This window comes from Vibrio sp. 3-2(1) (assembly GCF_963887575.1).
Taxonomy (GTDB): domain Bacteria; phylum Pseudomonadota; class Gammaproteobacteria; order Enterobacterales; family Vibrionaceae; genus Vibrio; species Vibrio anguillarum.
In genome coordinates, this window is the sequence record NZ_CAWPGB010000044.1 from 57,672 (window position 1) to 115,342 (window position 57,671).

At 43.2% G+C, this 57,671-nt stretch carries 49 protein-coding genes (2 of these 49 cut by a window edge); 13 read left to right on the forward strand and 36 right to left on the reverse strand.

From position 1 onward, the window contains the following. Positions 1-160, forward strand: partial view of an FKBP-type peptidyl-prolyl cis-trans isomerase gene (locus AACQ79_RS13365; protein WP_064626184.1) — the end only. It extends 314 nt beyond the left edge of the window; only the last 160 of its 474 coding nucleotides appear in the window; the start codon falls outside the window, past its left edge; its stop codon occupies positions 158-160. Between the two features lie 27 nt (positions 161-187). Here the strand turns inward: AACQ79_RS13365 and AACQ79_RS13370 are convergent, their stop codons facing one another. Beyond that, positions 188-793, reverse strand: coding sequence for a beta-phosphoglucomutase family hydrolase (locus AACQ79_RS13370; protein ID WP_013867849.1), 606 nt, complete (start codon positions 791-793; stop codon positions 188-190). A gap of 194 nt (positions 794-987) precedes the next feature. On the opposite strand from AACQ79_RS13370, the gene AACQ79_RS13375 reads away from it, so the two are divergent. Then, complete coding sequence (locus tag AACQ79_RS13375; RefSeq protein ID WP_029189765.1) at positions 988-2,760, forward strand: methyl-accepting chemotaxis protein; 1,773 nt, start codon at positions 988-990, stop codon at positions 2,758-2,760. Positions 2,761-2,856: 96 nt separating this feature from the next. On the opposite strand, the gene AACQ79_RS13380 is transcribed toward AACQ79_RS13375, so the two are convergent. Both AACQ79_RS13380 and AACQ79_RS13385 read right to left on the reverse strand, forming a co-directional pair. Further along, entirely contained in the window at positions 2,857-3,426 is a 570-nt protein-coding gene (locus AACQ79_RS13380) for a YceI family protein (protein WP_013867851.1), read from the reverse strand. Next, complete coding sequence (locus AACQ79_RS13385; RefSeq protein WP_017047204.1) at positions 3,423-3,962, reverse strand: cytochrome b; 540 nt, start codon at positions 3,960-3,962, stop codon at positions 3,423-3,425. Before AACQ79_RS13385 ends, AACQ79_RS13380 begins: the two co-directional genes overlap by 4 nt. A 341-nt stretch (positions 3,963-4,303) precedes the next feature. Here AACQ79_RS13385 and AACQ79_RS13390 point away from each other — a divergent pair, with 341 nt between their 5' ends. Continuing rightward, entirely contained in the window at positions 4,304-4,939 is a 636-nt protein-coding gene (locus AACQ79_RS13390; protein WP_026029124.1) for a hypothetical protein, read from the forward strand. Between the two features lie 278 nt (positions 4,940-5,217). Then, complete coding sequence (locus AACQ79_RS13395; protein WP_094163402.1) at positions 5,218-6,009, forward strand: EAL domain-containing protein; 792 nt, start codon at positions 5,218-5,220, stop codon at positions 6,007-6,009. 116 nt (positions 6,010-6,125) lie between these two features. Here the strand turns inward: AACQ79_RS13395 and AACQ79_RS13400 are convergent, their stop codons facing one another. The 15 genes from AACQ79_RS13400 to AACQ79_RS13470 all read right to left on the reverse strand — a co-directional run bounded on the left by AACQ79_RS13400 (position 6,126) and on the right by AACQ79_RS13470 (position 25,365). Beyond that, a complete protein-coding gene (locus AACQ79_RS13400; RefSeq protein ID WP_096037100.1) occupies positions 6,126-7,718 on the reverse strand; it encodes an ABC transporter ATP-binding protein in 1,593 nt (530 codons plus the stop codon). Beyond that, a complete protein-coding gene (locus AACQ79_RS13405; protein WP_017046433.1) occupies positions 7,715-8,758 on the reverse strand; it encodes an ABC transporter permease in 1,044 nt (347 codons plus the stop codon). The genes AACQ79_RS13400 and AACQ79_RS13405 overlap by 4 nt, the downstream gene beginning before the upstream one ends. Further along, complete coding sequence (locus AACQ79_RS13410) at positions 8,755-9,840, reverse strand: microcin C ABC transporter permease YejB (RefSeq protein ID WP_013867858.1); 1,086 nt, start codon at positions 9,838-9,840, stop codon at positions 8,755-8,757. Before AACQ79_RS13410 ends, AACQ79_RS13405 begins: the two co-directional genes overlap by 4 nt. Before the next feature lie 9 nt (positions 9,841-9,849). After that, on the reverse strand, positions 9,850-11,667 hold the full coding sequence (locus AACQ79_RS13415; protein ID WP_170899212.1) for an extracellular solute-binding protein: 1,818 nt from the start codon (positions 11,665-11,667) through the stop codon (positions 9,850-9,852). 251 nt (positions 11,668-11,918) lie between these two features. Further along, a complete protein-coding gene (locus AACQ79_RS13420; RefSeq protein ID WP_170899213.1) occupies positions 11,919-12,866 on the reverse strand; it encodes an exopolyphosphatase in 948 nt (315 codons plus the stop codon). A 315-nt stretch (positions 12,867-13,181) separates the two neighbouring features. Then, positions 13,182-13,802, reverse strand: coding sequence for an ATP-dependent zinc protease family protein (locus AACQ79_RS13425; RefSeq protein ID WP_013867861.1), 621 nt, complete (start codon positions 13,800-13,802; stop codon positions 13,182-13,184). Between the two features lie 28 nt (positions 13,803-13,830). Beyond that, a complete protein-coding gene (locus tag AACQ79_RS13430) occupies positions 13,831-15,012 on the reverse strand; it encodes an amino acid aminotransferase (RefSeq protein WP_013867862.1) in 1,182 nt (393 codons plus the stop codon). A gap of 62 nt (positions 15,013-15,074) precedes the next feature. Further along, the gene (gene nrdG / locus AACQ79_RS13435) at positions 15,075-15,542 is read right to left on the reverse strand and encodes an anaerobic ribonucleoside-triphosphate reductase-activating protein (RefSeq protein WP_013867863.1); all 468 of its coding nucleotides are present in this window, start codon (positions 15,540-15,542) and stop codon (positions 15,075-15,077) included. A gap of 23 nt (positions 15,543-15,565) precedes the next feature. Next, positions 15,566-17,686 (reverse strand): anaerobic ribonucleoside-triphosphate reductase, encoded by a 2,121-nt coding sequence (gene nrdD, locus AACQ79_RS13440; protein ID WP_026028505.1) that lies wholly within the window; start codon positions 17,684-17,686, stop codon positions 15,566-15,568. A gap of 544 nt (positions 17,687-18,230) precedes the next feature. Further along, positions 18,231-19,661, reverse strand: a complete 1,431-nt coding sequence (locus AACQ79_RS13445; RefSeq protein WP_170899214.1) for a transporter substrate-binding domain-containing diguanylate cyclase — start codon at positions 19,659-19,661, stop codon at positions 18,231-18,233. A 231-nt stretch (positions 19,662-19,892) separates the two neighbouring features. Continuing rightward, positions 19,893-23,039, reverse strand: a complete 3,147-nt coding sequence (locus tag AACQ79_RS13450; protein WP_170899215.1) for an efflux RND transporter permease subunit — start codon at positions 23,037-23,039, stop codon at positions 19,893-19,895. Position 23,040: 1 nt separating this feature from the next. Then, positions 23,041-24,060 carry an efflux RND transporter periplasmic adaptor subunit gene (locus tag AACQ79_RS13455; RefSeq protein WP_373433510.1) on the reverse strand — a complete coding sequence of 340 codons (1,020 nt, stop codon included), beginning with the start codon at positions 24,058-24,060 and terminating at the stop codon, positions 23,041-23,043. 56 nt (positions 24,061-24,116) lie between these two features. Further along, a complete protein-coding gene (locus AACQ79_RS13460; RefSeq protein ID WP_017047210.1) occupies positions 24,117-24,575 on the reverse strand; it encodes a YeeE/YedE family protein in 459 nt (152 codons plus the stop codon). 10 nt (positions 24,576-24,585) lie between these two features. Beyond that, positions 24,586-25,005: a YeeE/YedE family protein gene (locus AACQ79_RS13465; protein ID WP_013867869.1), complete on the reverse strand. Its 420-nt coding sequence runs from the start codon at positions 25,003-25,005 to the stop codon at positions 24,586-24,588. 30 nt (positions 25,006-25,035) lie between these two features. After that, a complete protein-coding gene (locus AACQ79_RS13470) occupies positions 25,036-25,365 on the reverse strand; it encodes an ArsR/SmtB family transcription factor (RefSeq protein ID WP_013867870.1) in 330 nt (109 codons plus the stop codon). 132 nt (positions 25,366-25,497) lie between these two features. On the opposite strand from AACQ79_RS13470, the gene AACQ79_RS13475 reads away from it, so the two are divergent. Both AACQ79_RS13475 and AACQ79_RS13480 read left to right on the forward strand, forming a co-directional pair. Beyond that, positions 25,498-25,683, forward strand: coding sequence for a YgaP family membrane protein (locus AACQ79_RS13475; RefSeq protein WP_170899217.1), 186 nt, complete (start codon positions 25,498-25,500; stop codon positions 25,681-25,683). Positions 25,684-25,735: 52 nt separating this feature from the next. Beyond that, positions 25,736-27,439, forward strand: a complete 1,704-nt coding sequence (locus AACQ79_RS13480; protein WP_170899218.1) for an FAD-dependent oxidoreductase — start codon at positions 25,736-25,738, stop codon at positions 27,437-27,439. 42 nt (positions 27,440-27,481) lie between these two features. On the opposite strand, the gene AACQ79_RS13485 is transcribed toward AACQ79_RS13480, so the two are convergent. The 9 genes from AACQ79_RS13485 to AACQ79_RS13525 all read right to left on the reverse strand — a co-directional run bounded on the left by AACQ79_RS13485 (position 27,482) and on the right by AACQ79_RS13525 (position 36,755). Beyond that, positions 27,482-28,837 (reverse strand): HD domain-containing phosphohydrolase, encoded by a 1,356-nt coding sequence (locus tag AACQ79_RS13485; RefSeq protein WP_094132203.1) that lies wholly within the window; start codon positions 28,835-28,837, stop codon positions 27,482-27,484. Next, positions 28,813-30,471 carry an EAL domain-containing protein gene (locus tag AACQ79_RS13490; RefSeq protein ID WP_170899219.1) on the reverse strand — a complete coding sequence of 553 codons (1,659 nt, stop codon included), beginning with the start codon at positions 30,469-30,471 and terminating at the stop codon, positions 28,813-28,815. The genes AACQ79_RS13485 and AACQ79_RS13490 overlap by 25 nt, the downstream gene beginning before the upstream one ends. 4 nt (positions 30,472-30,475) lie before the next feature. Further along, positions 30,476-31,807 (reverse strand): sensor histidine kinase, encoded by a 1,332-nt coding sequence (locus tag AACQ79_RS13495; protein WP_170899220.1) that lies wholly within the window; start codon positions 31,805-31,807, stop codon positions 30,476-30,478. A 26-nt stretch (positions 31,808-31,833) separates the two neighbouring features. Further along, the gene (locus AACQ79_RS13500) at positions 31,834-33,141 is read right to left on the reverse strand and encodes a sensor histidine kinase (protein ID WP_017047214.1); all 1,308 of its coding nucleotides are present in this window, start codon (positions 33,139-33,141) and stop codon (positions 31,834-31,836) included. A 9-nt stretch (positions 33,142-33,150) separates the two neighbouring features. Beyond that, a complete protein-coding gene (locus AACQ79_RS13505; protein WP_013867877.1) occupies positions 33,151-33,732 on the reverse strand; it encodes a chemotaxis protein CheC in 582 nt (193 codons plus the stop codon). After that, positions 33,729-34,094: a response regulator gene (locus AACQ79_RS13510; protein WP_019282209.1), complete on the reverse strand. Its 366-nt coding sequence runs from the start codon at positions 34,092-34,094 to the stop codon at positions 33,729-33,731. Before AACQ79_RS13510 ends, AACQ79_RS13505 begins: the two co-directional genes overlap by 4 nt. Positions 34,095-34,130: 36 nt before the next feature. Beyond that, positions 34,131-35,306, reverse strand: a complete 1,176-nt coding sequence (locus AACQ79_RS13515; protein ID WP_088733408.1) for an HDOD domain-containing protein — start codon at positions 35,304-35,306, stop codon at positions 34,131-34,133. Positions 35,307-35,310: 4 nt separating this feature from the next. Then, on the reverse strand, positions 35,311-35,616 hold the full coding sequence (locus AACQ79_RS13520; protein ID WP_026027203.1) for an Hpt domain-containing protein: 306 nt from the start codon (positions 35,614-35,616) through the stop codon (positions 35,311-35,313). Positions 35,617-35,780: 164 nt separating this feature from the next. After that, entirely contained in the window at positions 35,781-36,755 is a 975-nt protein-coding gene (locus tag AACQ79_RS13525) for a diguanylate cyclase domain-containing protein (protein ID WP_088733409.1), read from the reverse strand. Between the two features lie 138 nt (positions 36,756-36,893). Here AACQ79_RS13525 and AACQ79_RS13530 point away from each other — a divergent pair, with 138 nt between their 5' ends. After that, positions 36,894-37,331 (forward strand): DUF3069 domain-containing protein, encoded by a 438-nt coding sequence (locus AACQ79_RS13530; RefSeq protein WP_017046416.1) that lies wholly within the window; start codon positions 36,894-36,896, stop codon positions 37,329-37,331. Between the two features lie 117 nt (positions 37,332-37,448). Here the strand turns inward: AACQ79_RS13530 and modC are convergent, their stop codons facing one another. The 4 genes from modC to AACQ79_RS13550 are packed head-to-tail and all read right to left on the reverse strand — an operon-like array spanning position 37,449 to position 41,484. Continuing rightward, on the reverse strand, positions 37,449-38,555 hold the full coding sequence (modC, locus tag AACQ79_RS13535) for a molybdenum ABC transporter ATP-binding protein ModC (RefSeq protein WP_170899282.1): 1,107 nt from the start codon (positions 38,553-38,555) through the stop codon (positions 37,449-37,451). Further along, complete coding sequence (modB, locus tag AACQ79_RS13540) at positions 38,555-39,244, reverse strand: molybdate ABC transporter permease subunit (RefSeq protein ID WP_170899221.1); 690 nt, start codon at positions 39,242-39,244, stop codon at positions 38,555-38,557. Before modB ends, modC begins: the two co-directional genes overlap by 1 nt. After that, positions 39,234-40,007 (reverse strand): molybdate ABC transporter substrate-binding protein, encoded by a 774-nt coding sequence (gene modA / locus AACQ79_RS13545; RefSeq protein WP_170899222.1) that lies wholly within the window; start codon positions 40,005-40,007, stop codon positions 39,234-39,236. The genes modB and modA overlap by 11 nt, the downstream gene beginning before the upstream one ends. Before the next feature lies 1 nt (position 40,008). Next, the gene (locus tag AACQ79_RS13550) at positions 40,009-41,484 is read right to left on the reverse strand and encodes a cobyric acid synthase (protein WP_017046412.1); all 1,476 of its coding nucleotides are present in this window, start codon (positions 41,482-41,484) and stop codon (positions 40,009-40,011) included. 157 nt (positions 41,485-41,641) lie between these two features. Between AACQ79_RS13550 and AACQ79_RS13555 the strand changes: the two genes are divergently transcribed. The 4 genes from AACQ79_RS13555 to glgC all read left to right on the forward strand — a co-directional run bounded on the left by AACQ79_RS13555 (position 41,642) and on the right by glgC (position 46,151). Further along, positions 41,642-42,013, forward strand: a complete 372-nt coding sequence (locus tag AACQ79_RS13555; protein WP_026029118.1) for a YgiW/YdeI family stress tolerance OB fold protein — start codon at positions 41,642-41,644, stop codon at positions 42,011-42,013. Between the two features lie 136 nt (positions 42,014-42,149). Next, positions 42,150-42,674, forward strand: coding sequence for a hypothetical protein (locus AACQ79_RS13560; protein WP_017046411.1), 525 nt, complete (start codon positions 42,150-42,152; stop codon positions 42,672-42,674). A 183-nt stretch (positions 42,675-42,857) separates the two neighbouring features. Further along, the gene (locus AACQ79_RS13565) at positions 42,858-44,768 is read left to right on the forward strand and encodes a sensor domain-containing diguanylate cyclase (protein WP_170899223.1); all 1,911 of its coding nucleotides are present in this window, start codon (positions 42,858-42,860) and stop codon (positions 44,766-44,768) included. Between the two features lie 168 nt (positions 44,769-44,936). Beyond that, the gene (gene glgC, locus AACQ79_RS13570) at positions 44,937-46,151 is read left to right on the forward strand and encodes a glucose-1-phosphate adenylyltransferase (RefSeq protein WP_170899224.1); all 1,215 of its coding nucleotides are present in this window, start codon (positions 44,937-44,939) and stop codon (positions 46,149-46,151) included. A 112-nt stretch (positions 46,152-46,263) separates the two neighbouring features. Here the strand turns inward: glgC and AACQ79_RS13575 are convergent, their stop codons facing one another. Both AACQ79_RS13575 and AACQ79_RS13580 read right to left on the reverse strand, forming a co-directional pair. Next, the gene (locus AACQ79_RS13575; RefSeq protein ID WP_170899225.1) at positions 46,264-49,419 is read right to left on the reverse strand and encodes a chitinase C-terminal domain-containing protein; all 3,156 of its coding nucleotides are present in this window, start codon (positions 49,417-49,419) and stop codon (positions 46,264-46,266) included. 356 nt (positions 49,420-49,775) lie between these two features. Further along, positions 49,776-50,657, reverse strand: a complete 882-nt coding sequence (locus tag AACQ79_RS13580; RefSeq protein WP_047689683.1) for an AraC family transcriptional regulator — start codon at positions 50,655-50,657, stop codon at positions 49,776-49,778. A 165-nt stretch (positions 50,658-50,822) separates the two neighbouring features. Between AACQ79_RS13580 and AACQ79_RS13585 the strand changes: the two genes are divergently transcribed. Further along, a complete protein-coding gene (locus tag AACQ79_RS13585) occupies positions 50,823-51,971 on the forward strand; it encodes an iron-containing alcohol dehydrogenase (protein WP_026029117.1) in 1,149 nt (382 codons plus the stop codon). A gap of 181 nt (positions 51,972-52,152) precedes the next feature. Here AACQ79_RS13585 and AACQ79_RS13590 read toward each other — a convergent pair whose 3' ends face one another. The 3 genes from AACQ79_RS13590 to AACQ79_RS13600 are packed head-to-tail and all read right to left on the reverse strand — an operon-like array spanning position 52,153 to position 57,108. Continuing rightward, entirely contained in the window at positions 52,153-53,421 is a 1,269-nt protein-coding gene (locus AACQ79_RS13590) for a sigma-54-dependent transcriptional regulator (RefSeq protein ID WP_013867894.1), read from the reverse strand. Beyond that, positions 53,411-55,759, reverse strand: a complete 2,349-nt coding sequence (locus AACQ79_RS13595) for an ATP-binding protein (RefSeq protein WP_129533034.1) — start codon at positions 55,757-55,759, stop codon at positions 53,411-53,413. Before AACQ79_RS13595 ends, AACQ79_RS13590 begins: the two co-directional genes overlap by 11 nt. Beyond that, positions 55,756-57,108 carry an ABC transporter substrate-binding protein gene (locus tag AACQ79_RS13600; protein WP_170899226.1) on the reverse strand — a complete coding sequence of 451 codons (1,353 nt, stop codon included), beginning with the start codon at positions 57,106-57,108 and terminating at the stop codon, positions 55,756-55,758. The genes AACQ79_RS13595 and AACQ79_RS13600 overlap by 4 nt, the downstream gene beginning before the upstream one ends. Before the next feature lie 275 nt (positions 57,109-57,383). On the opposite strand from AACQ79_RS13600, the gene AACQ79_RS13605 reads away from it, so the two are divergent. Next, positions 57,384-57,671 carry the beginning of an MFS transporter gene (locus tag AACQ79_RS13605; protein ID WP_088733419.1) on the forward strand. Its footprint extends 1,092 nt past the window's final position, so only the first 288 of its 1,380 coding nucleotides appear in the window; the start codon lies at positions 57,384-57,386; the stop codon falls past the right edge of the window.

A 57,671-nucleotide genomic window follows, 5' to 3' on the forward strand; every position in this document is an offset into this window, starting at 1 on the left:
GGTGATTCAAGGCTGGCAGGAAGGTCTACAACTGATGGTGGAAGGACAAAAAATGCGCCTGTTCATACCCAGTAATTTAGGTTATGGCAAAAGTGGCAGCGGCCCTATCCCACCTGCATCCGTACTGATTTTTGATGTGGAATTAATTGAAATCCAGTAAAGCGGTGTTGAGCCGCATTACGCGGCTCTATTCTTGAGAAGGGACTGGATAAAACACCAGTTTTCCTTCCTCTACCATCACACAATCCATTCCTCCAGCGTGAGCGGCTTGTTTACCCAAATGAGTATCTTCAAACACCACACAATGCTTAGGTTCGAGATCTAATAAAAAGGCTGCACGCAAAAATGTATCTGGATTCGGTTTATGGTTTTCAACATCAGACGCCGTTACTACAGCATCAAAGCGATTTAATAGCCCAGACTTTTTAAGCAATGCGAGTGCACTTTGCCTTTGGCTTCCTGTCCCAACCGCAAGCTTCTTTTTACCATAAAACTGCTCAACAACTTCATGAGTACAAGAAATTACCTCGCCACTATTTTCGATAGAAGAAAATGCCGCCATTTTAAATTGAGCGACCAGCTCTGGCACCAATTTGAGATCGTGCAGCTTATTGATTTGTGAAACGATTTTAGCGCTAGGCATGCCACCTAAACTGTGCAACCACTGTTCTGAGAATGGGAAACGAAAATGTCGCGCTGTTTTTGACCAAGCCTCTAAATGCGCTGGCATGGTGTCAAGCAACGTACCATCCATATCAAAAATAAGTCCTTGGTAATTTTCTAATTCAATCATGTTTACAGAGCGCCTCTAACAAATTCTATGGGAATCAACAAAATAAAAGTTCCAATATTGTGTCACGATAATGAATGTAATTTATATTTTTGCGTTCATTGATATACGCTTCATTTAATCCTAACATTCTAATTAAACATACTAATAATTACATTTTCATCAATTATTGTCATTTTACTTAGGTGTATAATCTCATGAGTATCAAACAAAAATTATATTCACTGGGTGCTATTGCGGTTATCGGGGTTCTGGTAATGTTAGCCACTACCACACATTTTTCCCAAACCACCGAAACGCTCAATCAAGCCATTAACTTAGTCGATAAACTTGAAATTAGACTGCTCAATTTGCGGCGCAATGAGAAAGATTTTCTTCTGCGAAGCGACGTGAAATACCTTGAAACCTTTAAAAAAAACAGCACTCTTTTTTTAGATCTGGAACAGCAACTTTCCCTCATCCTGTTAGATCGAGATCTCCCCTCTAGTAGCCAACTCCGACAAGATCTTTTGGCTTATAAACAAGGTTTTGAAAAATTGGTGCAGGCTTATAGCCTATACGGATTAAATGAAAAATCCGGCCTTTTAGCCACTTACTTACAAGCATTGGAAACCATAAAACCTAATGCTGATGATGCATTACTTTTAGAGCTGATGGCGTTTGATCAAAGCGTGCAGGTTGGAGAGCTGCAAAACAGCACAGTGACTAACCGTTTTCCGGCATTAGCACAGGCCGCCCAACAGCTTGCCGATCAGAAAAAAGTGATTGGTTTGAAATATAATCAAGGGCTACTTGGTGAAGTACGTAACCTTTCTCATAATGTTGAACAACAGTTTGTCACCTTTTCTGAAGTGTTAAATAAAGAGATTACAAGTATTGAGCAAGAACTTAACTATGTGAAGCAAGGGCTCAGTGCGTTAGTGATCGTGCTAATCCTTGGCTTTATTCTCCAAATAGCGCGCTCCATTAACGTGCAAGTGAGTAAGTTGTTGTCAGTGATGCAAATGATTTCAAACAGCAACAACATCAGTTTGCGTGTTGAGCTGACTGGCCGCAACGAGCTGGTATCGATCGCAACTTACTTTAATATCTTACTCGATAAGTTCGAAACTCTTATCGCTGGCTCTCAAACAAAGTCTCACCAGCTATCGAACAGTACATCAAGTATGCATAACGAATTAGAAGATGTGATTGAACAGTTTCACGTTCAGGCTGACCACACCACGACAATGGCAACGGCCGTTCAAGAAATGGTGTCCACCATCAGCGAAATTTCAGAAAGTACTAGTGTAGCGGTAGAAGGTGTACACAAAGCCGCGCACAATGCTCAGCAAGGGCGTTTGGTGGTGGAATCAACGGTAAAAAATGTCGATGAACTCTCACGAACATTGGAAAAAAGTCAAATATCCATCGCCTCATTGAACAAGCATGTCGAACAAATTGGCGGTGCTGTTAACATCATTCAAGGTATCGCAGAGCAGACCAATTTACTGGCATTAAATGCCGCGATTGAAGCCGCTCGCGCCGGAGAACAAGGCAGAGGCTTTGCTGTGGTCGCCGATGAAGTCCGCGCACTTGCCAGCCGCACGCATCAGTCAACGGAAGAGATCACCAATGTCGTTTCTGCAATTCAAAGCCAAATGAGCACCGTTGTCACTGATATTGCACAATGCAATACTCAAGGCCATGCGACGCTAACGGCTTCAGGAGAACTGGATAATAGTTTACGTCAGATTCTCTCTGACATGGAAATGATACAAAGTAACTCTGAGCGAATCGCCTCTGCAATTGAAGAACAAGGCATTGTGATGAACCAAGTCAGTGAATCGATCACCGAACTTAACTCTATCTCTGATAATAATATGCACTCAGCTAAACAGTGTTTGATTGAAGTCGATATCGTTTCCAAACAAGCAAACGACATGGACAACGCGGTCGCCGAATTCCAGACTCAGAAATCCGTCAGTTAGCCAATGTATAGAGATAAAATATAGCGAGAGTTAGTGAAAAGGGTCTAGAGTTAGACCCTTTTATTCATGTTTGCTTAAAGCATAACAAGATGTGGATTACTTTTGTATTCCTTCAACATAGAGTTCCATATCGACGTAGCTTGAAGCGCCCATTACTGCAATATTGAAATCCGCGAGTTCGATACGTGTTGTCCCCGAAAAACCAGCGCGTTGGCCACCCCATGGGTCTTTACCTGCACCAATAAATTCTGCATCAATAGTAATGGGTTTGGTTTGACCATGCAGGGTAAGATCACCGAGCACTTCTAGTTTACCATTCCCTTTATCAACCACTTGAGTACTGGTAAACGTGGCTTGTGAATATTTTGATGCATCAATGAAATCAGCACTACGAATATGTTTATCACGTTCAGCATGGTTACTGTCCAAGCTGCGAGTATCCACATTAACTTTCACTTTTGAGCTTGCAAGGTCGTTAGGATCGTAGGAAAACTCACCATCAAACTTGTTAAAGCGGCCCTTGGTAAAGCTATAACCAAGATGGCTGACTTTAAAGTTAATTGAAGCATGCGCACCTTTGGTATCTATAACATAGTCAGCAGCGTTTGCACCTAGTGGCATGAGTGTTGCGAAAGCCAATCCAGTAGCAAGTAACGTTTTCTTCATTTAGAAGCTCCTATCATTTTTCGTAGCGTATCGTCTTTATCAATAAAATGGTGCTTGAGTGCGGCAACAGCGTGCACGCCTGCTAAAATAATCAGCGTCCAAGCTGCGTAAAAGTGAACCGTACCAGAGAGATCGGCTTGTCCTTCAAACAACAAGCCCATACTTGGTACAGTAAACCAATTGAAAACATCAATCCCTCGGCCATCTTCTGTTGAGATCAAATAGCCTGATACAAACAGCGTCATCAATAATAAATACATTAATCCGTGCGCCGCTTTAGCCGCAATGCGCTCATAGTGGCCGCCACCAATGGCAGGAGAGACACTCACCAACTTCCATAGTATGCGGAACAGGGTGACCGCGAGCAGCAACAAACCGACAGATTTATGCCAATGTGGCGCGGTGTTATACCATTGACTGTAATAGGTTAACTCAACCATCCAGATCCCAGCACCAAACATACCGATGATAACGAGTGCGGATAACCAATGGATAAGACGCGTGACTAAGTTGTAATTTTTAACTTCAGTTGTCATAAATTTTCTAAACCAGCAAGTGAAACAGCAACAAAGTGAATTGAATCTATATTCTAGCCTAAATTATTAACACAGTATTTACCATACTTTACATTGTGGACATACTTTAGTATTGATTGAGTTATTCGAAAAAACTGAAGGAACTTATTGTGGATATAGATAACCACGACTTAGGCTCAAACAACTTGAAACAACGGTAGCTTCAAATCATAAGGGTTTAACACCTGTAGAATGCTCGTATTAGAAGAATAGTGTGAAAGATCAAGAACTCGCCATTTGCTGCTCGTGCTTGTTGATAACTGTGGTAATCTTGCTTGGCTTTATTAAAGGAGAACAACGAGTTGCTACTGGACATACTCACGCAAAGCGTCAACGAATTTCAAGCTGACTGCCTAAAACTTTGTGAAAAGCACTACCCCACCATACACAACCAAGGAATGAGTGAACATCACTTAGGGCTGGCTTTTGCTCGCAGGTTGGCTCGTACACTCAGTGAATTTGGACACCCATGCCACTATTCTGTTATTGAATCAATCCCTCAGCGAGACATGCCACACCATTACCGAGTGAGCAGTGATGCAGGAACAGTATGGATCCTGACTCACCATATGGTCAGTGCTGGTAAAACCTGTCGAGAAAAGTTGATGCAAGACATTGCGCAGTGGAAATATGAGTACGCTTACGCGATTCAACCGAATGATTTATTGTTATTACTGACCGATCACTGGATCAGTCGTAGCCAAAAAAGTCGCGAGTTACTTCATTGGTGGACAGGGCAATTACCCGATGAAATAGATCAATACCTCGCACAAGGTATCACGCTGTATGAAAGTGACTCATTGCTAACTCAATCTTTAGAGAACCGTTTTCAAATTAGCCCTTGTTATATTAAATTTAGCCATCCTTTAAAACGCTCTAAAAACCAGCAACTAGTCCGAAAGTACATTCAATTATATGCCGTATTACAATGGGCGTAACGTAAACAAACCGCCCTCATTTTCTTCCAAGTTCTAGATTTTATATTACCCTCTTCATTGGGCTGTCTTCTGATTTAGCACACACTCAATCAATTGAGCCTGCCACATCACATTCACTAAATAATTCAATATTTGTGACGCTGTTTTGACAACCCACAAATTTTCATCTTAGCCAAAGGTACAATTGACAAAGGTCAAGGTGAGTCAATAATATGGCATGGCATATTGGCGCTCGGATGCTTCAAGCAAAAATTAATGATTAGGATGTCGAAAATTGTATGCTTTTAACTAACAAAACTCAGTTTTCAAAATGCATGTCTCTGGATTCCGATGGCCAGTTTATTGCTCATTACCAACATCTTGTGCTGCGAAGCGTTTTCCAGCCGATATTCTCGCGGGATAACCGTATTGTGGGCGTTGAAGCCCTAGTGAGAATAACCGCCAATGGCAGCACGACCATTCGCCCCGATTGTTTTTTCCATTCCGACACTATTAATCCCATCGACAAACTTAACGTAGAAAGACTCAGCCGAGTTATCCACATCCGAAACTATGCCCTTTCCGAATATCGTCAATGCCAATTATTTCTAAACTTACTGCCTGTCGCAGGTGAATTGTTTGCCATCAGCGACATCAACAAAGCATTGCTATGCGATCGCCTCAAAGAACTGCATATAGAACATAATCAACTGGTCATGGAATTGATTGAAATCGATTCAGAAAATGAAAGCAAGCTGCAATGCGCAACGCAAAGTCTGGCTGCAAATGGTTTTAAAATTGCCATTGATGATTTTGGTACTCAAGCCTCAACACCACAACGGGTTCATTTGGTGACGCCTGATATCATCAAATTTGATCGAAGCTTATTACTCAAATATATGCAAGGTGATTGTGACCCACTTATGGATGGCATTACCCTTGCGAAACAGAATGGTTCCAATACCGTTGTAGAAGGCATCGAAACCCAAGCGCAACTCGAAGCAATGCAAAAACTCGATATTGATATGTTTCAAGGCTATTTTTTAGCTATGCCGGAAGCGATAGTACCAGCCATTAAGATGGCCATTTAATCGCGATATTCTTTACATGCGCGTAGCACCCCAACTTTACTGCTACTTTCAAGGTTCACTCACTGTTTTCCTAGCGACAACATCAGGTTATTTAACTGTATGACATAGCGTGATGTTTAATAAGAAAAGGAAATAAGCTCTTGGGTATAAGGGTGCTGAGGATTGAGAAACAGCTGTTGCGTTTCCCCTTGCTCAACGACTTCACCTTGTTTCATCACCATAGTGTAATGGCATAATGATTTCACCACATGTAAATCATGGCTAATGAACAAGTACGTTAACCCATATTTTTGTTGCAGCGATTTAAGCAGATCCAACACTTGGGCTTGAATCGTACGATCTAAAGAAGAAGTTGGTTCATCAAGTAAAATGAACTCAGGTTTAAGCACCAATGCCCGAGCAATCGCGATACGTTGTCGTTGCCCACCTGAAAACTCATTGGGATAACGGTAGCGAGTGGCCGGGTCGAGTTCAACTTCTCGCATCACATCACAAATCATTCGTTCAACAGTTTGTCGATCATAACGGCTATGAACCTCTAACCCTTCACCAATAATCTGCGCCACCGACATTCTCGGATTCAGTGCTGAAAATGGATCTTGAAAAACGACTTGCATCTTGCTGCGATAAGGTAACATAGCTTTCCTATCTAACCCTTGCAGCTCATTATTGTCGTAACAAATAGAGCCTTCCGAATGGACTAATTTTAGTATCGCCATACCAGTGGTCGATTTACCCGAACCGCTCTCGCCAACAATTCCTAATGAATGTCCTCTTTTAAGCTTAAACTGCATGTCGGTGACAGCTTTAATATGCGAGACCGTGCGCTTGAATAAGCCGCCAGTGATGGGAAACCAGACTTTGAGATGCTGAAGCTGCACTAGAATTGGGTTGTCAGGGTTTACGTCAACGGGCAAACCTCGAGGATCGGATTCAATCAATTTTTTGGTATAAGAGTGAGAGGGGGATGAGAACAGCGTTTTGGCATCATTCACCTCGATCACTTGCCCATTTTGCATCACTGCAACGCGATCAGCGATACGCTTAACAATACTGAGATCATGAGTAATGAACAACATGGCCATACCCAGTTCTTGTTGCAGGTTTTTAAGTAGATCTAATATTTGCGCCTGCACAGAAACATCCAGTGCCGTGGTTGGCTCATCAGCAATCAGTAATTCAGGCTCATTGATCAAAGCCATCGCAATCATGACTCGCTGGCGTTCTCCCCCAGAAAGTTCATGTGGATAAGCATTAATCTTAATTTCTGGCGATCGAATACCCACTTTTTCTAACCATGCAATGGCCAACTGACGTGCTTTGCTGCCTCTTAGTCCTCGATGAATCTCCACAACTTCGATTAACTGTTTACCAACTTTGTGCAGAGGGTTGAGTGAGACCATTGGCTCTTGGAAAATCATACCAATCCGCCCACCTCGTATACCTCTTAATTGCCTCTCGCTACAGTTCAACGTATTGATACCATCAAAAAAGATCTCCCCTTGCAAATAGTGGGCAGCACTTTTCGGTAACAACTTCAAAATGGCATTCGCCGTCACTGATTTACCAGAACCACTTTCCCCCACCAACGCTAAAGTTTCCCCTGCGGAGAGAGAAAGTGACACCGCTTTAATCACAGGTTCAATATTGTTTTTTTGACCAAACCCGACCGAAAGATTTTGGATAGAGAGTACGGTTTTACTCATCATCTTCTCCCTGTCGAATGCGGGTCAAAGGCATCGCGTACAGCTTCGCCGATAAAGACCAATAATGTCAGCATTAACGAGAGCACCACAAATGCTGAAATACCTAACCATGGAGCTTGTAAATTGGCTTTCCCTTGCGCCAATAATTCGCCCAAAGAGGGCGATCCGACTGGCAAGCCAAAACCGAGAAAATCTAAGGATGTTAAAGTCGTAACTGAGCCTGAAAGAATAAAGGGCATCATGGTTAAAGAAGCCACCATCGCGTTAGGTAGCATGTGGCGAAGCATAATGCGGCGATCACTCACACCCATCGCTTGCGCAGCCCGCACATAATCAAAATTACGACAGCGTAAAAACTCCGCTCTCACCACGCCCACTAAACTCATCCAACTAAAAAGCACCATAATACCAAGCAACCACCAAAAATTCGGTTCGACGAAACTCGATAAAATGATCAGCAGAAAAAGCGTTGGCATCCCTGACCAAACTTCAATAAAACGTTGCCCAAGTAAATCAAGCCAACCGCCATAATAACCTTGAGTGGCACCAACGATAACGCCTATCACTGACGAGACGAGTGTTAATACAAAGCCAAACAAAACCGAAATACGAAACCCGTAAATAATACGAGCCAGCACATCGCGCCCTTTATCATCAGTACCAAGCCAGTTCACTGAATCTGGCGCTGACGGCACTGCATTATTGATATTAAAGTTGATGGTGTCGTAACTAAATGGGATCAATGGCCAAACAATAAAGCCTTTTTGTTCAATCAGATCGATGACGTAAGGATCGGTATAATCCGCTTCGGTTTCAAACTCACCACCAAAACGAGTTTCTGCATATTGTTGAAAGGTGGGGAAAAACCACTGCTGATCGTACTCAACCAAAAGGGGTTTATCATTTGCAATCAGCTCAGCAAATAGGCTCACCACAAATAAAAGCGTAAACAACCATAGTGAATAAAAACCGCGCCGATTGGACTTAAAACCGTGCCAGCGCAATACGTTTAATGGGTTGGACAGCCTTTTTTTTACCATCATGAACGAGCCTCAAAGTCGATTCGAGGATCAACCCAAATATAGGTCAAATCGGAAATGATGCTGAGGACTAATCCAAGTAACGTCATGATGTATAAAGAACTAAACACTACAGGATAATCCCGTTGAATGGTCGATTCAAAACCAAGTAGCCCTATACCTTCCAGTGAAAACATCACTTCAATCAGCATCGAACCGGTGAAAAATATGCTGATAAAAGCACTCGGAAAACCGGCAATAATAATCAGCATCGCATTACGAAAAACGTGCTGATAAAGAATACGTCCTTCATCCAGTCCTTTTGCTCGAGCCGTCACCACATACTGTTTGTTGATCTCATCAAGAAATGAGTTTTTCGTTAGCATACTCAAAGTGGCAAACCCACCGATCACCATTGCAAAGATGGGCAAAGCCAAATGCCAAAAATAGTCGCCAATTTGTTGATACCAAGTCAGATCAGCAAAATTATTTGATACTAAACCACGCAGTGGGAACCAGCTGAAATAATTTCCACTGGCAAAAATAATGATCAAAATAATCGCAAACAAGAAGCCCGGAATAGCGTAACCGATGATAACCACTGCGCTTGACCATACATCAAACCTTGAGCCATGGTGAATGGCTTTTAAAATTCCGAGAGGAATGGAGATAAGGTAGATGATCAGCGTACTCCACAGCCCTAAAGAGATCGAAACGGGTAAACGCTCAGTGATCAAATCAATAACATTGCCTCCTTTGAATAAGCTGTCACCAAAATTAAAGGTTGCGTAATTTTTTAGCATTTCAAAATAACGGACATGAAGAGGCTTATCGAAACCAAACTGTTTTTTTATCGCTTCGACTACCTCGGGGTCTAAACCTCGGGAACCTTTATATCCTCCAGTGTTAGCCGACAGCGACATATCCACCTCTTGGCCGCCTCCAGTAAATCGCTCCATAATTCCGTCACCATGCCCTTCCATTTGTGCAATCGCTTGCTCAACTGGGCCTCCAGGGGCAATTTGGATGATAAAAAAATTAATGGTAATAATCGCCCACAGCGTGGGCACAACGAGCAGCAATCTGCGGAAAATATAAGCAGTCATTGCATCCTCTTAACGGCGTTTTTCTGGTAGCAATTGCGCTTTCAGCTCCGAAACCCACCAAGTATCAAGACCAATATCATATTTTGGCATCACGCTAGGGCGCTCGAATTTGTCCCAAGTTGCGATACGATATTGGCTCAGATACCACTGTGGGATCAGATAAAAATTCCATTGTAGAACGCGATCTAATGCTCGGCCTAAAGGCAATAATTTTTCTGGATGCTCTTGATTGGCGGCAATTTGTTCAGTGAGGAAGTCGACAACTGGGTCTGCCACTCCAGCACGATTGTACGTGGAATCGATGTAGTTTGAATTCCAGATAATCAACAAGTTAGGACTTGGGTAAGGATTCGCCGCATAGGCCGACGAAAGCATGTCAAAATCTCTATCGCGCAAACGCTTAAGATATTGTGTGGTATCCACTGAGCGAATCTTCATCTCGATACCAAGCTGTTTTAGATTTTTTTGCAAAGGAATAGCAATGCGTTCCGTGGTCGGACTGTAGATCAATAACTCAAACTCAAACGCTTTACCCGTTTCTTTATGGGTCATCACTTTATCTTTCAGCTCCCACCCCGCCTCTTTGAGCAATTGAAAAGCGACTCGTAGTTGTTGACGAATACGACCAGACCCATCCGTCACTGGTGGTTGGTATTTTTGGGTAAAAACACGTTCTGGGATCTTATCTTTTAGTGGTGTAAGAATAGTGAGTTCATCAGTAGAGGGAAGACCTTTCGCTTCATACTCTGTGTTTTGAAAATAGCTACGCGTTCGCGAATATTGATCGTAGAACATATTTTTGTTCATCCATTCAAAATCCATCGCATAGGTCAAAGCCTCGCGCACTTTCGGATCACTAAACACTTCTCGTTGAATATTAAATACAAAACCTTGGGTTGAAGCTGGGCTATTATGCGCGATCGCTTCTTTCTTGATGAATCCTTTATCAAAGTTCAATCCAGTGTATGAGCTGGCCCAAAACTTCGCCGAACTCTCTTGGCGAATATCAAATTCCCCAGCTTTAAATGCCTCAAGCATTACGGTATCGTCGCGGTAATAGTCGTATTGGATCTGCTTGAAATTATGCCGCCCAATGTTGACTGGTAAGTTGGCAGCCCAATAATCTTTCTGCAACTCATAAGTGACACTCTGCCCAGTTTGATAACGTACGACTTTGTAAGGACCGCTGCCGACTGGCGGTTCATTTAATGGTTCTGCTAAGTTTTTATCCTGCCAATAGTGCTTAGGCAACACTTGAGTTGATTGAGCCAAACTAAAAAGCTTTTCTCTATTAGGTTCTGACATCTCAATACGAACCGTTAAAGGATGGATCGCCGTTACCGATTTAACCGCTTTGTAAAACAGTCGATATTGAGGCACTCCTTCTGTCATGAACTTGTTGAACGTAAACTCAACATCTTGCGCGGTGATCGGTTTACCGTCTTGAAAACGTGCGTTCGGGTTGATATCTAGTTCTAGCCACGAATAGTCATCAGAATAACGAACTTTAGAAGCAATCAATGGATAATAGGTATCAATTTCGTCGCTGGGCGCAAACATCAGTGAATCATAAAGCTCACCACTGCCTGCCGCCGGAGCGCCTCGGGAAGCAAAGCGGTTAAAATTGTCGTAAGTACCCACCTCGCCATAAGTTACTTTTCCGTACTTAGGCGCGCTTGGATTAACATAATCGAAATGAGAAAAATTGGCGGGATATTTGGCTTGCCCAACGCCGGATAATGTTGTGGTTTCTACAACATCCGCAGTCGCCAAAGCACTCATCAGCAGCACAGTCACACCTAACAGCGTAGGCTTAATTTTTCTCATACTAGAATCCTTCCATTGATAACTTCGCGACATTCCATCGGTGTAAACTATTAATAATTCAGTCACTTGGGTAAGTATAGAGAAAAATAAGATTTACGAAACCCCAAGCTGCAATTATAACGAAACAACTTGGCATTGCTGGTAAGTGGTGCGTCGCAATAAGAATTGGTAACTTTGTGGTTTTAGGAACGAAACGTATAGAAAACGCCGCGATGAGATAAAAAGCCCTGCCATGCAGGGCTTCATCGACTTTAACCATCTGTGGTAATTTGGCTGATCAGCTCTTTTTCTACCTGCTCGGCCATTTCAAGAGCAATTTGGCACGTTCCAGCCGCTTGATGGCCTCCACCACCATATTTGAGCATTAATCCGCCCACATTGGTTTTCGAGCCACGATCAAAAATAGATTTCCCCGTAGCAAACACGATATTTTGCTTCTGAAAGCCCCACATTTTGTGAATCGAGATATTACACTGGGGAAATAAGGCATAAATGATAAACCGATTCCCCGCGTAAATAATTTCTTCGCCCGTCAAATCAAGAATGACAAGGTTTTTATAGACTTTGACACAACGTTGAATCTGCTGTTTAGATAGAATTTCATGCTCACGGTACAAAGTAACGCGCTCTTGAACGTCCGGCAGAGCAAGAATCTCGGCAATGGAGTGGTTCGCACAGTAGTCGATAAGATCCATCATTAACTGATAATTGGAGATACGAAATTCATGGAAGCGCCCTAAACCTGTTCTTGCATCCATCAGGAAATTCAGTAAATTCCATCCCGCAGAATCAAGCACTTCATCCCGAGTAAACTGCGCGGAGTCACCTTTGTCGACAGCAATCAGCATCTCTTGCCACTGAGTGGGAAACGTATCTAGTCCGCCATAATATTGCCATACTACATGCGCGGCAGACGGCGCGTTTGGATCAATAATATGATTCGGCCTTTCACCTTGATTGCGAATAGTTTCCGATAAGTGATGATCAAAAATTAAGTGAGCATTAGCGACGTAAGGCAGGTTAGTGACAATGTCACGCTCAGTTGTCGTCACCTTCCCATCTTGCATATCCTTTGGGTGAACAAACACGATCTCGTCAATTAGGTTGAGTTTTTTGAGCAACACGGCACAAACCAGCCCATCAAAATCGCTGCGTGTCACTAATCTAAATTTACTTTCAGCTTGTTGATGCTCAGACATAGACAATTTCCTTATTAGCAGTCATATCACTGCTCGGCGTGGGTTTAAGCAGTGTTTTGTATATCAGATCCTGAGTTAACACCTTTTAGGTTTACCAATGCAGGTGGTATGTTTTCATTTTAGACGCCATCGTCTTTTTAACAAACTTAACATAATGGTTTTCAAACATTATTCAACACAGCGCATCATTTTATTGAGCAAATATCGAATAAAGTAATGAGGAATGAAGACTGCTGTTACAACTAGGGAGTTGGAGGTAAGAAAAAGCCAGCAACAAGTGCTGGCTGCTAGGTTGAGCTAAGAAGTAAGGTATATCTATTTACGTTTATCCTGCACGTACTTTCGGCTCACATCAACAAGCGCTACATCTTTAAAGAAACTACGACCAAGTAACAGTGGGTAAGTCAGATGTGTACGATCGGCAAGCGTAAATTCGGTTCTCTCTTTGAGATCACCAATTTCAATCCAAGCGACAACGACCGCACGTCTTTGTGTCCCCTCTGCACTGGATTGCCGAATTCTGACCCAGCGTTCAACAGGTAAACTTATCTCATCACTTTTGATGTCATCGTGTTCAATCCTGAACTTGACCCAATCATTTCCATCGCGTTCAAAAGCAACAACATCCACGGCACTAATTGAAGAGGTGGCCGCCCCGGTATCGATACGCGCTTTGAAGCTTTCGTTCAAACTCGGCACATAAACCCACTCTTTTTCGCCCAAAATAAGCTTACCATCAGAGGTTTTTTTGGCCTTCACCACCACTGGCTCTTTTGAAGGTTTTTCAACCGGTTTTTGTGCCTCAGTATTTTGTTGTTTTGGCTCTTCAACTTTTGGCTTTTGCTCTGGTTGTGTTGAGGTTTGGTTTAGCGTACTACATGCCATCAAACCAGTACTCAACATTAAAAGAGCAATAAGTTTCAAGTGTTGTTTCATTGACCCACCTAATCAAACTGATAAATATTTAAGAGACATTCACTATGGCTTGAGCAACATACGGAATATGTTGTTCTGATAAGCCTGCAATGTTAATTCGGCCATCACCTACCCCATAGATTCCATATTGATCACGTAGCTGAGCCATCTGTTCTGGAGTAAAGCCTAGCACAGTAAACATCCCTTTGTGACTTTCGATAAAGTCGAATTGTGAAGTATTGTGCTGATTTCTCAAATGATTACACAAGGTTTGACGCAGGTTTAACAAACGCTGTTGCATTTCACTTAACTCTTGCTTCCAAATCGCGGTTAATGCTTGATTTTGTAAAATAGTTTTCACCAGTGCAGCACCATGATCGGGCGGCATAGTATAGGTCGAACGGGCTAACGTTAGTAATTTACCTTTTGCATTCGCTACATCTTGTGCGTTTTTACCGACAACAATCGCGGCACCAGTTCGTTCTCGGTAGAGACCAAAGTTCTTTGAACAAGAGGTGGTGATCAACATCTCTTCGACGTTGTTTGCCATAAAACGCAGCCCTTTCACATCCTCTTCAAGACCTTCACCAAACCCTTGGTAGGCAACATCAACAAAAGGGATGAAGCCATTTTTCTGCGCAAGACTGGTGATCGCTTGCCATGCGGCGAAATCAATATCCGCGCCAGTTGGGTTATGGCAGCAACCATGGATAAGCACCACATCTTTTGGCCCTGCTTGCGATAAATCATCAAGCATCCGTGCAGTATCGACTTGCTTAGTCTCGCGACAGAAGTAAGAATAATATTTCACTTTTAAACCCGCCGCTTCCATCACAGGTTTATGATTGACGTAACTTGGGTCAGTAATCCACACCGTCGTTTCTGGTTGTGCTACGTGCATTAAGTCACCGAGCATACGCAGCGCACCACTTGCTCCGGGCGTTTGAATCGCAGCCACACGATCAAGCACTGAAGTGCCAGACAATAATAAGTTCACCATGCTTTGGTTAAACTCTTCACACCCAGCAAGCCCAACATACGATTTAGTGGTTTGTGTGGCAATCACGTGCTCTTGCGCTTTGGCAATGGCGCGCATAATCGGCGTCTCTCCTTGGCTATTACGATAAACGCCAATGCCTAGGTCAACTTTTTCGCTGCGAGGATCGTTGCGGTATGCAACCGATAATGAAAGTATTGGATCGAGTGTTGGTGTTGGTAAATGTGAAAACATGAAGGTCACAACCCTTTGAAATTCAAGTAATGACCTTCAAGTTAGCACTAGATACATAATTTTTACAGTTTAAATTGATGGATTATTTGATTGGCACTGCCTCGCCATTCTAAGCTTGGATCGGCTTTATCCTGTTCAAATTTTCCATCAATCAAGACATCAACATATTCAATGACTTGTCTTTGAGCATCACTGAGTTCGTTTAGGGTATATCCCGTCCATAACCAGATATCTTTCCCCACACATTCAGTCTTTACTCGTTTAACCAATTGCAAAATAGAAGTAAGGTTTTGCGGGTGTAAGGGATCGCCACCCGACAAGGATAATCCTCGGCGCTTGATGCGCGTGTCGTTCAAATCGGTGATGATCTGCTGCTCTAGTTGCTCATTGTAAGTGTGGCCAGAATGCAGCGACCAAGTCCCTTTGTTGTAACATCCTTTGCACTGATGTTCACAGCCGGAGACGAACAGCGTACAACGCGTCCCCGGGCCATTCACAACATCAATCGGATGATATTGGTGATAATTCATGCCAACAGGTTACTCACTATCACTTACAAGTGTTTAACGCGACGTTTAACTTCTTCTTGTTTACCGAAGTTAAACGGACGAGCATCTGGGCTACCAAGGTAGCCACACACGCGGCGGGTTACGGAGACTTTGGATGAGTCGTGGTTACCACATTTAGGACAGGTAAACCCTTTACTCGTACACTCAAATTCGCCAGTAAAACCGCATTCATAGCACTCATCAATTGGCGTATTGGTCCCATAATAAGGAACACGGCTGTAACTGTAATCCCAAACGTTTTCAAGCGCTTCTATGTTTTTCTGCATATTCGGGAACTCTCCATAACAGATAAAACCACCACTTGAAACCTCTGGATATGGCATCTCAAAATCAATCTTATCGTATGGATTAACTTTCTTTTGCACATCCAAATGGAAGCTATTGGTGTAATAACCTTTATCCGTTACGCCTTCAATCACACCAAATTCTTTGGTGTCGATACGGCAGAAACGGCTGCAGAGATTCTCACTTGGCGTACCGTACAAACTGAATGCGTAACCGGTTTCTTCCGCCCATTGGTTAACGGCCCCTTTCAGGTATTTAATAATATCTAACGCGCGATCTCGCAGTTCACTATCATCATAAACATGTGTATCACTGCCATAGAGTGCAGTAATGGTTTCGTGCACACCGATGTAGCCCAAAGAGATAGATGCTCGGCCATTTTTGAATATATCGGCAATAGAATCATCGGCTTTTAAACGAACACCACATGCCCCTTCCATATACAAAATAGGTGCGACGCGTGCTTTGACTTTTTCAAGGCGGCTGATGCGAGTTTCTAAAGCACGGCGAGCCAGTTTTAATTTTTTATCGAGTAATGTGTAGAACTGTTCAATATTTCGGCCCGCTTTCAGCGCGATACGAGGTAAATTGAGACTGACTACCCCCAAATTATTCCGCCCTTCGTGAATCAGCTCACCACCTTCTTCATAGGTATTTAAGAAGCTGCGGCAACCCATTGGGGTTTTGAATGAACCAGTAACTTCAACTACTTTGTCGTAGTTGAGAATATCCGGGTACATGCGTTTGGTCGCACACTCTAATGCGAGTTGTTTAATGTCATAATTTGGATCTTCCGCTTTATGATTTAAGCCATCTTTGATGGCAAATACCAATTTAGGGAATACAGCCGTTTTACGATTTTTGCCTAAGCCAGCAATGCGATTTTTCAAAATTGACTGTTGAATCAATTTAGAGGCCCAACTGGTCCCTAGACCAAAGCCGAAAGTGACAAACGGAGTTTGCCCATTCGCGGTATGCAAAGTGTTGACTTCATATTCAAGTGACTGGAATGCGTCGTAGCACTCTTTTTCTGTACGGGACATAGCAAAGGCTTCGGGATGATGAATATCCCACTCTTTTGCTATTTCTAAATGTTTGTCGTAACTGGCTGTCACATAAGGTTCAAGCACTTCATCGATACGGTTGATGGTGGTGCCGCCGTAAATATGGCTCGCAACCTGAGCGATAATTTGCGCGGTCACTGCGGTGGCGGTTGAAATTGATTTTGGCGTATCAATTTCCGCATTACCCATTTTAAAGCCATGAGTGAGCATGCCTTTTAAATCAATCAGCATGCAGTTAAACATTGGGAAAAAGGGAGCGTAATCCAAGTCATGATAGTGGATATCACCCTCTTCATGCGCTTGCACAATATCACGCGGTAAAATGCGGGTTTTAGCGTAGTGTTTCGCCACAATACCAGCCAGTAAGTCACGCTGCGTTGGGATAACTTTGCCGTCTTTATTCGCATTTTCATTGAGCAGATCGGCATTACTTTCTTCGATAAGGCCTTCAATCTCTTGCGTCAAGGCACTTTGCTTTTCACGCGCGATATCACGATCGTGTCGGTACTCGATGTATGAACGAGCTAATGCTTTATAGGGCCCTTGCATTAGCTCGTTCTCTACTAAGGTTTGAATCTCGGCGATATGGACTTCATCGTAATCTTTGAGCTTCAGTTCTACCGCCAACGCCACATTGAGTGCGTAAATAGCGATCTCTTTATCAATATGTTCAGCTGCACTTTCCACGGCAGATTGAATGCGATCACGGTTGAACGGGGCTCTCGATCCGTCACGTTTGATTACGATAGGTTTCACCATTTCTCCTTACCCCTAGCATACTCACAGAGTTATCCACAAATACACTATATAGAGCAGTTTATTATCCGACTGACACAATATATTGTGGTGCATTTAACGAAAACTCCCAACTTAGGGTATTGATTTGGATCAATAAAAACCGAGCATTGAACAAGATCAATGCGATCTTGGAGTAGTAGATCTCACTTAGAAAAGAAACGATGAAAATTGCAAATTTTTGATTTTTCCTCTTGAAATTTCACCGAACCTGATAGGCTAAGCCTTCGGATTCGATCAGTGAGGTATTGCGATGTTAAAATCAAAATGTGTATGTCGATTAGCGGCAGCAATACTCTTTATTCCCTCTTTCGCGACTTGGGCACAAAGTCTCACATTAGCGACATGAAATGTCGAATTCCAGCACACTATTTCATGATTAATCGAGGTCATTTCGTTGCCAAAAAACATCATCCATACTTTTCTTGGAATGGCTTTTCTTGAAACACTGTCCTCGGGCGAGCCAAGTGATAATAGATGGCCGAAATGAAGTTAATAGGAATGATCAATCCGCACATTGATCGACTTTAACAACTACAGCACGATTTTTACCCGCCGACTTGGCTTGGTACATTAAACTGTCCGCAACAGTAAGTGAGACCTTATCAGGAACAAGATCGTAATAGGCGCCACCCAAACTGATACTGAGCGTGATGGTATCACTGGCTACTCGCATTGGATTTTCATAGACAGATTGACAGATATATTGAGCTTTCAATTTGACCTCTTCAAAGGCATAGAGAGTAAGAATAATGGCGAACTCTTCTCCACCTAAACGAGCAATAAAGTCATTATTGGATAACTTTCTCTGTACATGTCTAACCACATGAATAATGGCTTGATCACCCACTTCATGACCAAACTGATCATTGATTAGCTTAAAGTTATCAATGTCAAACACCAATAAGGTAAAGGGGACGGGAGTTCCTTGCAATTCTGCTATCTTTGATTGGAAGTGTCGGCGATTACTGATTTTTGTTAGCTCATCAGTTTGCGCCAATTTCTCTAGCAAGTGATTTGCTCTCTCTAAATCGATGGTTTTATGTATGACTGCGCGTCTTAACATCAAGATGTAAATACAGAGAACCATCAGAGCTACGCTAATGATGATCGGGATAAAATATTTTGGGTAAACCGTTTCCATGTAGATCCAGCGACTAAATAACTGCATTTTAGAGGCATCAGATACCTTATCTGTCGCATTTGCGAGCTTCTGCCAAAGAACGTCATTGCCCTCTTTCACCCCAAAGCGCAACGGCTCAGAATAGAGATACTTAACTGGCACATATTTTTTCGGGCTATTTTCTGTAAACATAAAGAGATTAGCGACTTGATAATCGCTAATAAACCCTTCTAATTTTGCACTGGAAGCGGCATACAACATATCTTCATTCGTGGCAAAGTGGACCAAGTTTAGTTTAGGTAAATATTGAGCTGCGTAATACGCCTCATAGCCACCCGATACAACGCCAACCTTAATATCGATTTCACCTGAAAATATTTTGTCAAAATCCGTACCGAGTAAGTGTTGATCTAAGAATACGTGCGTCTCGATCGCCATAATTTCAGGTCCAAAATCGAGGAACAGATCTCGCTCAGGTGATTGAATTAGACCCGCATGAACGTCGGCTTGCCCATGTTTAACCAGCTCTAGTGATTCGTTCCAGCTTACTAGTTTAAATTCAACATCGAACCCGCTTTGCTCAGCAACGACTTTCCAATAATCGACTAAGATTCCGGCAGGCTCTCCTTGCTTATTAATATACGAATACGGTTTCCACTTGGCTGAGCTTGTAATGACCAGAGGTTGAGAAAGATCATGCTCGCTGGAGAGCGCTTCGCCGACTTCTGCCGTAGAAGCGATGACTGGAAGCTGCAGCGCCAATACAGCCATCACTCGAGAAAATATTATCAATAACGCAGATTTCAGTTTCATGTTTTCCTAACTGGGGAGTTTAGTTGACTCAAACACGATTAAGCTCGCACCGCTTTTCTTGTTATGAAACATCTTTAGTTATAATCATAGCGAATTTATCCGTAATCTACCTATTTAAAACTGCATTTTTAATATCCATTGCCTGCTGACATTTTAAAGCTGACAAAAAGGGCGCTGACTACTCAGCGCCCTTTTTATAGTTAGAGCAAGGGAATAGTTAGAACAGAAAGATCAATGACGCATAACCGTATAATACAAAACAGGAATAACCAATAAAGTTAAGACGGTAGAAACAAAGATGCCGAAAATCAGGCTAATGGCTAGGCCATTAAAAATGGGATCATCTAAAATAAATACCGCCCCGATCATGGCCGCTAAAGCGGTAAGCATGATGGGTTTAGCACGAACAGCCGCCGACTGAATAACCGCTTCGGAAAATGCCACACCTTCTTCAACCTGCTGATTAATGAAATCAACCAGCAAGATGGAGTTACGTACAATAATCCCCGCGAGTGCTATCATCCCAATCATCGACGTGGCGGTGAACTGAGCACCAAGTAACGCATGGCCGGGCATGACGCCAATAATCGTCAGTGGAATTGGAGCCATAATGATCAACGGAACAAGGTAGGACTTAAACTGCGCGACAACCAGTAAGTAAATAAGGATCATCCCAACCGCGTAGGCAATGCCCATGTCGCGGAATGTTTCATAAGTGATCGTCCATTCACCATCCCAGAAGATTTCGACACCATTTAACCCTGTAGGTTGGTGGATATAATACTGTTCCACAGGTAGGCCAAGTGCATTGATGTTGAACACCATTTCAAACATACCGTATAAGGGGCTGTCTGTTTCACCCGTCATATCCGCCACCACCATCACCATTGGTAACAGGTTTTTATGCACAATGTAGTCATCCATTTGAGTTTGGCGAATAGTGACTAAATCAGACAATGGGTATGCACTGCCCGCAGTGCTCGCTACTTTCATGTTCAACACTTGATCTAATCGGACTTTGGCGTTTTCACTAGCTTGCACTTGAATGGGGATTGGGTACTTGCTGTGCTCACTGTGCAAATAGGTGATCGGCTTTCCACCGACGGCCGTCGCCAAAGCATCGACTATCGAAGCATAAGGTACTTGATAGTGTGACGCTTTGCTGCGATCAATCACTACTTGCCATTTTTGATGCACTTCCGGTAGATACATATCGATATCGACAATATCCGCTGTTTCGTGGAAGATCCCGCGTAGCATCCTTGCCGCTTGTGCCCGAATGTCATGTGTCGGACCATAAACTTCCGCTAAAATAGGTGACCAAACGGGTGGCCCCGGTGGAACTTCAACGACTTTGACTTTACCGCCAAATCGGCTGGCAACCTCATTAAGCTTGGGGCGTACCTCACTTGCAATCGTATGACTATCTTTATCGCGCTCTTTTCGCCCTAACAGGTTCACCTGAATATCGCCTTGGTTGGCTTGATTGCGCATAAAATAATGACGCACAAGGCCATTGAAGTTGATCGGTGCGGCTGTACCTGCGTAAATCTGATACCCACTGACTTCAGGCACGCTATTTAACACCGCGCCAAGTTCAAATAAAACGCGTTGCGTTTTCTCAAGCGACGCCCCTTCAGGCATATCCAATACCACTTGAAACTCTGATTTATTATCGAAAGGCAGCATTTTTAAAACCACGGCCTTTGTGATTGGCAGTAATAGGGAGCCAGCAATAAGCGCAAATACCGCAAGCATCAAGAAAAAGCGGTTACGTCTTTGTGCAGCCGAGACCACGAAAGGATTCATGATTCGGTGAAAGATGCCTTGAGTTGATTGAGATTGTGCTTGATGCGATGAAGGCTTAAGAAACTTGGCCGCTAACCAAGGTGAAAAGACAAATGCAACCGCCAATGAAATCAGCATTCCCATCGAAGCATTGATGGGAATTGGGCTCATATACGGGCCCATAAGCCCAGAGACAAAGGCCATTGGCAATAGTGCGGCAATCACGGTTAAGGTGGCAAGGATTGTGGGTCCACCCACTTCATCAACCGCCGTAGGAATGAGATCCACCAGCTTGCGCTTACCTAACGCCATATGACGGTGGATATTTTCCACAACAACAATGGCATCGTCCACTAAAATGCCAATAGAGAAAATTAACGCAAAAAGCGAGACCCGGTTGAGTGTAAAACCCCATGCCCATGATGCAAACAGTGTCATCATCAAGGTGACAACAATAGCCATACCGACCACGATAGCCTCGCGCCATCCCATCGCAATAACCACCAAAATAACGACTGCAGTGGTTGCAAAAATCAATTTACCGATCAATGTATTGCTTTTATCGGCGGCGGTTTTCCCGTAGTCACGCGTGATTTCAACACTGATTCCGTGTGGAATTAACTGATTTTCAAGTTCTGCAACTCGAGCTTCAACCATCTCAGCCACACGAACGGCGTTTTCACCTCCTTTTTTAGCGATGGCTAAGGTAACTGCTGGATAAATACCTTGCTTATCACTGGTCCAAACTTGTTGGGTTGATGTATCAACACCCAATTGAACCGTAGCGACATCCGCTAAATATATCGGTGTCTGGTTATGCAGCCCAATCACCAATTGCTTTACTTCTTCAACTTTTGTTAAAAACTGACCAATTTGGACGGGAAACTGCTGATTTTCATGCGTCAGTTTCAACATTGGAGAGCTGTGGTTCGCCGCAGGAAGATGCTGATTCAGTTGATCTAACGTGATGCCAAAGCTGTTCATTTTAACGGGGTCTAAACGTACATCAACAATAGTAGGGTGGCGACCTATCGTATAAATATCTCGTGTACCATTAATGCGTTTGAGCTCTGTTTCTAAACCATGGGCCACTTGCGTTAACTGCTGGTTGTCCAAAGTGCCCGTTTTATCGGATAACGTAATGCTGACGATAGGCACATCTTCAATGCCTTTAGGTTTGATGATCGGCTCGCCCACCCCAACGCCTTTTGGCATCCAATCTTTATTGGAATAGAGTTTATTATAAATACGAACCACGGCGTCGTTTCTAGGAACGCCGACATCAAAGATAGCCACAATCATCGCACCATCGGGTTGTGAAAAAGAGTAAATTTTATCAATTCCCTCAATTTCAGAGATGATCTGCTCTGCTGGGTTCGTCACTAAACTTTCCACTTCCGCCGGAGAAGCTCCGGGAAAAGGAATATACACATCGGCAAAGGTCACATCGATTTGCGGCTCTTCTTCTTTAGGAGTAACCATTACCGCAAAAACGCCCATCAGTAACCCAACAATCGCGAGCAACGGCGTCATCGCTGAAGTCTGAAAAGCTTTGGCAATACGTCCTGAGACGCCTAAACGATTATCCATATCACTCACCTACTTGTGTAAATACACGGCTTGCAACCGTATCGCCTTGTTCCAAGCCAGATAATACTTCCACATATTCACCATAGGTTTGCCCTAATCGCACTGGATTTAGCAGTCGTTTATCATCAACGATGCGATATACGGCACTCAGTTCTGCTCGGCGAATCACAGCGGCAACAGGAATGAGCATCACCTCACGTTGACCATAATTAAACTCTGTCTTGACCCACATTCCTGGCATCACTTGCCCGAGCTTGTTAGTTTGATCTACACGAGGCAGTTCAAGACGGATTTTGAATGTATGTGATTGAGGGTCGGCATAACTGAATAAGCTGTAATCGATTGGGGTTATTTTATCGCCCGTAGGCATAATGACTTGGAATTGAGCAACATTGGTGACTGCAGGCTGATAGCGCTGCGGAATGGCCGTTTCAACACGCAACTCATTGAATGAGAAACCACTGAGCAGCGCAGTACCCGGAGCCACCGTTTCACCCAGCTCTACATGTCGCTCCGTCACGACACCATCATAAGGGGCGGTAATATTGGTGTATCCAAGTGACTCCTTCGCCTGCACGACTGCGGCTTTTGCCGCCTTGACGGCCGCAGCAGCACTTCGAGCTTGAGCTTCAGCGCCATCCATTTGGTCTTGTGAAATCGCACCTTTAGGAAACAGCAGTCGATAACGCTTTAGTTGAGCTTGAGCTTCACGATTTCGAGCCTCTGCACTGGTTAACTGAGCTTGAGATGCGTCTAAAGAAGCCGATTGCTGAATAGCGCTGATTTCTAATAGCACGTCGCCCTTTTTAACAAAATCGTTAACGTCGACATACACACCAACGACTCGACCAGAGGTTTGAGCCGCAACTGTCCCTTTGTTAACTGGCTGGACAACACCTTCAAATGCAATCTGCTGTGGTATCTGCTCATAGGTCACGATATAACGATCATCAGCATAGCCAACGGCCCAATAACCGCTCGTGATTAAGGCAATACACGCAATCCAAATTCGCCTTTTCATACCCATCCCTCATGTTGATCGTTACGATTCCACTTGCTTATTGAATTCTAGTTAGATTAAACCGTTTGCGTTTGCTGTTGTTTATTATTCTTAATGCAGATCAACAAATTAGTTGCACCAAGCCCAACCATCATTGAGACAAAGAATAGCCATACCTCAATATTACCCAGTGCAAGGCTTGATAGTGCTGGCCCTGGACAGATGCCCACTAATCCCCAACCTAACCCAAAAATCGCAGCACCAGAGATAAGCCGGGTATCAACACTGCGAGTCGTCGCTAAACAGAATTTTTCTGCGTTTATAGGCTGCTGTCTTGCTTTAATAACGATGAAATAGGTCGGCATAAAAACGGCTAATGCGCCTCCCATCACAAACATTAAGCTTGGATCCCAAGAACCAGCCACATCCAAAAAACCTACGACTTTGGCTGGATTGGCCATTCCTGAGATAACCATACCCGCACCAAACAAAATACCTGCCACTAACGAGGTTAATCTAAACAACATCTGATTCATTTTGACTCACTTATAGAAGATGAAGGCGTACAAACACAGTAATGGCAGCAACGCCCATGAAGGTACCTGTCGCCGCAATAGAGCGAGTGGATAGTCGACCAACACCACAGATGCCATGGCCACTGGTGCAACCATTTCCTAATCGAGTGCCTACCCCAACTAATAGGCCAGCAAGCGCCAAAACACCGTTATTAAAGTTAAAAGTTTGCGGCACTTGTGCATTTAAAAACCAAACGGCAATAGCACCACCAGTTACCATGCCAAGTGCAAATAACAAACGCCATGCAAAATCACGCGTTTTAGGCGTCATCAATCCCGTTAATACCCCACTTATCCCAGCAATTTTGCCGTTAAACAGCAACATGAGTGAAGTTGATATCCCTAGTAAAACACCACCTAACAACGATTCCCAAGGAATAGAAAACAACATTATTTATCCTTTTAACCTATGACAAATGAACTAATTACAAAAGACAGTCTGCAAACTTTGAATAAGCTGTACAACCCGCGGATCCGATAGCGAATAGAAGACTTGCTGTGACTCCTTTCTTGCTTTGATCATATTTTGCTTACGAAGCACGGTTAAATGTTGCGAAAAGGCTGATTGACTTAACATCGAGCTTTGCTGCAATTCTCCAACGCCCACCTCACCATTAATTAACTGGCAAAGCACCATCAAACGCTCAGGGTGGGCCATCGTTTTAAGCAACTCTGAAACCTCTATCGCATTTGTTTTCATTTGCTCCACATTGACTGATGTGATCTCCATCATTCCCCCTTCGCATTGCATTTAATTAGATAATACTAATGAATGAGCTTTAGTCAACGCTTATTTAGCTTATCCAAAATTAGATAAATTAACATTAGACATTGCTAATCAATAAATTTATAGTGACTTTAATTTACAACGGAGGGTAACAACATGACGATTGAAAATGGGGTAAGAATATTGGCGGGCAGCATGGTACTGCTGTCGATCGTTTTAACTGTGTTTGTCCATTCAAACTTTATTTGGCTAACGGTATTTGTTGGAGTGAACTTAATTCAAAGCGCTTTCACAGGGATTTGTCCAGCGGCCTTTTTCTTGAAAAAGCTTGGCCTGCCCTGAGGATTTACTTACCTTACCATGCCGCTTTTGTTTAATTTTACTGGAGTAATTTATGACTAAGATTGTGATTATTGGTGGTGTCGCGGGTGGTGCATCCGCAGCGGCTCGTGCTCGTCGACTCAGCGAAGAAGCTGAAATCATTATGTTTGAGCGGGGCCCCTTCGTTTCATTTGCTAACTGTGGCTTGCCATATCACATCGGCGGTGACATCAAAGAGCGCAGCAATTTGCTGCTACAAACACCGGAAAGCTTTTTAGCGCGTTTTAATGTAGATGTGCGCACTATGAATGAAGTGCTGCGCATTAATCGTGCAGCGAAAACCATCACTGTACGCAATCTGCTGGATCAGTCAGAGTACCAAGAAAGTTATGATTTTTTGCTGCTTTCCCCTGGAGCGGGTCCTATTGTCCCGTCGATTCCTGGGATTCAAAACCCACTGACCCATTCGCTGCGCAACATTCCAGATATGGATAAAATCATCCAGACGCTGCAAATGAATAAACCTGAGCATGCAACTGTCGTCGGCGGTGGTTTTATCGGTTTGGAAATGATGGAAGCGTTCCATCACCTCGGTATCAAAACCACGCTGATCGAAATGGCTGATCAGGTAATGACACCTGTCGATAGTGAAATGGCGGGCTTTGCTCATGCGGAGATTCGCGCTAAAGGCATCGATTTACGTTTAGGTGTTGCCTTAAAATCGGTCGAATATAAACCAGCGGCGACGTTACCTAGCACAGAATCGGGTGAAACTCTGGAGCACAAACACATCGAAGGTGAACTGGATCTTGTGCTCAGCAATGGTGAAATACTCACCACTGACATCCTGATTATGGCGATTGGTGTGCGTCCAGAAACCAAACTGGCTGCTGAAGCGGGCTTACAACTCGGTGAACTTGGTGGCATTTGGGTGAACGAACAGATGCAGACCAGCGATCCAGCAATTTACGCCGTCGGCGATGCGATCGAAGAAAAGGATTTTGTTACAGGCAAACAAACACTGGTTCCACTCGCAGGTCCTGCCAACCGCCAAGGTCGCATGGCAGCTGATAACATGCTTGGTCGTAACGAAACCTATCAAGGAACACAAGGAACCGCAATCTGTAAAATATTCGACTTAGCCGTGGCATCCACAGGCAAAAATGAGAAGCAACTAAAACGTGACGGCGTTGATTACGAAAAAGTGTACGTTCACACAGCCAGCCATGCGAGCTACTATCCGGGCGCTGAAGTGGTGTCGTTCAAAATGCTGTTCGATCCAAAATCAGGCAAAATCTTCGGGGCGCAAGCGGTTGGTAAAGATGGCATCGACAAGCGTATCGACGTGATGGCTGTCGCTCAACGTGCAGGTATGACAGTAGAACAACTACAACACTTAGAGCTGACTTACGCGCCACCATACGGCAGCGCGAAAGATGTGATTAACCAAGCAGCTTTCGTCGCGACAAATATAATGAAAGGCGATGCAAAAGCCATTCATTTTGATCAAATCGATTCGCTAAGTGACACGCATATTATTTTGGATGTACGTAATCCAAGTGAACGTGAAAATGGTAATCATCTCAAAGGCGACATCAATATTCCGGTTGACCAACTTCGTCAACGTATGGATGAACTGCCCAAAGACAAAGAGATCATCATTTATTGCCAAGTCGGGTTGCGCGGTAATGTAACCTACCGCCAACTGGCCAATAATGGCTTTAAAGCACGTAACTTGATTGGTGGGTTCCGTACTTATCTGTTTGCAAAACAATAAAAAAATTCAAAAGAGTGCTGCTGATGCGGCACTCTTTTTAAATTAACCGATGTAAACCGCGATTGGCATATTAGTCTGTTCTTCAAGCTCTTTTAATTTCGCCAACAAAGCTGAGTTAATTTGATTGCCAGCGGTCAACATTAAGTTTCCATTAGGTAAGTACAAATCACGCTTAATTTTCATACCCGGTTTCACTTCACTCAAACCGATGCACAATTCTAGGCCATCCTCCAAGTGTTTTAACGAAGTTACTACCATTAAAAAAGCATCCACGACTGTGGGGTCATATAAGGTTCCAGCCTGCTCTTTTATATAACTCTGCGCACTTTTGGTATGCATACGACGTGGATTATTTGGTGATGCAATATAGTAGTCATAATCTTTAACCACTTTAATAATACGTGAACACAAAGGTATTTCTTCACCATGTAAATGGCTTGGCTTACCAGTACCGTTATACAACTCATCTTGGTGGCGAATGATTTCGACTAATGGCTCAAAGCGCTTAATTCGGCCTAAAATCTTGGCGCCTAATACCGAATTGGCGTTAGGACTCTGAGGAATTGAGGTTTCTGGATCAACAATCAACTTTTCAAGTTCTTTATCTTTCGCACCGATTAATCCTATTTGGTGCATCAAACCACACAAATAGACATGACTTACTTGGCTTTCAGGTAGTTTTAGCCGCTGCGCTACTACCTTCGCTTGGTTGGCAATACGCTCTGCGTGATCGGCTGGGTGTCCCGTTCGATATTGAATGATCGCAGTAACCATACCTAGTATATCTTTAAACGTCTTGTTACGACTTATCAATAAATGTTCTAACTTTTTATTAGATGATTGCAGCTCTAACGTTCTCTCTTTTACCTTCTGCTCTAAATCTTGATTAAATTCAGCCAGCTTACGGTTATTGTCCTCCAAGGCTAGATTCACCACTTCGAGCTCGCTATTGCGTTTTTCTAACTCAATAGCCAAATGTTCTCGCTCTTTTGTCAGACGATAAAACTCCGCTGCTTTTGAAACGATCAATTTTAGGTTTTCGTTATCCCATGGTTTGCCAATATAGGTATGAATTCCGCCGGAATTTACTGCCCTTACGGTTGACTGAATATCGCTGTATCCAGTAAGAAGGATACGAATCGTCTCAGGATATAATTCTTTTGATTTTGCGAGAAAATCGGCACCATCCATCTCTGGCATCCGCATATCAGAGATAATAATAGAGACCTCATGTTGATCTAAATATTCCAAGGCTTCCTTTCCGCTATTAAAAGAAACTATGTCATAATCTGTACGCAAAACCCTCGTTAGTGATTTTAGAATTTCGCTCTCATCATCTAGCAGTAGAAGGCTAAGTCTATCACCACTAATTGCTATTTTTTGTGCGACATTTTCCATCGATCCTCCTCCATTCTAGACAAATAGCTGACCACGTCGTCTGATGATAATGCCTGACTCACCAAATGCCCCTGGATAATGGAACAGCCCAAGGTTTTCAATTTATCTGCTTGCTCCTGAGTATCAACCCATTCGGCAATCACTCCCATTTCAAGTGATTCAGCACTGTCTATCATTGCCCTCAAAATAACTTCATTGGACGCTGATTTGCCAATTGCTTGAACAAATCGCCCATCAATTTTAAGTACATCAAAAGGCATTTCGCACAGATATTCATAGCCCGCATATCCAGTTCCAAAATCATCCAGTGCACAGCTCAATCCCAACCCTTTCAGTTTACTGAGTTCTTGTTTCGCCTGAATAAAATCCTCAATAAAGTCATGCTCCGTTATCTCTATTGACAAATTATTCAAACCGCAACTGAGCTTTGTAGTTAGCTTAGTCAATAATTCGTAAAATTGCCCATTTATCAACATGTTCCCAGGCACATTAACACTGATATTTCGATCTTTAATTAGTTTCTGATGTTGTTTGATGAACATCAGTACGTCTTCCAATATTTTTTCGGTCAACACTGTAGTTAAACCATACTGTTCAATTATGGGTAAGAAGCTGGCTGGATATTGCCACCCATTCTCAACTGTTTTGCGCCTAGCTAATGCTTCAAATCCACAAACATCACCAGTTACCGTCGACAGTTGCGGCTGATAAAACGCGCAGAAATAGCGTCTATCGATATCGTTTAATACAGAAAATAGCGCCAATAACTCTCGGGATTGAGGATCATTATCGAGCCAGTAAATCGGCAGTTGATGATGCAAACGCACTCGCGAGCGTTCATTAAGGTCAGCAATAGATATATCATCGACTTGATGCAACGATTTGACATCACAGAGCAAAACCGTGTATCTGGTTTTAATAAGATGTGTGTCGACTTCAACAGGCTGAGAGAGCCGCGAACATAGGCGCATCACAACTTGATAACCTTTGGGGCTGTATGGAATGCACATAAACAGCTTATCTTTGTAGCGATATATGGTTTCCGGCTCTGTATTACCATCACTCAGATGCCACGCCAGCGTTTTAATAAATTGATTACCAAGCGCTCCGCCGTATTGATGATTAATTTCGTCTAAATTAGCAATATTCACCATGACCAAAGCGTATGAGGAGTCACCATGTTTTTTCAATTCGATAATCTGTTCATCTAACGTACGCCGGTTTTTTAAGTTCGTCAGCACATCACTACCTAGCAATGCTTCACGCTCCAATAAACTCAAACGTATGGTTTCAATCAGCTCCTCTCTATCCCATGGTTTTTGGAGAAAACGATGCAATTTCCCTTCGTTCAAAGCACGAGACAAACCTTTGATGTCAGCTTGACCAGATAGAATAATGGTTACAACATGAGGATACTTATTGCGAATATTGACGACCAGCTCTGTCCCATCCATATTAGGCATTCGATAATCAGAAATCACAATTTCGATAGGGTGCCGCTCTAAAATAGTCAGAGCCTCAAGGCCGCTACTCGCACAATGAACCACAGAAAAATGCGGTTTGAATTCACGAGTTAAAGCTTTAAGTACCGCTGGCTCATCATCTACAAGCAGAATTTCTTTATATCGAAACATACAATTACCCCAATCCTTTCATCGAATGATGAGGTGCAACATAAAGCGGTAAACGAATATAGACGCAGGTTCCTTGACCTATCGTCGACTGAATTTCAATTTTTCCGAGGTGCTCTTCTATGATTTCTTTCGCAACAGATAATCCAAGTCCTGCGCCATCACCGATACGCTTGGTGGTAAAAAAAGGATCAAAAACGTACACTAAATCTTCCGGACAAATGCCTTTACCGTTATCGCATACCGATAGACAGACACTCGATTTATTCTCGATTAATAAGCTGTTTTCCATATACAAGGCGACATTGACTTCACCATCAGTTTGAGAGAATGACTGTAACGCATTGACTAACAAATTAATCAGTACTTGTTGGAGCTTATGGGTTTGCCCTAGAACATAAAATGGTATTTGAGGAGGCTCATAATTTAAGCGTACTTTCAGCTTCATTTCACCCAACACCATATTAGTTGCAGAGCTAACCACGTCTCTTAAATCGACCATTCCAACTGATAATTTGGACTCGTGATAATACACATTCAAGCTCGCTACAATGTTTTTAATACGCGAAAGCCCCTCTAAACTTTCAACAATGATAGACTCGCTATCATCTAGTATTTCTGCCAACTGACGGTCGTTGATCTGCTGGATCTCTGGGTGTGCCTTCACTTGGGCAAGATAGGAACTTAACGTGTTGAAATTACTCATCACAAAGCCGAGTGGATTATTGATTTCATGCGCAACACCGGCGGCCAATTTACCTAAAGAAACCCTTTTTGCATCTTGCTCATTTCGTTGAAGATCGCTACTGCTCTCCCGCATAGACGACAGTAATTTTAAGGCCATCTCAACCAGTAACATGCCTTCTTGGATTTTTTCTAATTCACTTAAATCAAAAGCATTCAGCGTTGTTCGCGCAAGAAACAGGCTATAGCGCCGCGTCGGAGAGGAGACGGAAAAGGTAACGCCACTTTTCCAAGCAGGAAAGTCATTGTGATAGTCTGAGAATTTCCCCGCATCATTGGCTAAATCAGGGAAGTAACTAAACTCCGTATCGGCTAAGACCGGGTATGTGCCTAACTTAATTGTATCGGTGATTGGAAAACTAGAACGCAGTATCTTGAGCCTCTGCTCAGAATTGTAAGAAAATAGCACGATATGTGTATTAGGGAATAAAGGCTGAACATGAGTAATAAACTGATCTAACTTGTCTTCTTGTGATTGATTTGAAAAGATAACTCCTAGCAAAGAAAGTACGACGTAGTGAAATGTTGAGTCCAAGCTGTGTTCTTCTTGAAAGCGTCTATTTTCTTCCTGTTGCTGGGTTTTACTCACATGCATACTCCCTAATCAAATAACGATAATTTTCACTCTATTGCTAGTGTAGCCAATTCGATTGCGTCTATTGGCAACGTAATGATGAATTCAGTACCTTTATTCACTTCGCTATGAACTGCAATGGTGCCTTTATGACCATTGATGATCCCGTACGAAACTGATAAACCTAATCCTGTGCCGGACCCAACCGCTTTGGTGGTAAAGAAGGGTTCAAAGATGCGATCTTTAATCGCATCAGGAATACCACTTCCCGTATCTTTAATGCGAATTTCAACCTGTTTCTCATTTAACTTAGCTAATGAGATGGTGATGGTGCCTTCTCCGACAATCGCCTGACTTGCATTGACAAGAATATTAAGAAGAACTTGGTTAATCTGCATTGGCTGGCAATACACGTCAGGCACGTTTTCTTGATATATCTTCTCTAAAGTAATGTTGTATTTGATTTCGTTATTGATGATTTTCAGCGTTGATTCGATACAGTTTTCCAAATTTGCATAGCTCCATTCAGAACCATCAACGTGTGAAAACTCTTTCAAATTTTTCACAATGGCCATTACTCGAGATGAACCTTCTAGTGATTCTGAAATCAAATCTGCCGTATCTTCTAAAATAAAATCAATCTGTTTCTCTTGTAGTAATGACTCACACTTTGCCGCTAGAGCGGTATCATTTGCTTGTGAAACCTGCTGTTTTATCCCTTCTAAAACGGCGGCTAGCGTTTGAAAATAGTCACTCAGTGTTTGAATATTGGATGTGATAAACCCCACTGGATTATTGATCTCATGGGCGATGCCTGCTGAAAGCTGCCCAATAGAGGCCATTTTCTCTGATTGCAGTAGTTGTCCTTGTGCATCTTCGAGTTTTTTAATCAATACTTTTTGCGCTTGATGTTCTTGCTCTAATTGATGCGAAATGCGCTTAAGTTCCTGCTGCTGACTAGCTTGAATTGTTACGTCATAGACACATATACAGACATGCTCGATAGTCCCATCTTCACTATGAATAGGGATGATCTCCAAATCTTGATACATCTGTTCTTCTTCACCCGATACAGGGCGGGAACTTTTAAAGGGCAATAGGTGAGGCTTCTGCTCCCAACTACTAAAGCTTGAAGTTTCAATCACCAATGCCGTATCAATTTTTCGTTTAAGGTAGTCTGCGGAATGAGGAAATAGTTCAAGTATGTTCTTTCCTTGCATCACATCACCATCAAAAATGACTCGGGATTGGAAATAGTCATTAGCTTTCACGATAATGTAATCCTGCCGTACTATGCACAACGCAAAAGAGAGTTGATCCAGCAGATCAGAAAGCAGTAAGCGGCTTTTTCCCATTCCAAACTCCTACATCAACTCATCGAGGTGAATGAGTACCTTGTCCAATTCGTTGTCTGCAAAACAGATGATGGTTTTAGCAGAGAATGACGCTTTTTCGACTAAAAAAGAGATTTCCATAATTAAAGATAGCTTCCACTGAGAAATGGGAAGCGGCTGTGTTGACGGATAAAACAGCACTGGAGACTGAATTTTAGTTTTTATGTCTATTTGCTGACATAGACCCTTTAGACTTGCACCAGATAAAATATTCGAGATATCTAAAATGCTCTCCTCTAGGCTCACGACATCTTGAGCATCACCTGTTGATTGTTTTAGATCGCTCACTATCTGTTCACAGCCTTTTCTGCTCATTAAGGTCACTAACTCACCATCCATGCCACCAAAAAAAGACTGCCGAGTGTAGTAATAATCGGTTTCATAAGATTGCAGTTGCGCTAAATCCTCATCCGTTGCCACTCCAATACTGGGTACAGATATAGTGACGTGTAAATTAAGTAAGGTAGCCAGTTTATTTGCTGCTCTGCCCATTGAGATATTCATAAATTCTTGCAGGGCGTCTTTATGGTCTTCTGAAAGTGCCATTGTCATAATAGTCCTACCTCGTGCAATGTTTGTTTTAGCTGTGCTGGGTCAAGTGGTTTTTGCAAAAAGGTGACTGCACCGAGTTCTCTTACGCGCTGCTGAGCAAAAGGTTGAATATCGGCACTAATGACAATGACAATACTTTTAGCATCAATGCTATGCAAATATTCAAGGACTTGGAAGCCATCCATTTCTGGCATGGTCAAATCTAAAAACATCACTTCAGCGCACCCATTTTGGTAATTGACTAGGGCTTCTTTGCCATTTTGGGCTTCATTGATTTCTACATCCCACTCTTCAGGAATCGCCCTCATTACCGCTTTTCTCGACATCTTTGAATCGTCTGCTATTGTAATTTTAATTGCCATGCTCGCTCCCTCTAACCAAAAAAAGTAATTATATAATTACTCAATAAATATGGGTTTTAGCTCAACTAATACGCTTGCAATGGAACTTGGTACACCGTCAATCAGTGTTTGGTAGCTCTCATTTTCCTTACATGCTTCTATACGATTTGCAAGCCCCACAATACTGCCAAGTACAACAGATTTGTCATCTGAAAAAAAATCACTCTTACTTTGATTAAGAACGATCTCTCCAATCTCTGAACCGTATCCCCATATCATCAGCATATATGCCGTTACTATGTAGTAATCAGCATATTCTTGTTGAAGCTCCAAGAAAGAATCAACATTATGGATATCAGCGCCTTCCTCCATTAAAATCAATTTTCCGATTGCGGTAAGCAAGCTTGAGACAAACACCCGATCTTTATCTTGTAGGGAGTACCCCAAGTTTTTAGCCAGTAAACGGGATATATAGCTCACCCTCAGCGCCTGTTCTGAAATATCTTGGTGAGCCTTTTTTGAAACTAAGCTGTTAGCGTGATGGCTCAATAACGATATGGCGATGCTCTCCACTAAAGTCGCGCCTAAACGTCCAACAGCTTCCGATAGTGAATCTGTAGTTCGACGAAAACCTAAGTAAGAAGAATTGGCAATTTGAAACACTCGTGCGACTAATACAGGCTCATGGCTAATGGTGTCTGCGATCGATTGAAGATCACAAGTAGGAGAGGCGATAGTTTGTTGTAAACGATGTATCGAATTGGGTAACACCGGAAGATCTTTCAAGCTTCCGAGTTTAATTCGACACTCACTGTTAAACGGCATTTGATAAAGACGTTCGGTACATTCAAATAAGCGTTCAAAGTCCTCTTGTGTGAATGGCTTAGGCAGTACGAAGTGGGAATACGCATGCGCTTTTTGAGGCAAATTCTCCTGCGTATTCCCAGTTAAAAGAGCTCTCACTACTTGCGGGTAAGACTGCTTTACCTCTTTTAAAAGCTCATCGCCACATTTATGCGGCATGAGTAAATCTGAAATGATAATGGCTGGCGGTTGGCAATTATGCTTATTCCATTCTGACAACCAATCTAGTGGCTCTGAAACGAGTATAATTTCCCATTCTGGACGAATACGCCTGATCAAACGAGCAATGGCTTTAAGCATAAAAACATCATCATCTATGCACATGACTTTCAAATGTACTTTTTCCATTTGATTCTCACTTAGCTTCATTGTTTTATTTATTCATATATTGGTTGATTTCGTCCAACAACAACTTACTTTGATCATTGATCGAACTGATTGAAAACTCGGTGTCTTGAGTAACATTGGTTAGATTATCAGTTGCGGCTTCAAGTTTCTGGAATTCAGATGCTAATACATCCGCTCCGACAAACCGAGATGACGATTTCATGGTGTGTGAAATGTGGTGAATCACCTCAACTTGGTTGCAACAAAGCGCACTGCTAAGTTTGTTCAAAGCTTCCAACAGGCTTTTTCGATAGCCGCACAGCATCTCATTCACATTCTCTTCACCAACCATATCCGCCACCCTCTCTGGTGAAAAATACTGCAATCCGTCCATAAAGTGCACCCATAAGCCAAAAAAGTTGATATATGCATCCTGACTTCTAATCCAAAGCGTTAGTACTAGTGTAGACCATATTGCTTAAGTGCTAACAAAAAAGAGCGAGTGAAGTGTATGTATTAGCTTAATACTGCATTGGTAACATCGTAAGAAATAAAGCAATTTCTACCTTGATGCTTTGCTTGGTACAAGGCTTCGTCGGCCAGATTGTAAATATTAGCGATAGACTCAGTACCATTCGGCGTTAACGAGATGACACCTTGAGATAAGGTGACATGATCAGCAATTTCGCTGTATTGATGAGGATAGTGTGCCTTGATCATTGATTGTTGGATTCGCTCAGCGGCGATCAGTGCTTGTTCATAATTGGCATTGCCCAGCAGCACTAAAAACTCCTCACCGCCATATCGCCCTACATACTCACCAGTACGCACAAATAACTGATTCACCGTTTGCGCAATGGTAATCAAGCAGTTATCTCCTTCTATATGGCCGTAGTTATCGTTAAACCGTTTGAAATAGTCCACATCGATTAAAATGAGGCTCATTGGAAATTTGTGCCGCCCATGCCAACTGATCATCTCTTTAAGCTTGTCATCTATAAATCGACGGTTAAAGACTTGCGTTAAGCCATCTTCATTTGCTTGCTGCTGCAAAACACGATTTAGCTCTTCAAGTTTAACCGTTGCGCGTTTAAGCTCTCGACGCATACTTGCAATACGCTGCATGGCTAATAATTTGGAGTTGAGTACCAGTTTATCGACTGGCTTGGTTAAGTAATCATCACCGCCTGCCTCTATCGCTTGCGCGATCATCGACGGTTCATCATGCCCACTTAAAAAGATAATCGGCACCCATTCATGGTATTGCTGACGTATTTTTTTCGATAATTCAAAACCATTCATGCCGGGCATCGAAATATCCATCAGAATCAGTTCTGGATCAAATTGGCAATAGCTATCCAATGCCGCTTGCCCACTGGCAACCGCCTCCACGTGATGACCGAGCTGTTTAAGACGAATGGTGAGTTGCATTCGATCCAGTTGTACGTCATCGACCAGCAAGATCCTCATAGAAGAGCCCGAACTTACCATCTGTAACCCCTTTAAATTTCAATCATATGCTTACGTATAACATAGATTTATTCACTTTCTTTGTTTAATTTTGCGCACAATATTGACTTTTCGCTATAAATTTTTAGCATGTAGCTTTTCCCCTAAAGAGATATCTTCATGTCTGAAGTAAAGCAAACCGAACAACCTGTAGTGGACTTAGACGCCATCTCGCCAGAATTGCGCCAAGTAATTGAATTTGATCAAGTGCCACAAGAGATGTACTACATGGTCGTGTCTATACATGAAGTCTCTGAAGAAGCGGTACGCGAGTCTTGGAACTCTCTACCAGCCAGTGCGCAAAATGTGTTGGATAATTTTGAACAGTTTCATGCGTTGATCTCTGTTAGCCAAGCTTTTGCCGGTGTCAATGTCATGGAGGAGTTCCCAACATTGAATTTACCGAAAGAGATGACAGACCAAGATAAAGAAGAATACCGAGCAGAGCTTCTTGATCAAGTGCTGCATAACTGTGTGAAAGATATGGTTAAACAGATCAAAAAAGCACGCCGCGACCCGATTCTAAAACGCGATTTTAAAGACGTGTTTGCAAAATAAAACGCACACCATTGAGCATAAAGCCGTCAATTTTATATGACGGCTTTTTCTATTGAACCTGAACTCGGGATAAGAGAGGCTTAGGTTATTGAATCAATACATTAATAATGAAAAATATTAATGCGTTAAGACGATATCACGCTGCGACACGCTCACGCCTTTAATTTGCACATACAGCGAATCACCAACATCCAGTTGTAGCTCATCGGCCGCCCATTTGGTTACCGTAGCCCACAGGTAACACCCTTCGCCTAACTTGAGTTTTATCCCCACACTCTGTTTATCAGTACCTTGAGGCTGCTTTTCAATCTGACAAATCTGCGCAGGCAGAATATTACGAATTGACGTCCGGTTTGGCTTATCAAGCGCCACCGAAACATCATTTGCACGGATCTGTAATCGCAGTGCAGAGCCTACCTCGCCTTCCACATATTGCACCCAAAGTTTGACATCATCTGCAAGCGAGACCTGTGTGAGCGCATAATCTTTGTTGTGCTGGCAGATGTGGGCAGAAAACAGACTACTTTGGTCAGCAAATGATTGCCAAGGACGCATATAATTTGAAGACCACACTTGCTCTAGCTCACCGTTTATCAGCACAGCGCCCTGCTCTAACACAACTAAATGATTAGCCAGACGCAAAATTTCATTCATGCTGTGCGTCACATAGAGAATTGGAATGTGCACGCTATGAGCCAGCTCTTCCAAAAAAGGCATCACTTCACGTTTGCGCGGCATATCGAGCGATGCCAACGGCTCATCCATCAATAAAATATCTGGCTTGGATAGTAAGGCTCGGCCAATCGCTACTCGCTGTTTCTCCCCACCCGATAAATCATGCGGATAACGTGTAAGTAATGGCGCTAAAGCCAATAATTTTACGATGGCGGCGAAGTGGTCAGCATCCTTTTTTTTGACACCATAGTTTAAATTGCCATGAACGGTGTAATGTGGAAACAATCGAGCATCTTGAAAAACGTAACCAACGTTGCGCTTTTCAACAGGCAAGTTAATCTTTTTTCGTTGGCTAAATAGGATGCGGCCATTGATCTCGATTTCACCAAGTTCAGGCTTCACCAATCCACTAATAATATTGATGAAGGAGGTTTTCCCCGCCCCTGAACGCCCGAAAACCGCACAAATACCACGGCTTGGTAAAACCAAATCCGCATTAAGCTTGATATCACCTAACTGTTTTTCAAATTGAATCTTTAACCCACTCATCATTGATTCCCTAAGCGCCGCGTCATTCGGCGGCTAATCACTTCAGAAATGAATAACGAAGCCAAGGCAATCGCGATGGAGATAATACACAAACGCATCGCTTCCATTTCGGCTCCTGGCGTTTCTAAAAAGTTATACATCGCAAGAGGAAGCGTTTGTGTTTCACCGGGAATATTGGACACAAAGCTAATGGTGGCTCCAAACTCACCTAGGCTGCGAGCAAAAGAGAGCATCGCGCCAGTGATCAGCCCGGGTATCGTTAAGGGTAATGTAATGGTCAAAAAAACTTTGAGTGGTGAAGCGCCTAAGGTTCGAGCCGCTTGCTCTAACTTAGGATCGACGCTTTCAAGGCTTAAACGAATCGCACGAACCATCAAGGGCAGTGCGATGATGACACACGCCAACACGGCTCCACGCCAACTGAAGCTGAAACGCAAGCCAAACATATTATCAAACCACTGCCCAATTACGCCTTGTTTACCCATGGTGATCAACAGAAGATACCCCACGACCACTGGCGGTAAAACGAGCGGCAAATGCACTAGGCTATCCAATATACTTTTACCCCAAAACTGCTTTCTGGCGAGTAGCCACGCAAAAAACATTCCCAGCGGTAAGAGCCAAAGCACGGTATAAATCGCGACTTTTAAGCTCAGTTGCAGTGCAACCCATTCATATTCAGAAAGCAAAGGAATCCGTTCCTGTTATCACGCTAAAACCGTAGTTCTGTAAGATACTTTTTGCTTGATCGCTGCGTAAAAAAAGCATGAATTGATTCACCGTATCACGCTCAGTTAGCTGCACTAAAGGATAATGGATGGCGCTGTGTAGGCTTGAATCAAATTCGTGTACCACTTTGACCTTATTGCTCATCAATGTATCCGTCTTATATACAATACCAAGTGCGGCTTCTTGACGTTCCACTAGCGCAAGCGCTAAACGTACGTTATTGGTTTGAGCCAGCATAGGGGCGAGCGACGACCACACTTTTAACTTTTCTAGTGTCTCTTTAGCATACATTCCCACAGGCACTGCCATTGTGTTACCTATCGCTAAACGTGAACCGTTCAAGGCGTCAAGCCATGCCGCAACATCATTTACTACCAGCGAATTGAGCTTCGACGATTGAGGGGCGATAAGCACCAGCTGATTTCCAGCCAACAATGTGACCTTATCGCTCGTCACAATGTTCTTGTTAAGCAAGTGAGTAACCCAGTTATCATTGGCTGAAATGAAAATATCCGCTGGTGCACCTTGCTCAATTTGACGAGCAAGCGCGGATGAACCCGCATAAACGGGCACAATGTCTAACGGTTGTTTCGGCTGGTAAGCCGCAATCAATTCATTAACCGCATTCGTCATGGATGACGCTGCATAAACAGTGATTTTCTCTTGTGCATAAACCGCCGTGCAGCACAGCATGGCGACGATAGAGAGCAGTATTTTTCTCATGTTAACGCTCCGTTAATTCTGGCCATAATAAGGCCAAGTTCAAATGCTCTTCAATCGCATCCGCAATGCGGTTAATGGCTTGTTCTTTTTGCGCCACATGATCGTAATAACTTATATCAGCGGCACCAGCCCAGCGACAGATAAGCTCAGTTGCAGGAAAACTATCAAAAATTCCGTGCATGTAAGTCCCCAACACTTGCTGGCAATCACTTAATAAACCGTCACGGTTGCCATTGTCTAACGTGATGATTGCTGAGGATGATGCATCATCGAGCGTTGTGCGTCCAACGTGGATCTCGTAGCCTGAGACCTTCGCTTTACCTTGCGGTAAAATAAGCTCGCCTTGAACATTCCTGAGCGTTTTTTCAGCGGTGAGTTCTGTACTGACGTCCAACAACCCCAGCCCTTCACTTTCGCCCGCTTCACCTTCAACGCCGAGTGGGTCGCGAATTACCCGACCTAACATTTGGTAACCACCACAAATGCCCATCACTTTGCCTCCGAAACGCAAGTGACGTTTGATATCCTGATCCCAACCTTGCGAGCGAAGATACGCAAGATCGTCCCTTACAGATTTACTGCCCGGAAGCAGAATCAGATCCGCATTTTCGATCCGTTCACCCTTTCCCACATAACGTAAGTCAACATCAGGATTTAAACGCAACGCATCAAAATCAGTATGGTTACTAATGCGAGTCAACACTGGCACCACAATATTCAATTTACTGTTGCTGCTGAGGGTTTGCGCTTGAGTGATCGCATCTTCAGCTTCTAAATCAAAGCCATGTAAATAAGGCAGCACACCAATAACGGGTTTACCCGTTTTTGCTTCTAACCAATCAAGGCCAGATTGCAGTAACGCAATATCACCTCGAAAGCGGTTAATCACAAACCCTTTTACACGTAGCTGTTCCGATTCAGAAAGCAGTGCTAACGTGCCATACAGATGAGCAAATACACCGCCTCTATCAATATCGGCAATGATAATTACAGGTACATCGGCCGCTTCAGCAAACCCCATGTTAGCAATGTCGTTTTCGCGTAGGTTGATTTCAGCCGGGCTTCCCGCCCCTTCAATCATGACACTTTGATACTCGGCTTGTAACCGAGCGTAGGAATCAAGCACAGTATTCATCGCGACTTTCTTATAATCGTGATAACCCGTTGCTTCCATATTAGAGAGCGCTCTGCCTTGCAGGATAACCTGCGCACCCGTGTCTGAATTTGGCTTGAGTAATACAGGGTTCATGTGTACCGATGGCTCAACGCCACACGCTTGAGCCTGAACAGCTTGCGCTCTCCCGATTTCGCCACCATCGGCCGTCACCGCACTATTGAGCGCCATGTTTTGCGGCTTAAAAGGGGCTACTTTTATTCCTCGACGTGCTAACACTCGGCATAAGCCTGCAACTAGTACACTTTTTCCAGCGTCGGAAGTGGTGCCCTGCACCATCAATGACCTTAATGTTGATTCCATATTAACTCTACGATAGGCGTTTGCTGGTAATCATACCGTCACAGCTGCTACTCACTCAATAAAATGAATGGAATATTAATGTTCCGCTCAGAGTGTGTTCAACATCTTAGTGTTTAAATCGCTTCATCAAAACAACAAACCCATAGAGGAATTAAAAATGAAACGTACAACACTAGCCCTAGCAGCTTCGATGATTATTGCTCCTGTTTTCGCTTTTGCAGGTAACCATAACCAAAACAGTAATACCATCAATTACAATGGTCCTATCGAACTTACGTCTGTGGAATCGTTGCTAAAAGACACCAATATGTTTACAGAAAAGCATGTTGTGGTTGAAGGAAAGTTGATTCGTCAAATCAGAAAAGACACATTCGTATTCAGTGATGGCAACGGTGAGATTCAAGTAGAACTGGATGATGACATCCACTTCACAGCGCCACTCAATGCCGAGACTAAGGTTCGTCTTTATGGCGAATATGAAGGAGGACTGACACCTGAAATCGAAGTGGATCAGATCCAAGTTCTATAATCATTACTGTTTATTGCTCTCTTGATGGTAAAACACAAAAAATAAGATGGATTTTTTTGTGAAAATGGCCTGTAATTTGCAGGCCATTGCTGTATCTTATTCAGCTTAATTTTCATCTTTTCAGGACGAAGCGTACATGTATAAAAAAGCGTACTCACTAGGCCTAGTCGGTTTGTCATGCGTTCTTTCTTTCTCTGCGCAAGCTAACAATTTTAATTATAACTTCTTTGAAGTCAGAACCGCTATCAGCCCTGAATCCTCAGGTGCAGAATTTAGTACTTATTTAACCGATAACACACACCTTGTCGCTCGTTACGATTCGAGATTTGACGGAGATTGGGATGCCGCTGGCGGAATTGGCTTTAACGGTCCAATAAACCAATTTGCTGATGTCTACGGACAAATGCTTGTTCACCACATTAGACCTACCGATGAACAGGGTGGCAAAAGCGAAACCCAGTTGGAGTTTAATATTGGCAGCCGGATCTGGTTATCGAGCCAAATTGAAGCCAATATTAAACTGGGTAAGAACGATGAACACTCGGTATTTTGCGCTGGATTACGTTTTCACTCTACTGAACAATTATCGTTAGGAGCTGAAACCAAAAACAACGGCGTTTACGGCCCACAGATCGTCATGAATGTTCGTTTTCAGTTCTAAAACGTAAAACGGCCTTCAGGTTTAAGCGCATGATGCTTCTTCGCTACTTGTGCGCTTCTTTTTACTCTTTGTATCAACAGAATTACCCCACAAATTTGATGTACTCCACGATATCAGATATTTGGAAGCGACTTCTCATATATCAGCGATATACTATGCACTCAATAACTTATATGTGCCGCTATGTTTCGCTCTTTCTATAAATACTTAGCTCAATGGCTATTTGTTAGTGTCGTGCTTGGGGTTGTGCCCTTTCTTTATTTCGTCAAAGAATTCGACAAAGCTCACGAACAAACTGTGCAAATGATCGAACAAAAAAGCCATTCTCAACTCGAATACAATAAGCACGAACTGCTTACTGCGTTTAATGACGTTTACAATTCCACTCAAATATTGTCAAACAACACCATGTTGTACAGCGCATTACGTCTTCCCTCCACCGAAAATATCGAAGCGGTACAGGCGTTTTGGTTATTAGCAGCTCGTATTCAAACCCTTTATTCTCGGCTCAGGCTTTTTGATATAGCGGGTAACGAATTAATTCGCGTGAATCAGAGTAATGGATCAACAGAAGCAGTACCAAGATCACAACTAAAAAACAAATTGCACCGAGACTATTTTCAGTATGCGCAAAACCTTTCCCCAAACCAAATTGGGATCTTCGGTGTTGATAGTGAAAGAGAAGAAGAAAATTATGGTACTACTTCCCAGATAACCGCAGTATTTAGGATTATTGCACCAATAGATTTTGATGGAAAAAGGCAAGGCTATTTTGTAGCAAATCTTAATTTAACCCAGTTGTACAAAAAATTTAACCAGAGGTTAAATTCACTGAGTCGCCCAGACATCATCAGTTTCAAGGGGCAGTATATTCATCATGAAAATGAGATCTTATCTCAACAAGAAAACCCGTCGAAATACCACCTGATGAATGTGAACAGTGTCGCCCCTATACTCTGGAAAAGTATGCAAGAGCAAGCTTCTGGCACGGTATGGGATAACAACTGCTGGTATAGTTTTACTCAAGTTCCTTTGCAATCCATATTCCCAGAAATGGAGCCAATTTACCTAATTCAGTCATTAAATGGTGATGCGCTCAATAAATTGCTTTCTGCCACAGAGCTAAAAATTGGCTTTCAAGCGGTTGGCATCGCGCTATTAGTAATGACGATTGCCGCCGGTTTTATTCGTTGGAACGCAAACCACGATAAAAACAGTATCGAGAGCAAACTGGCTAGGGCGGCGATGAATGGTATGTCCGCTATGGTGATTACCGATCGTAATAACCGCATTATCAAAGTAAACAATGAGTTTACCCGGATCAGCGGCTACACCTTAGCCGAGGTAAGAGGTAAACAACCTTCCGTTTTTTCCTCCGGTAAGCACAATCAAGCTTTTTACATGAATATGTGGAAAGTGCTGCAAGACGAAGGGCTATGGGAAGGTGAAGTCATTAATAAGCGTAAAGATGGCTCAATGCAAACCGAGATCTTACGTATTCAAACCATCCGTGATTCAGACGGAATTATTCAGTTTTATGTGGCCTCCTTTGTTGATATTAGTCATCGCAAAGAGCTAGAAAATCGCCTGCGTGAGCTCAGCGAGAAAGATGCGCTCACCAACATTTGGAACCGCAGGAAATTTGATCAAGAAATGCGTTCAGAATGCTTACGCGTAAAACGTTACCAAGCTCAAGTGCAGTCGTGCTTAGCGATTATTGATATCGACCATTTTAAACGCATTAATGATAAATTAGGCCACGCAGAAGGCGATAAAATCATTCGCTCTGTCGCAACACAATTAAGTGAGCACCTAAGAGAAACGGACTTTTTAGCTCGCATCGGAGGCGAAGAGTTTGCCATCATTATGCCTCATACACCACTGGCAGAAGCTGAGTTGGTCATGCACCGTTTACGAGTAGCCGTTCACTTAAATCATCGTTTAGAAGTGTCGATCAGCGGTGGCATCACTGACATTACAGAAAAACCAGAAGAAGTGTATAAACGGGCCGATATTGCATTGTATGAGTCAAAAGCTTCGGGGCGTAATCTTGTCTCGGTATTGACCAGTGTCGAGATGGAAGAATTTGCTTAACAATTAGCACCATTTAAGTGCATCGAGAAATAAAATGGGTTTATTTTCGTGCAATTATCGCAAACTTAGTTTGTAACGTATTGTTCGCTATCATTTTTACTTTTGGCTTAAAACTTGTACTACTCTCTAATATGGTAAATAGATTGCACATATTTAGGGAGAAATAAGATGCAAGAAACACTAACCGTTGTGTTAGCAGGTGGCGTCGGTTCGCGGCTATCTCCGCTAACTGATGACAGAGCAAAACCGGCTGTACCCTTTGGTGGAAAATATCGAATCATTGATTTTACACTCACCAACTGCCTACACTCAGGGCTGCGAAAGATTTTGGTCCTGACTCAATATAAATCTCATTCATTACAAAAACATTTACGTGATGGCTGGTCTATTTTCAATCCAGAACTCGGCGAATTCATTTCTGTGATCCCCCCGCAGATGAGAAAAGGCGGAAAATGGTACGAAGGAACGGCGGACGCTATCTACCACAATATGTGGCTACTTTCACGCAGTGATGCCAAACACGTCGTTGTTTTATCTGGTGATCATATCTACCGGATGGACTATGCGTCTATGCTCGAAGCTCATAAGCAAAAAAATGCTGCACTGACTATCGCTTGCATGGATGTCCCAAGAGAACAAGCTTCTGCCTTTGGCGTGATGAATGTAGATAATGACTTCAAGATCACCTCATTCATCGAAAAACCAAGTGACCCACCCTCCATGCCCAATAATCCTCATCGCAGCTTAGTTTCTATGGGGATCTACATTTTTGATATGGAAGTATTAAAAAGTGCTTTGGTTCACGATGCAGAACGGGAAAACTCGAGTCACGATTTTGGCAATGACATCATTCCCAAATTGATTGAAAGCCATGCTGTTTATGCGTATGAGTTTTGCGGTGACCGGGGGCGAGTCGCTAAAGATTGTTACTGGCGTGATGTCGGTACACTTGATTCTTTTTATAACGCTAACATGGATTTACTCGAACCCGTTCCACCAATGAACTTATACCAAAAAAACTGGGCCATTCGTACCTACGAAGCGCAATACCCACCTGCGCGCACGGTTTCTTCTGCAACAGGTAACGAAGGTATATTCATTAATTCGATCATTTCAAACGGTGTGATTAACTCTGGAGGTTCTGTACAACACTCCATTATTTCTTCAAACGTCAGAATTGATAATGGTGCAACAGTGGTCGATAGCATTTTATTTGATGATGTTGAAGTCGGCGCAGGGTGTCAGCTCATGAGATGTATTATTGATAAACATGTAAAAATCCCTCCACATACTCAAATTGGCTTAAACCCAGTTGAAGATGCCCAGCGTTTCCGTATTTCAGAAAATGGCATTGTTGTGGTACCCGAAAGTTATCAATTCTAAACCTAGATTTTTTTGCCCACTCAATTTATCCCTCATTAAAATGAAGCCTTAGCACACGCTAAGGCTTCTTACTTTACACTGAGTTCAAAACATACCGATTAATCACGCTCGGTTATGGGCACGTTGTTGCATCCCAAAACCAATTTGACTGAGTCGGTGACTCCCAAACGCCGGGGTTGTTTTTGGCAATAAAACATTTCCCGTTGTAAATCACAACATCGCCAGTTTTCACCTGTGTGGATCCGGGAACCCAAGTAATGACATTGCTAGGATTCGTGGTACCACCGGTATCGCCACCGCCAGTATCTCCACCGTCACTGCCACCAGAAGATAGGTCAGCAAGTGGAAGATCCGGTTGTTCAAACTTGAAGGCGTAATCGACACCATTAATGTTTACGCTGTAATTTGCAGGCCCAGAAATAGGGAGGTAGTAAACCATATCCAACTCATACACGCCGCCTGCGGGCAGAGCTTTCCAGTTCGGCAAACTAAACGCTACGCGGTGCATGACACCGTCTAAGCCACCGACGTTGTTGGCGCGAGTATGGCCAGAAGCAATCACCTTCAAACCACCACCAGATTGGTCTTTAGCATTATCAGGTGCAGATACGGGGATATCAAACTGGAACTCAGTACCACCTGGGATCTCTTGACCTGTGTTGTTAGTAAAGCTGATTTTCGGATTGATTGGGTAGTTTTGATCACCCACCTTAAATCCACCAACGGAGACCGCGATGTCTACAGTTTCACTGGCAATCGTTCCTGTTGCAAGCGTGTTACCATAAGGCGTTGCCGACTTAAACTTGTCATAAATTGCTTTCGTCATGGTATTACCCATGTGGTATTCGCCATTTCCGCTTGCACAAGCTTGCTCTGTTGAATCCACTTGAGTGCGTTGACCATTAGCGTCCAAGACATAACAGTTATAATCGCCCGCTAACTCCCAAAACATGATGCCGCCGATCTCTTTATCGATGACATAATCGGCTTTGGTGTTGATAGACTCTTTATCTTCAGTTGATAAGAACACCCCTTTATCGGCATTCCACAGCCAAGGCGCGACGGCAACGCTGTCATAGTGACGTTGGTAAAGACCGACAAGTTGATCGGCAGGCTCATTCACTGAATCAAGGTTATAAGCTTGGGCGTAAGAGCCCCAAATCCCCTTCTCTAGGTTTTTGGCATGCCACATTGGGTTTGAACCTGCGCCCATCTCGTTTCCTTTCGGATCGGTGTCGTGCCACATGTTGTCAATACCCACCGCGCCGTGGCCACAGTTGTTTTTCTCACCCTCACCAGTGCCCGGAGCACATTCAGCTTGGTTAGGTAATGCCGCTCGCCCCCATAAACCATTCTCTCCACCCGTGACACCTTGCCAGCCACGCGTGTAGTAAGGAACGCCGATGTTGATGCGCCCTGCGGGCATAGAGCCGCGGAAATAGTGATAAGCCCAGTCGGTGTTGAGGTAACCAATACCACCGTATTGAGCCGTACCATATACGTTCCACTGTGCTAACTCTGAATCTTTACCAGTGTCATACAAAGCCGCGTTGTGACCCACGTGATCATTCCATGCGCCGTGTAAGTCATAAGACATGATGTTCACATAATCAAGATACTGAGTGACATCAAACGTCTCCATACCACGCAATAGATAACCAGAAGATGGTGCTGCAATCGTCAGCATGTAATGGTGGCCATCTTGTGCCGATGCTTGATCAAGCTTCTGACGTAGTACCTTCATTAACTCTTGGTACGACGCCCATAAATAAGCACGGCGAGGTTCCATAATCGCTTTATCATCTGGATTACCTGCGCCCGCCATTGAGGTTGGATATTCATAGTCGATATCGACACCATCGAATTGATATTTACGAATCATTTCAACAGCCGATGTTGCAAATTTTTCAATACCAGCGTGGTTGATAGAGCCATCCGCGTTGGTTGTCATCGTATAAAAACCACCATCGGCGACACGGTTGCCTGCCGTATCAAAGTGCCCGCCAGTTTCAGCCCAGCCTCCGATAGAAATTAAGGTCTTAACATCAAATTTTTTCTTCGCTGTTGCCAACGCACCAAAATGACCTTTAAAGCCTAATGCAGGATCAATCTCAACCCCTGGCCACTCTTTGCCCACTGCCGCATTATTGGGATCGTTCACATCGCCTACATTCACTTTGCCATCGGAACCTATGCTGACGAAGGCATAGTTAATGTGCGTGAGCTGCTCCCACGGGATGTCTTTTACAAGGTAAGCCGATTGCGGATCATCACCCGCACGCCAACTGGTGAAATAACCGATAACACGACGTGGATGATCCGCCCCCATGATCTCACGACCTTCCGCATCGTAAACAGTGCAATAAGGTACATTCACACCTTCGGTTTGATATAAACCATCAGGACGACAATTATTAGCTATTGGCGCGCCATTGACTGTTAAAGTCGCTAACGTGGAATCTGTCGTCGCACCAAGGTTATCAGTGGCGCGTGCAAACACCGCCAAGTTACCCGCTTTTGTCGCGGTGTATTCTAAGGTATACGGAGCACTAACAGCTGTTCCAACCAGCGTTCCCGCAACGAAGAAATCAACTTTATCGACGCTTCCATCAGTATCAGCAGCGTTTGCGGTTAAGGTGACTAAAGCCCCCACGTCAACGGAGACCGCAGAGAGCGTAATATCAACAGTTGGAGCCTGGTTGCCTGGTTGTTGTGCCTCTTTCACCGTTAAGGTCGTTGCACTTTTCACGCTGGCATCACCTTTATCATCGATGGCTACAACACTGAATTCATGCTGACCAGCGGTTGCGACCCACGTGGCTTTATAAGGTGCCGTGGTGACTATACCCACAATTGCACCATCGACAGAAAACTCGACTCGAGCAACGCTGCCGTCACTATCGGTTGCGTTCGCACTTAATATTACGGTATCACCGACAGCAATCACATCTGCTGCGGAAGGTGAAGAGAGATTCGCGGTCGGTAGCAGGTTCTCACCACCGGAAGTGGCGCAAACATCCAACACTTTCCACTGGGCATAATCACCGGAAAAGTTGGCTGGATCGTTACCTTGAGTCCAATAGTTAGCTTGGTAGGCGGTACCACTGTGCTGAACCTTGTTACCGCCAGTATAAACTTTTGACGATTCCCAAGGGCTTAGTGTCGTGCAATCAACGGCTGCATAGCTGTTAAAAGCCATCAAGCAAGAGGCCGTTAAAGTGCTCAGTGTAAAAACACCCTTTGCCACTGTCCTGTTGTTTAAATGCATAGCTGCTCATTCCTTAAGTTATTGTTTCACTATAAAAAGCCTCGTATCAAGAAGAAACCAGACTTTAATTCTCACGTGAAACAACTGTAGGACAGAGCGATAAATAAGCACCTCAATTTGTTCAAATATCAAAAATCACTCGCAACAAGTTGCACTATTTCTGCAAAAGAGGCATCGTTATTTTGCATCAACAACTAATTATTGGTTAATTTTCCGATTCTAAAAAAAGCGCCGAAATCAGAACAATGTACGGACTGCCTGCCGGTTATTTAACTTACACACTATCAAAAAGAGCAAAAAATATGCAACAACACTAATTGTTACAAAAATGTAGAGTTTAACTTTATGCGCGATTTCTAACGCTGTACTCCTCTTGGGGTTTCATTAAAATGTCGCTTATATTCTCGACTAAACTGAGATGCGCTGGCATAACCAACTAAGCGAGCGGCATCGTTCACACGCTTGCCTTCCACACGAATCAGCTCTTTCGCTCTGTTAAGCCTGACTTTTTTTAAATATTGTAAAGGAGATTCTAACGTCACCAGCCTAAAGGCGTGGTGAAACGCCGAAACACTCATATTGGCTTCTTCGGCGAGCAACTGAACGGTAATGGACTGATCATATTCTTGATGTACTTTACTCAACGCTTTGGCTATCCGGGCGTAGTGCCCTTCTTGATGAGCGAGATCAAAAAGCACATAACCGTGCTCGCTGGTTAATGCCCGAAACACAATCTCCTCGACTAAGCTTTCGCCAAGCACTTTAGCTTCAAGATCATCAACCAATGCAGACATCAAACGAATCGCACTTGCTTGCATCTTTGCGCCCATTTCTACTGATTTCAGCCCGCATTTTGATTTGTCTATGCAATCAGATAAAAAACCAGAAGCCTCAAGTCGATCAACCTGCTTAAGGAGAAGTGAGTGATCGATATTAATAGTCAAGCCCAATAACGGTTCACTTTCAGACGCAAAAGCTTCGCACTCAAGTGGTAAAGGTACCCCAACAACCAAGTAATCATTAGGGCCATAATTTACGGGTTGGCTACCAATATGAATGCGTTTATGTCCTTGCCCCAATAATATGATACCGGATTGATACACAAGGGGTTGTCTACCATTACCGCGGCTGCTGCGATAAAACAATACGCTCGGCACTGCCGTTTGGTGAATACCTTCCAAATGATCTAAAGATTGTTTTTCAATGTATTGCTGCATCAGTTGCGCCAGTTTACTCATAATGCCCCCTTATCAAAACTGAAGGAAGAATACGACAATTAGAGAATTAGGCAATTAATTTCGAGAAATTGGTCTATATTGACTGGATAATTAATACTAATATGCACATCGTAAAACACTGCCTTGGAGGCGCCGCCTCCTTTTCTATAAGCAAAGGTGAGAATAATGAAATTTACTTATGTTAACCCTACTCTAATTCACTTCGGCCAAGGCCAAATCTCGGCAATCAGTCAGGCGATTCCAACTGACCAAAAAGTACTGGTGATCTACGGTGGCGGTTCGATCAAAAAAAATGGTGTTTATGACCAAGTCGTGAGTGCACTCACTGACCACCAATGGGTCGAGTTTTCAGGTGTAGAAGCAAACCCAACCAAAGAAACCTTAGATAAAGCGGTTGCTATCGTCAAAGAACAGGACATCGACTTTATTCTTGCCGTGGGTGGTGGTTCGGTTATCGATGGTTCAAAATACGTTGCCGCGGCGGCTAAGTATGATGGGGATGGCTGGGACATCATGGTGGGTAAACATCAAGTTACTGAAGCTACGCCTATCGGTGCAATTCTGACTCTGCCTGCAACCGGTTCTGAATCCAACATGGGCGCGGTCATTACCAAAGCACAAACACAAGACAAACTGGCCTTTATGGCTCCAGCGGTACAGCCTAAGTTCGCAGTGCTTGATCCAGATGTAATGAAATCACTGCCTGAGCGCCAGTTGATCAACGGTATTGTTGATGCTTGGGTACACGTCTGTGAGCAATATTTAACCTTGCCAACCAATGCGATGGTTCAAGACGGCTATGCCGAAACTTTACTTAAAAACTTGCTGGTATTGGGTCAACAATATGACCAGCGTGATAATGATGGATGGCGAGCAAACCTGATGTGGACAGCGAACCAAGCACTAAATGGCCTGATCGGTACTGGCGTTCCACAAGATTGGGCGACTCATATGATTGGTCACGAGTTCACCGCATTATGGCATGTTGATCACGCCCGTTCGCTAGCGATTGTGCAGCCTTCCCTACTGCGCAATCAACTTGAGAACAAACGCGCGAAACTTGAGCAAATGGGCAAAAATGTCTTTGGACTCAATCAAACTAGCGATCTTGCCTTACGCACAATCGATGCGATTGAAGCCTTCTACCACAGCTTGAATGTTCCAACCCAGTTTGCGGATCATAATAGCAGTAAGCAAGCGGCCATAGACGCAGTTATCGCTCAACTGAACGCACATGGAATGCTTGTTTTGGGTGAACAGCAAGCCATCACGCTTGAAAAATCACGGGAAATTTTGGAACAAGCTATCATTTAGCCTCATTTTTTAGACGAGTGAATAGTGATTTCCACATTCCAATAGCATAGATTCAGCTACATCAAGCAGCGCAATTGAGCGCTGCTTTTTTTGTACTTTTTTTGTATTGGATACTTTATGTAGCGGCCTTTCATTACCATGCCAGCATTATCAAACTGATCCACCACCTAAAATTGAAAAACTAATAACGACTTTTAAAGTCATCCTTTTCTAAACCATGTTTTTTCATTCGTAAGTAGAGCTTTTTACGCGGTACTTGCAGATAATTTGCGGCATCAGCGACGCGACCAGAATGGAGAAATAATGCATCTTCAATAATTTGCTTTTCGTAATCATCCACCAATTCATCAAGCGGTGATAAAAGATCAGACTGATTGTACAAACGCTCTTTTCCCGTCAGTTTTACAATACCTATCGCATATAATTCAGCTACATTTCTCAGCTCTCGTACATTTCCCGGCCATTGATGTGCACGCAGTAGCGACAAATAACTCAGTTCTACCGCTGGCAAAGGTTTCGCCAATTTATTACAACTCTGCTTGAGAAAATAATGGAACAAAGTAGCGATATCATCGGGACGATGTCGAAGTACAGGCACCTCTATCACGCCTTGGTTTAGCAAATAATAGAGTTCTGGCTGCAACCGATTAGCCGTAATCAAGGCTTCAGGTTCCGTACCTAAAATAGCAATCACGCGCGTTCGAGCTTTGCTTAGGCGTTCTTGGTTAAGCATCCTCTGAGTCAAATAACGCTGCAATTCTTCAGAAAGTAATTCGATGTGGTCTATTAGCAATGTACCGTTTTCACTTGCATCTAATTTTTGTTCAATCTGTGCGAGCGTGGTCGCTGATGAAACGGTTAATTCCACCAGCGATGAAGCATGATTACCCTGTGTCAGTTGGTGGATGAGATATGCAATAGTATGCCTTCCAACACCCGATTCTCCACAAATAACAACATGACTGTTGAGCATTGAATACTGAGCAACATGGTGGCGAATTTGCCCCATTTGAGCGGATTTTCCGATGAGTTCGCATTTGATTGAGTTGGCCATAGCCGTTTTTTGTTGTACAAAATGACGACGAATATCGAGATTTTTCTTCACTAAGCTCAATAACTCCGCAGGATTGATTGGCTTTTCAAGAAAATCGCATGCCCCTATTTTGACCGCCTCTACCGCCATAGGAATGTCTCCGTGGCCAGTAATGACAATCACAGGAATATGCTCATCAATCGATTTAATCGCTTTAAGCAATTCAATGCCGTTCATTTGTGGCATATAGACATCAAGCAATATCACTCCAGCCCAATCAGAATGGATAAACTCACACGCTTTGGTGGGATTAAGAAGTGCTTTTGACGGCAAATTAGCTATCGACATAAGATGCGAATATGAGTCAAGGACATCTTGGTCATCATCAATCAATAAAACAGAATAATTATGATTCATAAGGCAACTCCAGCACGACCATTGCACCTCGGCTGACTGTCGAGGCAAGATAAATTTGACCCTTTATTTTTCCTATGAGCGAGCGGCAAATATTCAGCCCTAAGCCCAACCCTACTTCTTTGGTCGTGGTAAAGGGCGTAAAGAGTTTTTCAACGACATCATGAGCAAATCCAGCCCCTGAATCGCATACTGCAACAACGTGATGCGTTGGCGTACTCGACAGCAATATCACGTCAACTTTTTTGTGCTCACATCCCACAACCGCTTCACAGCCATTTACCAACAAATTAATCAATACCTGTTCCAAGCCGATTTGATCTGCAATGACTTGAATTGGTTGATGAATATGGCTTTGCAATACTATTTGTTGACGTTTCGCTTTCGTTTCAACCAACAACATAGCCTGACCGATAACATCAGTAATCAAGACAGGGGTAAGGGTTTCATCACTGCTACTTTTACGAGAAAAATGACGTAGCCCATTGATGATTTTGCCCATTCGCTCTGTTAAATGTTCAATATGATCGATGGAATGTCTGATTTGCTCTGTTTTCTTCTGCTCTAAAGCAAGGTTTACGCTATAGAGATAAGTCGACATTGCGCTTAATGGTTGATTCAATTCGTGCGCTAAACTGGTCATCGTTTGCCCGACCACCGCCATTTTAGCGGCTTGTACTAACTCACTTTGTGTTTTTTTAAGATGGTTTTCGGTCCGGTGGTGCTGCTCAATTTCAGCGAGTAACTGATGATTTTTTTCACGTAATGAATGAGTTTTTGCTCGAACTCGCTCTTCTAATAATCGATTAGCGTGCTCTTGATCGGTAACATCCGTAATCGTGATGATAACTTTATCGCTTAAACCGTGGGTATACTTACGTAAATACAAGCGCAAGTAATAAGGTTTATCCACATCGCCTAACGATAGCGTAATGACATCTGCACCATTTTCGATCAACTTAGCCTCTGGGTTAAACAGTGCTTGCAACTGCGATTGAGTTGACGTTGAAAAACAGAGCCAAAAGGCTTTCGGGTCCTCATTCTGGTCTATATTCAAGCGAACACGAGCGCTTAAGTTAGCCGATTCAATATAACCATCCAAATCACAAGTGATTAAACTCGCTTGCGTATTGTTAATCAAACTCAGTGCGTTGGTTCGGTCCATTTCCTCCACTTTTTTACCATACTGAACCAATTTTTCACTGATCCGGCCAATTTCATCTCTGCCGTCTACCACAATAGGGTGTGAAAGATCGTTATGAATGATGGCATCTAAACTGTCGCTAAGGCGGTTAAGTCGGCCCACAATCCGACGATTGATGAAATAGTAAGTCAAAAACAAACTGATAATGATCGATAAGCTAAAGCAGACAAACAGAATACGGTTACCATGAGAAACCAGTTCCGTGGTCTCTTTTTTCGCTTGAACAAACGACTCATCGGCGTTGGCTACCAACATAGCAATATCAGTATGTTGGTGGAGAAGCTGCTGCTGAACTTCAGCTCGAATATCATCAAGCTGGGCATTTAAACGCACCATAGAACGTAAGTTTTGATGGAAAGAGCCATTCAAACTCAATACATCCATTAGCTCACTGAGTAATTGTTGATAGGCGATGGTTGCAGGTTGTGAAAAAATCGGCGCACTCTGTGCGTACAGTTCTTCAAGGCGGTACTGTAGTACTTTCATGCCATTATTCACTTGGCTAATATGCTTAGATTGGATGAGCTCTTTTGCGAACATAAACGTTTGAGCCTCACCATCTAGGATAGACTGGACAGCCCCTAAACTCGCAAACAGCATGTCGCTTTCATTACCTTTCATTTTACGCTCTAGCTGCCACTGTATTTCTTGGCGCAGCGGAGTCAACTCAGAACCAATATCTTGATGTAGCCATTGGATCTGCTCTTGAAGTAACTCAATTTGACGACTTTGATCAATCCGTTGCCCGACCAGAAGACCAAATTGCTCACTAAGATTACGTAGCCGTTGATACCCAGCAAGCAGCCGTTGCTGCTCGCTGTTCAATTCAATCTCGCTTAATATTTTGCTGATCGTCGTTAAATTGTTATCCAAACGTTGCCGTTGCTCATCCAACTCAACTTTGTTACGCGTATTTGAGATGATTTCGATCCGTCTTTTAATTTCCGAACTACTGCTTTCGAGCAGATAACTGGCATTATATTTAGGAACACTTTTATCAAGCAGCTCGCTCACTTGATTATCTAAACTATTCCATGTTCCCCATGCGACGATGCTGACAATCGTCAACAGCAAGGTACTACAAGCAAAGGCCAAAACCAGTCTCGCGCCAATCGTGTTGTATTTCGGAAAAATCATGGCGTATCGACCCGGTCCAAGTTTTTTAGATCGGACAAAGCTTCTTCTAAGGTTAATGCCAACTGCATCTTCCAACGATGCGTCAGTTCCGCTACTTGCATAGAAATGGCGGCGGAGTGTGTCTCATACTGCACATCATCAACACTGATTTTTTGCCATGACTGATATACCACGGCTAACTCTGTTTCGGTCACAGGTAAAGAGAACACTCGAGTTTCAATATTTTCAATGAGCTTCAGAGCTGGTCCATTGTGTGCGTACTTGGTTTTAGCATGATTGATTGCGAGCCAAGTGTCTTTTAACTGAGGTAAGCGTTTGGTAATCGCAATTTCAAACAATAAGTTAACTAACTCCTCACGATGTGTAATGGATGCCATGGACAACTGTGTATATGCCTCATTAAACAGGGATTTATCGTTTATCGCATGTTTAGAAAAATCATTGCTATCCATATTCGTTTGTACCGCTTTTGACATCAATAAATCGATGAATGCCTTCGCATATTGATCATTTTCACGCAGGCTCACTTGGGCGACGTATGTGGGCATTAGGGTAAAACTTTCATCATAGCGAAATTGCACGTGCTCAAATTTTCGTTCTAATATGCTGGCATAGCTATCAATCGTTGGGCCTATCCCAAATTGCCCTTTGGCTACATAATCACTCACACCAAAACTGCGTGAGGAAATTGTCCCTAAATTTGCCCCCACGTTCAGTAAAATCCGCCACCCTTGTTGCCAACCATATTTAGCAAGAATGCTCTCGACCATTAACTGAGTAGTACCCGAACGTGTTGGGGTACTCATCGTGATGTGGTCAAAATAGATAAAATTAGCCAGATCGGTGAACGACGTAGGCGTCGGTAAATGATGTAAGCTGAGATAGTCACGATTCCATACCAAACCAGCGCCAGAATAGCCTATCGTCACGACTTTATCAGTTGGCGGTAACATGTAGGGTTTTAACCATTCTGGTGGTTGCAAATGGGCAGGTAAGGTTGCGAGCTTATTGCTATTTGCTAAATGCTGCATTAAAAAAGGCGATGAGCTCAGCACTACATCAATATTCTGGATATAGCTTTTATTAAGCAGTTGAATACTCGATTGTGCTCTACGGTGGACAACTTGCACATCAACCCCTTGATACTGTTTGCTGAACTCTTCAATAAGAGGTAGCAAGGGTTCACGTGAAAATGTGGTCAGTATGACTAACTCATTCTCTTTTGCATAAGCGGTATTGATAGCCGCCGCTATCGATCCTAGTAGCACCATCCATTTGCACCAGCGTAATAAGGTACAAGAACGGGAAACCGCTTTTAAATCACAAAACCCTAAAAATTGTGCGTTCACTCAAAACTCTACCGTTTAGCTAAAAATAAATTATTAAACATTTGTGTCAGTTATGACGCAAAACAGCGTATTACAATTTCAATTTTATCAGCAAAACATAATTTACCCTTCGCTGAATTCCCATTTTTGACCCATTCACACTCTCAATTTGAGTCATTTCTGCCTCAAATTGGCACTTTTGAGCCCCATACCCATTTGTTTGAAGATGCATTCCGACAACGAAACAACCCTATTTAGTAATAACCCTATTTAGTATTTGATGAATGGAGAGCTCCATGCTTAACTTTTTTAAAACTCGCCCAGATCTACCGCTATCGGATAGCTCTCAGGGCGCAATGCAATCGCGTTTCAAAAGTTTTCAATGGCAAGTATTCTTAGGCTTAGTCTTTGGATACGCCATGTTCTATGTGGTTCGTATGAGTTTAGGCGTCGTTAAAAAACCGATGCTTGATGCGGGCATCGTATCGATAGAAGAACTCGGGATCATGGGATCAGCCTTCTTCTTCACCTACGCATTTGGTAAGTTTTCGAACGGTTTCCTTTCTGACTACGCCAACATCGGC

What these genes read in the sequence shown, in the direction of transcription:
- AACQ79_RS13370 (WP_013867849.1), bottom strand. Translation starts at nt 793, where the DNA reads ATGATTGAATTAGAAAATTACCAAGGACTTATTTTTGATATGGATGGT.
- AACQ79_RS13375 (WP_029189765.1), top strand. Translation starts at nt 988, where the DNA reads ATGAGTATCAAACAAAAATTATATTCACTGGGTGCTATTGCGGTTATC.
- AACQ79_RS13380 (WP_013867851.1), bottom strand. Translation starts at nt 3,426, where the DNA reads ATGAAGAAAACGTTACTTGCTACTGGATTGGCTTTCGCAACACTCATG.
- AACQ79_RS13385 (WP_017047204.1), bottom strand. Translation starts at nt 3,962, where the DNA reads ATGACAACTGAAGTTAAAAATTACAACTTAGTCACGCGTCTTATCCAT.
- AACQ79_RS13395 (WP_094163402.1), top strand. Translation starts at nt 5,218, where the DNA reads ATGCTTTTAACTAACAAAACTCAGTTTTCAAAATGCATGTCTCTGGAT.
- AACQ79_RS13400 (WP_096037100.1), bottom strand. Translation starts at nt 7,718, where the DNA reads ATGATGAGTAAAACCGTACTCTCTATCCAAAATCTTTCGGTCGGGTTT.
- AACQ79_RS13405 (WP_017046433.1), bottom strand. Translation starts at nt 8,758, where the DNA reads ATGATGGTAAAAAAAAGGCTGTCCAACCCATTAAACGTATTGCGCTGG.
- AACQ79_RS13410 (WP_013867858.1), bottom strand. Translation starts at nt 9,840, where the DNA reads ATGACTGCTTATATTTTCCGCAGATTGCTGCTCGTTGTGCCCACGCTG.
- AACQ79_RS13415 (WP_170899212.1), bottom strand. Translation starts at nt 11,667, where the DNA reads ATGAGAAAAATTAAGCCTACGCTGTTAGGTGTGACTGTGCTGCTGATG.
- AACQ79_RS13420 (WP_170899213.1), bottom strand. Translation starts at nt 12,866, where the DNA reads ATGTCTGAGCATCAACAAGCTGAAAGTAAATTTAGATTAGTGACACGC.
- AACQ79_RS13425 (WP_013867861.1), bottom strand. Translation starts at nt 13,802, where the DNA reads ATGAAACAACACTTGAAACTTATTGCTCTTTTAATGTTGAGTACTGGT.
- AACQ79_RS13430 (WP_013867862.1), bottom strand. Translation starts at nt 15,012, where the DNA reads ATGTTTTCACATTTACCAACACCAACACTCGATCCAATACTTTCATTA.
- nrdG (WP_013867863.1), bottom strand. Translation starts at nt 15,542, where the DNA reads ATGAATTATCACCAATATCATCCGATTGATGTTGTGAATGGCCCGGGG.
- AACQ79_RS13445 (WP_170899214.1), bottom strand. Translation starts at nt 19,661, where the DNA reads ATGAAACTGAAATCTGCGTTATTGATAATATTTTCTCGAGTGATGGCT.
- AACQ79_RS13450 (WP_170899215.1), bottom strand. Translation starts at nt 23,039, where the DNA reads ATGGATAATCGTTTAGGCGTCTCAGGACGTATTGCCAAAGCTTTTCAG.
- AACQ79_RS13455 (WP_373433510.1), bottom strand. Translation starts at nt 24,060, where the DNA reads ATGAAAAGGCGAATTTGGATTGCGTGTATTGCCTTAATCACGAGCGGT.
- AACQ79_RS13460 (WP_017047210.1), bottom strand. Translation starts at nt 24,575, where the DNA reads ATGAATCAGATGTTGTTTAGATTAACCTCGTTAGTGGCAGGTATTTTG.
- AACQ79_RS13465 (WP_013867869.1), bottom strand. Translation starts at nt 25,005, where the DNA reads ATGTTGTTTTCTATTCCTTGGGAATCGTTGTTAGGTGGTGTTTTACTA.
- AACQ79_RS13470 (WP_013867870.1), bottom strand. Translation starts at nt 25,365, where the DNA reads ATGCAATGCGAAGGGGGAATGATGGAGATCACATCAGTCAATGTGGAG.
- AACQ79_RS13475 (WP_170899217.1), top strand. Translation starts at nt 25,498, where the DNA reads ATGACGATTGAAAATGGGGTAAGAATATTGGCGGGCAGCATGGTACTG.
- AACQ79_RS13480 (WP_170899218.1), top strand. Translation starts at nt 25,736, where the DNA reads ATGACTAAGATTGTGATTATTGGTGGTGTCGCGGGTGGTGCATCCGCA.
- AACQ79_RS13485 (WP_094132203.1), bottom strand. Translation starts at nt 28,837, where the DNA reads ATGGAAAATGTCGCACAAAAAATAGCAATTAGTGGTGATAGACTTAGC.
- AACQ79_RS13490 (WP_170899219.1), bottom strand. Translation starts at nt 30,471, where the DNA reads ATGTTTCGATATAAAGAAATTCTGCTTGTAGATGATGAGCCAGCGGTA.
- AACQ79_RS13495 (WP_170899220.1), bottom strand. Translation starts at nt 31,807, where the DNA reads ATGCATGTGAGTAAAACCCAGCAACAGGAAGAAAATAGACGCTTTCAA.
- AACQ79_RS13500 (WP_017047214.1), bottom strand. Translation starts at nt 33,141, where the DNA reads ATGGGAAAAAGCCGCTTACTGCTTTCTGATCTGCTGGATCAACTCTCT.
- AACQ79_RS13505 (WP_013867877.1), bottom strand. Translation starts at nt 33,732, where the DNA reads ATGACAATGGCACTTTCAGAAGACCATAAAGACGCCCTGCAAGAATTT.
- AACQ79_RS13510 (WP_019282209.1), bottom strand. Translation starts at nt 34,094, where the DNA reads ATGGCAATTAAAATTACAATAGCAGACGATTCAAAGATGTCGAGAAAA.
- AACQ79_RS13515 (WP_088733408.1), bottom strand. Translation starts at nt 35,306, where the DNA reads ATGAAGCTAAGTGAGAATCAAATGGAAAAAGTACATTTGAAAGTCATG.
- AACQ79_RS13520 (WP_026027203.1), bottom strand. Translation starts at nt 35,616, where the DNA reads ATGGTTGGTGAAGAGAATGTGAATGAGATGCTGTGCGGCTATCGAAAA.
- AACQ79_RS13525 (WP_088733409.1), bottom strand. Translation starts at nt 36,755, where the DNA reads ATGGTAAGTTCGGGCTCTTCTATGAGGATCTTGCTGGTCGATGACGTA.
- AACQ79_RS13530 (WP_017046416.1), top strand. Translation starts at nt 36,894, where the DNA reads ATGTCTGAAGTAAAGCAAACCGAACAACCTGTAGTGGACTTAGACGCC.
- modC (WP_170899282.1), bottom strand. Translation starts at nt 38,555, where the DNA reads ATGAGTGGGTTAAAGATTCAATTTGAAAAACAGTTAGGTGATATCAAG.
- modA (WP_170899222.1), bottom strand. Translation starts at nt 40,007, where the DNA reads ATGAGAAAAATACTGCTCTCTATCGTCGCCATGCTGTGCTGCACGGCG.
- AACQ79_RS13550 (WP_017046412.1), bottom strand. Translation starts at nt 41,484, where the DNA reads ATGGAATCAACATTAAGGTCATTGATGGTGCAGGGCACCACTTCCGAC.
- AACQ79_RS13555 (WP_026029118.1), top strand. Translation starts at nt 41,642, where the DNA reads ATGAAACGTACAACACTAGCCCTAGCAGCTTCGATGATTATTGCTCCT.
- AACQ79_RS13560 (WP_017046411.1), top strand. Translation starts at nt 42,150, where the DNA reads ATGTATAAAAAAGCGTACTCACTAGGCCTAGTCGGTTTGTCATGCGTT.
- AACQ79_RS13565 (WP_170899223.1), top strand. Translation starts at nt 42,858, where the DNA reads ATGTTTCGCTCTTTCTATAAATACTTAGCTCAATGGCTATTTGTTAGT.
- glgC (WP_170899224.1), top strand. Translation starts at nt 44,937, where the DNA reads ATGCAAGAAACACTAACCGTTGTGTTAGCAGGTGGCGTCGGTTCGCGG.
- AACQ79_RS13575 (WP_170899225.1), bottom strand. Translation starts at nt 49,419, where the DNA reads ATGCATTTAAACAACAGGACAGTGGCAAAGGGTGTTTTTACACTGAGC.
- AACQ79_RS13580 (WP_047689683.1), bottom strand. Translation starts at nt 50,657, where the DNA reads ATGAGTAAACTGGCGCAACTGATGCAGCAATACATTGAAAAACAATCT.
- AACQ79_RS13585 (WP_026029117.1), top strand. Translation starts at nt 50,823, where the DNA reads ATGAAATTTACTTATGTTAACCCTACTCTAATTCACTTCGGCCAAGGC.
- AACQ79_RS13590 (WP_013867894.1), bottom strand. Translation starts at nt 53,421, where the DNA reads ATGAATCATAATTATTCTGTTTTATTGATTGATGATGACCAAGATGTC.
- AACQ79_RS13595 (WP_129533034.1), bottom strand. Translation starts at nt 55,759, where the DNA reads ATGATTTTTCCGAAATACAACACGATTGGCGCGAGACTGGTTTTGGCC.